This window comes from Bacillus sp. ISL-39, from assembly GCF_018613295.1.
GTDB lineage: Bacteria > Bacillota > Bacilli > Bacillales > Cytobacillaceae > Mesobacillus.
On the sequence record NZ_JAGGQM010000014.1, the window covers coordinates 1 to 57671 of the forward strand.

Consider the following 57671-nt stretch of genomic DNA (forward strand, 5'->3'; position numbering starts at 1 on the left):
CCTGGAACGAAAATCAACAGGCAAGTGTGACAGAGCCTATGAGTAAAATGTATTTTATTTATATTTAAAAATATTATTGCATATTTATTAGTATGTGTTAAAATACATCTTAGCTAATAATTATTAGTTGTTATACAGAAAACTATAAGTTTAATAGCTGGTATATTAATAAACTTGTATAAAATTACAGAATGAACATTATAGGGGGAAAACAAACAAATGAAAAAAGTAATTTCAGTTTTTATGATGAGCGTGTTATTAATGGGAATTCTCGCTGCATGCGGGACAAGCACTGAAAAAACATCTGGGGCCGGCGGAGAAGAAAAGAAAGTCCTTAAAATGGGGACTTCAGCTGACTATCCTCCGTTTGAATACGTGGAAACAGCTACAAGTGATGAAATTATTGGTTTTGACGTAGATCTGGCAAATCTGATTGCAAGTGAGTTAGGGTATGAAGTGGAAATTAAGGATATGGATTTCAACGGTCTTATCGGTGCACTGCAGGCTGACCGCGTGGATTTTGTCATGGCAGGCATGACTCCAACTGCTGAACGTAAAGAAAACGTTGATTTCACTGATGTTTACTATACAGCGAAACATATGATTGTTTCTGCGAAAGACAGCAACATCAAAGCAATCGAGGACCTAAAGGGAAAGACTGTTGGTGTCCAGCTTTCGTCCATCCAGGAAGAAGAAGCGGAAAAAATTGCAGAAACAGTTGAAATTAAGATTGAGAAACGAACAAGAATCCCTGAATTGGTGCAGGAGATCAAAGCTGGCCGTATTGATGCAGCGATTATTGAAGATACAGTGGCAGAAGGATACTTCAAGAATAATCCTGATCTTGCTGGATTTACGATTGAGGATGGAAGCGAAGAAGAAGCCGGTTCAGCCATCGCGTTCCCTAAAGGAAGCAAGCTGACAGAGGAATTCAACAAGGTTCTGAAAGAGAAAATGGAAAACGGTGAAGTAGACAAATTGATTGTTAAATGGTTTGGCGGAGAAAAGTAAGAATCAAAAACAGGCGTTCAGAATGCTAATGTCTTCTGGGCGCCTTTCTCCTTCATGAAATAGACAGAGAGGGCTGTTAAGAATATGGATCTTGATTTTACCGCCATCCTTCCTTCGTTGCCATATATCCTGAAGGGAATTGGCGTCACACTTAAAATAGTATTGGTAGCAGGGCTTCTGGGCTTTGCATTTGGAATCATCCTTGCAATCTTAAAAATTAGCAAATACAAAGCGCTCCATTGGTTCGCAGATGTTTATACATCCATCTTTCGCGGCACACCGCTCATTTTGCAACTGATGATCATTTATTACGGAGCTCCGCAGATTATTGGCTTTGAGATTTCATCCTACACTGCCGCGGTGGCGTCTTTCTCTTTGAATTCGGCTGCATATATATCGGAAATCATTCGTGCTGGAATTTTAGCGGTGGATAAAGGACAGAAAGAAGCAGCGATGGCTCTTGGTGTTCCCGGTAATCGTATGATGCGGGACATCATCCTGCCGCAGGCTTTAAAAAATATATTGCCTGCATTGATGAATGAATTTATCACCCTGACGAAGGAATCGGCGATTGTAACGGTTATTGCGGCAAATGATATTATGCGGAGAGCGTATATTGTTGGCGGAGAGCAGTATAGATTTTTTGAGCCGCTGATTTTTGCCGGCCTGATCTATTATCTCATGGTCATCTCCTTGACATTCATTGGCAAGCTGGTTGAAAGGAGAATGAGGCAAAGTGATTAAAGTACAAAACCTTCATAAATCATTTGGCAAGCTTGAAGTTTTAAAGGGAATATCCACTACAATCGAAAATGGTGAGGTTGTTGCCATTATCGGGCCTTCAGGTTCAGGAAAATCGACTTTCCTCCGCTGCCTTAATTTACTTGAGCAGCCGACAAGCGGCCAGATCTTAATTGGCTCAGATGATATTACCGACAAGAAAACGAACATTATGAAAGTCCGTGAAAATGTAGGAATGGTGTTCCAGCACTTTCATCTATTCCCGCATATGACCGTGCTGCAAAACATTACGTATGCACCGTTAAAGGTTAAAGGGACTGGTAAGGCTGAAGCCGATAAGCAAGGATTGGAGCTTCTGAAAAAAGTAGGCCTCTCCGAAAAGGCAAATGAATATCCGAACAGGCTGTCTGGAGGCCAAAAGCAGCGGGTAGCAATCGCCAGGGCCCTTGCAATGAATCCTGAAGTCATGTTGTTCGACGAACCAACCTCCGCATTGGATCCGGAGATGGTCAAAGAGGTGCTTGAGGTTATGAAGTCACTGGCCCATACCGGAATGACAATGGCTATTGTAACCCATGAAATGGGCTTTGCCCGTGAAGTCGCCGATCGAGTACTTTTCCTCGATGGCGGAGTATTGGTAGAGGATGCCCCTCCAGCAGAATTCTTCAGCAGCCCGAAGAGCAGCAGAGCAAAAGAATTTCTTGAAAAAATGCTGTAAGACACTAGCATTGCTTTTATAATGGATGACGAATCTGATAAACTAATGGATGATCATATCAAAAATGGTATGGTCATCTTTTTATTTGTTTGAGGTTTGTCTGAATAGATAGCCAAAGTCTTTCGTGTAGTATGCAGTGTTTGAACAGTATAAGTTTTTTGATAGGAGAATACATTGTGAAATTCAGAATTGGTTATCGTACTTTAAAAACAGCGCTTGGTACGGCGATTGCCATCGTTATTGCCCAGTTTTTTGGCTTTGAAAATTATGTCTCTGCTGGTATCTTGACGATTCTTTGTATCCAGGTGACAAAAAAGCGGTCGTTGCAGGCATCCTGGCATAGATTCCTGGCCTGCGTAATTGCTATGGCGTTCTCTGCGGTGTTTTTTGAGGGGATCATGTACCACCCTGTTGTCATCGGACTATTGCTGCTCTTTTTCATTCCGACCGTTGTCATGTTCAGGGCGAAGGAAGGAGTCGTTTCCAGCAGTGTCATCATCATGCATATCTATTCTGCAGGGAATGTAACATCTGGCCTTTTATTTAATGAACTGGGAATTATCACGATTGGAATAGGTGTGGCGTTGATCATGAATTTGTATATGCCGAGTGTCGACAACAAGCTGGAAGAATACCAAAGAGAAATTGAAGCCCAATTCAAGAAGATATTCAGCGAAATTACACTTTACCTTAGAAAGAATGATTCTAATTGGGATGGCCGGGAGCTGACCGAGACTGCGACGCTTATTGAAAAGGCAAAGGCACTTGCCATCCAGGACGTAGAAAATCATTTTTTAAGAGATGAAAATTTGTATTATCAATATTTTAGAATCAGGGAAAAGCAATTTGAAATCATTGAAAGAGTACTTCCTTCCATCACTTCAATTCCGCAGCATGTTGAACAGGCTAATATTGTTGCTGATTTTGTCGAGTCGCTATCCAGAGGGATTCACCCTGGTAATACAGTTCTTATTTATCTGGAAAAATTGATGAGGATGAAAACGGAGTTTGAGAATATGGAGCTTCCTAAAACAAGGGAAGAGTTCGAAGCGAGGGCCGCACTTCTCCATTTTGTTAATGAAATGGAACAATTCCTTTTGTTGAAACGGTCATTCAAAGGACTTAAGACGAGTGAGGATAAAAATGAAGCGGCCGTGACAAACTAACGGAAATAGACCACGGGGGGATTAACATGCCAGTGTTTATTTCTATGCTTCTAGCAGCATTCATATTTTCACCTATTTGGCCGCTTGGAACAAATCCGCTTCCTGGAGATCCATTTGTAATTGTGAATAAACAGACGAATGAAGTGGCACTGATCAATGAGAACAGAGTCCAGACGGTGGTCAGCGCAGCAACTGGCAAATCAGATGAGCTGACACCCGAAGGTTTATTTACCGTCACTGTCAAAGCTCCCGACCCTTATTACCGTAAAAAGGATATTCCTGGCGGTCATCCCAACAATCCTCTTGGCAGCAGGTGGATTGGGTTCGATGCAGGGGATACGGATGGCCGAACATACGGAATCCATGGAACAAATGACCCCTCGAGTATCGGGAAAAAAATATCCCAGGGCTGCATCCGCCTTCAAAATGAGGCAGTCGAATCATTGTATGAATACATACCATTAGGTACAAAGATTCTAGTTACTTCTACTTCTAAAGATTTTATAGAATTAGGTAAAGAATATGGAGCAATCAACGAATAAAAAGGGCTGTCAGATGACAGCCCTTTGATTTATTTATAGTTATTATAGGAATGTTGATAATCCCATTAGAAGGGTTGAAGCAAGCATAGTAAAAAGCATGATGTATACTACGACCTTCCTGATATTTGGCTTACGCATAAAAGTAATCCCCCTTCCAAAGCTTTCGCTATCTATCACTACTATTTTACAATCATCTGATGAATTCAACAACCCTTTTAAGAGATGCATTTATACCAACCTTCGAGGGAATTTATGATAGTTTAGAAATATAATGACTTAATTATTATGTCAATGATAATTTCCCCATGAACGGTATTGTTCGTTGAAATTAGAAGGAATTGTGACATTTTTGTCGAATATTAAAACAGTTAAATATATTTAAATAATATTTGGAGGGAATTACATGATTAAAAAGGTCGACCATATCGGCATTGCTGTCAAATCTATTGAGCATGCCCTCCCATTTTATACAGAGGTGCTGAAGCTGCCATTGCTGGGAATCGAGGAAGTAGACAGTGAGAAGGTCAAAGTAGCTTTCCTGAAAGCGGGAGAAACGAAGCTTGAGCTCCTTGAACCTTTATCTGGAGAAAGCGCTATCGCTTCCTTTATCGAAAAACGTGGGGAAGGAATCCACCATGTTGCCCTGGGCGTAGATTCGATCCAGGAAAGAATCAATGATATGAAGGAAAATGGAATCAAAATGATTCAGGATGTTCCTAAGAAAGGTGCAGGGGGAGCGTTAGTCGCATTCATGCATCCAAAATCGACAGGAAGCGTTTTATACGAACTTTGCGAGAAGAACGGGGAGGCTGAATAGAAATGCCAGACATCTATGAAAAAATCAATGAACTATACGATAAACGCAGGGAAATTGAACTGGGCGGCGGTGACGAACGGATCGAAAAGCAGCATGAAAAAGGGAAGCTGACTGCTCGTGAACGAATTGATTTACTAGTTGATCCAGGGAGCTTTGTGGAGTTGAATCCATTCATCCAGCACCGGAGCACAGACTTTGGACTTGAGAACCAGAAAGGCCCAGGAGATGGAGTTGTAACCGGATACGGGAAGGTGAACGGGAGGCCGATTTATTTGTTTTCACAGGATTTCACCGTATTTGGTGGAGCCTTAGGTGAAATGCATGCAAAGAAAATCGCCAATGTAATGGATCTGGCAGCTAAAAATGGTGCTCCATTCGTTGGGTTGAATGACTCTGGCGGAGCAAGGATCCAGGAGGGCGTTGTTTCACTTGATGGATACGGTCATATTTTTTACCGCAACTCCATTTATTCTGGAGTGATCCCGCAAATTTCCGTGATCATGGGTCCATGTGCCGGCGGGGCAGTATACTCTCCAGCTATTACGGATTTTGTTTTCATGGTCGAAAAAACGAGCCAGATGTTCATCACCGGACCTAAAGTAATTGAAACGGTAACCGGCGAAAAAATTTCTGCAGAGGACCTTGGCGGTGCGATTGTACATAACACGATCAGTGGCAATGCTCATTTCCATGGCCAGTCTGAAGAAGAAACACTAGAGCAGGTCAGACTGCTGTTAAGCTATCTGCCGCAAAGCTATGAAGAAAAGCCGCCGAGGTTAGAGGCAGATGCTGAAGATGACTACAGGCCAGATTTAACGGATGCCATTCCATTCGATGCAATAAGGCCGTATGACGTGCGTAAAGTAATTGAGCAGGTAGTCGATGCCGGCTCATTCCTGGAAATACAGAAGGATTTTGCCAAAAACATTGTCATTGGTCTGGCAAGAATTAAAGGGGAGGTCGTTGGCCTCGTCTGCAACCAGCCTAAGGTGATGGCAGGCGGACTTGATATCGACTCTTCCGATAAGGCATCCCGTTTCATCAGATTCTGTGATTCTTTCAATATCCCCATCATCACTTTTGAAGATGTCACCGGATTCTTCCCAGGTATCAAGCAGGAGCATGGCGGCATCATCCGCCATGGAGCAAAAATCCTTTATGCCTATTCGGAAGCAACCGTTCCTAAGCTCACCGTGATTTTGCGAAAAGCTTACGGTGGCGCATATGTGGCCCTGAACAGTAAATCGATCGGGGCGGATCTGGTGTTCGCATGGCCGAATGCTGAAATCGCTGTAATGGGTCCGCAGGGAGCTGCCAATATTATTTTTGCGAAAGAAATCAATAACAGTGACAATCCAGAAGAGACAAGGCAGCAGAAAATCGATGAGTATCGTGAAAAATTTGCGAATCCTTATGTCGCGGCAAGCCAGGGAATGGTGGATGATGTCATCGATCCGCGAGAAACACGAATCAAATTGATTCAGTCACTGGAAATGCTCCGAACGAAAAAGGAAGACAGACCAGGCAAGAAGCACGGCAACATCCCGCTGTAGGATTTTGTGTTTGGTGTTGAGATTCAATTAGCGTTATACTCTAGTAGTATATACATAATTGGAGGTCGGCTAGAATGATTAATAACGAACGTTTATTGAATGAGTTTTTAGAGCTTGTCCAAATTGACTCTGAAACAAAGTATGAAACTGAAATTGCACGTGTCCTTAAGAAAAAATTCGAGGACCTCGGCGTAGAGGTATTCGAGGACGATACAACGGCACAAACTGGTCACGGAGCCGGAAACCTGATCTGTACTTTACAAGGGACAAAAGAAGGAGCAGATACAATCTACTTTACTTCCCACATGGATACTGTCGTTCCTGCAAATGGCGTGAAGCCATCCATTAAAGATGGTTATGTCGTTACTGATGGAACAACGATCCTTGGTGCTGATGATAAGACTGGACTGGCTGTCATGCTTGAAACAGTCCGCGTTTTAAAGGAACAATCGATTCCGCATGGTACAATCCAGTTCATCATTACTGTTGGGGAAGAATCAGGCCTGGTTGGTGCAAAAGCATTGGATTCTTCATTGGTAAAAGCGAAATACGGATATGCGCTGGACAGTGACGGCAAGGTAGGGAACATTATTGTTGCAGCACCTACACAGGCAAAAGTAGCAGCTATCATCCATGGTAAAACGGCTCATGCAGGTGTTGCCCCAGAAAAAGGTGTTTCAGCCATTACGATTGCGGCAAAGGCCGTCGCAAGAATGCCGCTTGGCCGTATTGATGAGGAAACCACAGCGAATATTGGACGTTTCCAGGGCGGAACACAAACAAATATCGTCTGCGACCATGTAGAGATCCTTGCAGAAGCACGTTCTCTTATTCCTGAAAAGATGGAAGCGCAAGTGGCAAAAATGAAAGAAGCATTTGAATCAGCTGCACAGGAAATGGGCGGCAAGGCAGATGTCGATGTCCAGGTCATGTACCCTGGCTTCAAATTTGGCGAAGGTGACCTGGTCGTTGAGCTCGCTAAAAAAGCAGCCGCAAAAATCGGCAGAAGCTCAGAATTGCTGCACAGCGGCGGCGGAAGCGATGCAAACGTCATTGCCGGTTTTGGGGTGCCGACCGTCAACCTCGCAGTAGGATATGAAGAAATCCACACAACGAATGAAAGAATGCCAATCGAAGAGCTCAACAAGCTTGCCGAGATGGTTATCGCATTGATTGAAGAAGTAGCAGCACAATAATACGAGGAAGGGCTTCCCTGCTGGGAAAGCCCTTTTTTTCATTGTATAGGAGCCATCAAAATGTCCAAGAACCAAGCTTTAATAGACATTTCGGGGCGAGCAGGCCATCAAAATGTCCAAGAACCAAGCTTTAATAGACATTTCGGGAGGAGCAGGCCGTCAAAATGTCCAAGAACCACGGTTTAATAGACATTTCGGGAGGAGCAGGCCGTCAAAATGTCCAAGAACCAAGCTTTAATAGACATTTCGGGTGGAGCCGGCCGTCAAAATGTCCAAGAACCACGGTTTAATAGACATTTCGGGAGGAGCCGGCCGTCAAAATGTCCAAGAACTACGGTTTAATAGACATTTCGGGGCGAGCAGGCCATCAAACTGTCCATTAAACTTAAATTCACTAACCCCTCAATTGTCCTAAAGATGACTCTAAAAAATCCGATATAATATTTGGAATGATTCACTAGTATCCACCAGGAATTAAATAGAGTGATAGAAGGAAATTAAATAAAGGAGTGTACTCCAATGGCTGATAGCAATAAGACGGTTGTATTCCAGGCAGGGAATGAAGAATACGCTTTTCCGATTCTTTATGTCATTTCGATTGAAAAAATGGAAGGGATGACAGCAATCCCTCATATGCCTGATTATGTAACAGGCTTAACAAAAGTAAGGGGAGACTTGATTCCGGTCATTGACCTGGAAAAGGTGCTTTATAATCGGGATATTCAAGTTGAAGACAAAACCAGGCTGATCGTGATCGAGACTTCGGAAATTTCAATGGGGGCCCTTGTGAGGGATGCAAAGGAAATTCTTGAAATTCCTGCAGAAAACATTAAGCAGCCAGGCCTTGTTGCTTACCAGAAGACAAGGTTCATTACCGGTGTGGCCAATTTCGATAAGCGCATGATCATGTTAATAGACCCGGAAACATTGATTCAATCACTTGAAGGGATCAAAGAAATAAAGGAATATATGAAAAACCAAAAACAAGAATTACACAACTAAAGTTTTACTTACTTCGTTTGAATAAAAACAAGCTGACCGATTTTAATTGGTCAGCTTGTTTTTTGTAGCTACAGTTTAAAGCTGGAGAATGATTTCCTCAGGTCTTCAGCCATGTTTGACAGCTTGCTGGATGATTCCAACAGCTCCTGCATTGTGGCATTTTGTTCTTCTGTTGTGGCAGCTACCTGTTCGAGGAATTGTGCCGACTTGGAAGACGCGGTGATTACTTCAGTTGCAGCATGTGCCATGAACTCCATCCTATCGTTGGCATTCATGACCGCACTGCTTGCGGTATTTCCTTTTAGGCTGACTTCCTCGATCGATTGGGCGATATCGGTGAAAATTTCGGCTACTTTCTCGACCAGTTCATTGCCTTTTTGTACGGTTGTCTGACTTTCATCCATAACATTCACTGCAAGGTTCGTCTCTTTGCCAGTCTGCTCAAGGATGGTTCGGATACTCTCTGCAGCACCAGCTGATTGCTCAGCGAGCTTGCGGACCTCCTGGGCGACGACACCGAAGCCTTTGCCATGCTCACCGGCTCTTGCTGCTTCAATCGCGGCATTCAATGCCAGTAAATTCGTTTGATTTGAAATATCAGTAATGATTTCAATGATTCGATGGATTTCCTGAGAATTATTTTTAAGGGAATGAATCACATTGGCTAATTCAGTGACCTTTCCATTGATTTCATCCATCTGTTCGGTGACATTGAAAGCATACAGTTTACCTTGCTCGATTTTTTCCTTCGTGCTTGTTGTCGTATGGATCGTCTCTTTAAGCGAACCAGTCACTACAATCAATTGTGAAGAAACATTTTCGACTGCTTCGTTCGTGCGTTCGGAAATTTTCACCTGCTCATCAGAGGCAGTGGCAACTTGCATGATTGATGTCGTGATTTCATTGTTCGCTTCTGTTGTCGCTTCAGCATTTAGCTTCAGGTTCCTTGACATTGCATTCACCTGGTCAGATGACGCAAGAATGTTTGAAATGGAGGCTTTAAGATTTCCGGATAATTGATTCATTGCCAGGATGATCTGGCCGACCTCGTCCTTGCTCTTGGCCTGCAATGCCTTTGCATTCAACTCACCGGCTGCAAGTTTCTTGCAGTAAGCAACCACATCCTTAAGGTTTTTGCTGACATTGCGTGAGACAAAGTACATTGCCACTGAAGAAATGATAAACGCGATAATGATAATGATAAATGTATTCCGAATCATCGTTGCGATTGTAGAATGGGTTTCCTTCATGATTGTTGTCCGGTCATCAAGGATTGCAGTCCTGAGCGCATTAAGCTTATCAATGTTCATATCGCGGATGGTCTCAGCCTTGTTAGCGAGACTAATTTGGGTAAATATATCAACCTGTTCACCGTTTTTCTTGAAATCTTCTACAGTTTTTAAAATCTCATCTTCCCAGATTTTATCCATATGCTTATCTGTTTTGACAATTGAATTGAACAAAGTTTGGGCTTCCTCTGTTTTTACGTTGTTTTTAAGCTTGTCAGCTGAACTGTTAAATTGATCACTTTCTGTTTTGTAGAGTGTCAGAAGCTCTGGTTTCGGTTCTGTTATGTAGTCTGTGATAATGATATACTTCTGGCGGAATGTAGCTCCCATTTCACTAATCATGATTGCATAATCACTTTTTTCCTCGGCAAGGTCGATCGCATTTTGAAGGTTTGATAAAACAGTCGTCAAATAGATGAAGCTGCCCAAAAAAATGACCATAATGAATGCGAAAACGCTTGCATACTTTCTGCCAATAGACCAATGCTGCATAAAAGTTTCCCCCATTTTTCTATATCCTTATATTTTCTTATCGGTTTTCCTATGAAGATATTTAATGTTTTGGCGCTTTTCTTCACATAATGTTCAAAACTCGATAAACCGTAAAATTAATCTCTATATAAGTAATGAAGGAGTTTTTTTGATAAACTAGAAGGGAACGTATATTTGGGAAGTGGGATCATGAAAGAAATGTATCCAAAAAAGGGCAAAGTCATTTTGCATGTTGATATGAATAGCTTCTATGCATCAGTAGAAATGGCTTACGATCCTGAATTGAAGGGCCGGGCACTGGCGATTGCCGGCAATCCGGAAGAAAGACGGGGAATAATTGTAACCTGCAGCTATGAAGCGAGGAAATTCGGCGTCAAGACCACGATGCCGCTATGGGAAGCCAAAAAACTTTGCCCGGACTTAATCATAAGAAAACCGAACTTTGACAGATACCGCACAGCATCTGCTGCTATGTTTGATATTTTGCGCCAATACACAGAGGTTGTCGAACCTGTTTCCATTGATGAGGGATATATGGATATAACGGATTGCTCCGACCTGGGGGCGCCTCTGGAAATCGCAGAAAGCATTCAAAAAAGAATTTTTGAGCAGCTTGACTTGCCGTGCAGCATAGGAGTAGCGCCAAATAAGTTCCTGGCGAAAACAGCTTCCGATATGAAGAAACCAATGGGAATCACAGTTTTAAGAAAGCGAGACATCCCAAGGGTACTCTGGCCGCTTGAGGTCGGGGAAATGCATGGAGTAGGAACAAAAACAGCGGACAAACTAAAAAGTATTGGAATCAATACAATAGGCGAATTAGCGGCAGCAAATGAAATCCAGCTGAAAGGGCTGCTGGGCATCAACGGATTAAGATTGAAAGAAAGAGCTAATGGCCTGGACAACCGCCAGGTAGATCCGGATTCTGTCTACGATTTTAAAAGCATCGGTAATTCGACTACGCTGCCTCGCGATATTTCGAATCAGAATGAGCTTCTGAAGGTTCTTGATCGATTGTCAGAGCAAGTAGCAGCAAGGATGAAGAGGAAGGAGGCGGTCGCCACAAGTATTAGTGTGATGATCCGCTTTAAGGACAGGAAGACGATTACCAGGAGCCAGAAGCTGCAGAACCCTGTATCGAAGCAGGACGAAATAGCCGCGGCCGCCAAAACGCTTTTTCTGAAGCATTGGAATGGAGACCCTATCAGGCTGCTGGGGATCACTGGCACCGAGCTGCTTGAAGCGGACAAAGCAGTCAAACAGCTCGATTTATTTTCTTATGAGCAGGATGCCAAAAAGGAGCCGCTGATCAATACGATGAGCCAGCTGCGAGAGAAATATGGCAAAAGTATCATTGAAAGTGCCGGCTCCCAGGTGAAAAAGGTATCAACCAGGGAGAATGCCGGGGCTGGGACGAGCTTTAATAAGGATTTCCTCCAGGATCGCAGAAAAGAGAAAAAAGATTTTTAATGGTTTAGCTAGACCTTGTTAAGTCAAAATAAAAAGGGACAAACCAGATTGTTTGCACAAGTATAGGTTCATTGTTAAATTAGTTTGTATGATTTTAAATACCTAATTCTAGAAAGAAGGGACGTTAACATATGTCAAAACAGCAAATTGGAGTCATTGGCCTTGCTGTCATGGGGAAAAACCTCGCCATGAATATCGAAAGCAGAGGCTATTCAGTATCAGTATATAATCGGTCAAGGGAAAAGACGGATGAAATGCTTGAGGAAACGAAAGGCAAGAAGATCGTCGGAACTTATTCCATTGAGGAATTTGTTCAATCGCTTGAACAGCCACGGAAAATCCTGCTGATGGTCAAAGCTGGCGCAGCGACTGATGCTACAATTGAACAATTAAAACCTCATCTGGAAAAGGGAGATATCATCATAGATGGAGGCAATACATATTTTGCTGATACTCTGCGCCGAAACCAGGAATTGAGCGAGCTTGGGCTCCACTTCATCGGCACCGGTGTTTCCGGTGGGGAGGAAGGTGCACTTCATGGACCTTCCATTATGCCTGGCGGACAAAAAGAAGCCTATGACCTGGTGGCGCCAATTTTCCAGGATATCGCTGCAAAGGTTAATGGAGAAGCTTGCACTACTTACATTGGCCCCGATGGTGCAGGGCATTATGTAAAGATGGTACACAACGGAATCGAATACGGCGACATGCAGCTTATTTCTGAATCCTATTTTATGTTGAAGCATGTCCTTGGATTAAGTGCCCAAGAACTTCATGAAGTGTTTGCTGAATGGAACAAAGGTGAGCTTGACAGCTATTTGATTGAAATAACGGCTGATATTTTCACAAAGAAAGATGATGAAACAGGCAAACCACTTGTTGATATGATTCTTGATACCGCTGGCCAAAAGGGAACTGGTAAATGGACGAGCCAGAGTGCTCTTGACCTTGGTGTGCCGCTGCCAATCATTACAGAATCTGTTTTCGCCCGCTTTATCTCGGCCATGAAACAAGAGCGCGTGGAAGCGAGCAAGGTCCTCTCTGGCCCTGAAACAAAACCATTCGATGGCAATCGTGAGGCATTCATTGAGTCGATCCGCAAGGCACTTTATTTGAGTAAAATTTGTTCTTACGCCCAGGGATTTGCCCAAATGAGAGCTGCCTCCGAAGAGTATGGCTGGGATTTGAATTATGGCGATATTGCGATGATCTTCCGTGGAGGCTGCATTATCAGAGCTCAGTTCCTCCAAAAAATCAAGGAAGCATACGATCGCGATCCTGCTCTGAAAAACCTGCTGCTCGACCCTTATTTCAAGGAAATCGCAGACAGCTACCAGCAGTCATTACGGGAAATTATCTCAGCTGCTGTCATGAATGGTATCCCGGTGCCAAGCTTCTCGGCCGCACTTTCATACTTTGACAGCTATAGAACAGAAACATTGCCGGCTAACCTGATCCAGGCCCAGCGCGATTATTTCGGTGCCCACACCTATCAGCGCATCGATAAAGAAGGTATTTTCCACACTGAATGGATGGAATAAGAAAGGTAGCACAGTGGACCTCGTGTTCGCTGTGCTTTTACATTTATAGCGGGTGAAGTGGAATTTTTTTAAGGCTTTTTCGTAAAAATTGTTGTTAAAATCCCAAAGCCGATTTTAACGTAAAATAAGGCCATGTCGCAGGTCGGTATCAAGTTTGCATGCTCTTTTCTCACAAAAGAGTCAACATTGCGAAGTAAAATAGGTCCTTCAATCCTATTTTGTAGTCAATAGCAACAAAGTTTGAGAAAAGAGCCTTTTTTAAATGCAGGAAGGGTTTTCAAAAGCCCCAGTCGAAACCTTTAAAGGATGGTATTAAGATTGGAGGGATTGAGTATGGCAGAAGATTATCCAGTTTTGCTGGGGGCAGAACCCTTTTATTTTGAAGGTAATTCTGTAGGTATATTGGTATCGCATGGTTTTACGGGTTCAACACAGAGTATGCGGCCGCTGGGCGAGGTATATGCAGCTGCAGGATATACCGTTTGCGGACCGCGATTGAAAGGCCACGGTACTCATTATGAGGACATGGAACAATCCACCTATCAGGATTGGATCGCATCGGTAGAAGAAGGGTTTCAGTGGTTAAAAGAGCGTTGTGATACGATTTTTGTGACGGGCCTGTCAATGGGAGGAACACTGACTTTATACATGGCTGAAAAATATCCTGAAATCAGAGGAATCGTACTGATCAATGCGGCCATTGATATACCGGCAATGGAGCCAGTTCTCCAGCTGGAAGGAACAAGATTTTTGGATGCCATTGGTTCCGACATCAAGAAGCCGGGAGTAATAGAGCTTGCCTATGAAAAAACTCCGGTTCAATCCATTAAAGAAATATTGCCATTTATGAGTGCAGTGAAAGAAGAGCTTTCAAAGGTTTCTTGCCCAGCATTAATTTTTGTTTCGGCCGAGGACCATGTTGTCCCGCCTGATAATTCGCAAACGATTTATGATGATATCAGTTCAGAAATAAAAGAGATTCTTCATTTGAAAGAAAGCTATCATGTTGCTACACTGGATAACGACCAGCAAGTAATCATTGATAAAACGCTTGATTTCATTAGAAAACAACTTTAGAAGGTAAGTGATTGTCCACTTGGCTTGCGGGTTCTGCCGCAAGCTTTTTTTATAGATCCGATTTTTGTGCATTAACTAAATCCACTCATGACTCTGAATAAGAAGTTTTTTTCTCTCCTTTTAGCCAGCTCCTCATGCAGAGCCAGGTAATTAAACTCAATAATACCAGTAAACTCTCCAATGAAAAAATGTACCACGGATACGGGCCGAGTAAATCCATAAAGCTTGGACTTTTTGGTTTATGGCGTAAAAACCAGTAATTTCCGTCAGCTGCCTTATTAATGAACAGGATCGCTGGCAGCAGCAGATTGATAAAAAGAACAACTTTTATGACAGAACTGAAGGTTGGATAATAACCTTTAGCCCATAGGAAATAAAGGGTCACCCATACAATCATCATATGGGCATAGAAAAAGTGAAAAAAGCGGAAATGGGGAAAATCATAGGTTAATGCAGGTGTGATGATGGCTTGTGTAGCTCCTAATAAAGCAATGAAGAACAAAAGCTCGAAAAATATTTTCTTCCTTGTCAGTAATAAACCAATTGCCAGCAGGAGCCCAATATTGCATAACTCAAGCGGCATTGACCGCCCTAATTTCCAGACAGCATGCTTGTACATCCAAAGATGGTTGCTAATCTCTATCAATATTAATGACAGGGCAGTTCCCAGCTCTGCTTTCCTCCATTTTTCATCACTTAATTTCTGTCGGTTAGTGAAAATAAAGATACTAACCAAAACAAAGATAGTGATAATCGCATAATGACTAGCAGAAAACATATTAAAATCAAAAACTTCATTGCTGTGACCAAACCACTCCATGCTTCCACCTCTAGTTCCGAAAATAGGATAAGCATAAGTTATCCCTTTTAGGCTTCTTTTATGTTGGCTCTTTTCGGAAACTTTGCATCCTGTCCAAAAAAAGTATGGCGAGTTCAGAAGCCCCTAGAAAGGACGGAAAAGTGAAACCAAATTTTACTTGATTCGTAAATGTACTAAAGCTTAAAAAAGGGAGTTGGAATACATGATCGGAAATGGTTGTATTAAATGCGGAAGCACAGATGCAGGTCAGAAGGATGTGGCAATGACAGGAACGGGCTTGTCCAAGATGTTTGATATCCAGAATAACCAGTTCACTGTCGTTTACTGTAGGAATTGCGGATACTCGGAGTTTTACAACAAAGAAGCATCTGCCGGATCTAATCTCCTGGATTTCTTTTTCGGGGGCTGAAGCTAGATTAGGCAGCAGAATTACGTTAACCACCAAAGGATTATTTTGAAATTTCAGAGACATTGCAAAAAATCCCGCCTATTACCAAGGCGGGATTTTTGTTCTTTTATAGGAAATTATAAAAGTATTTTTGGGTGGATAACTGCATGAGGGTGTCTTAATCCAGCTCCAGTGCCTAGCCCCTCGAGACACTTCGGTCCTGCCAATGAAGTCAAAGAACGACTTCACTGTCAGGACCTCCAGCGCTTGTCGGGGCTGAACGAGGCGCTTGCGCTTTTTGTTCTATTAACAGTTTTCTACATCGATTTCAGTGATTGGCCACCAGAAGAATCCATCCTTCTCTAGCAGCTTGTCTGCTGCGTCCGGCCCCATGGAACCTGAGGCATAGTTAGGGAAGCCTGGCTCTTTCGTATTTTCCCATACAGCTGAAATATTATCAACGAAGCTCCAGGATAATGCGACTTCATCCCAATGTGTAAAGTTGGTTGCGTCTCCGCGCAATGAATCATAAAGAAGTTTTTCATATGCTTCTGGAGTATTAAGTCCGTCAATCCCTTTGTTTGAGTAATTCAGCTTGACAGGTGTAGCTTTTGTACCCTGGCCAGATTTCTTGGCATTCAAGTGGAGGGTGATTCCTTCTTCTGGCTGGATATGAATGACAAGCAGATTTGGATTTACCGTTTTTTCTGGCTGATAATATAAATCCATTGGGATATCTTTGAACTGGATCACAATTTTTGTTGACTTTGCCTTCATTCTTTTTCCAGTACGGATATAGAACGGAACTCCAGCCCAGCGGAAGTTATCAATCATCAGCTTTCCAGCTACAAATGTTTCTGTATTGGATTCAGGATCGACCATCTCCTCCTGTCTGTAAGCAGGTACATCTGTTTCGTTCATGACACCTATGTCATATTGTCCCCGAACAAAATATTCATTGACTTCCTCGCCTTTTATTGGGCGGAGAGCGCGGAATACTCTAACTTTTTCCGAGCGGACTTCATCAGTTGTCAATTTGATCGGCGGTTCCATCGCGAGCAATGAAACCATTTGCAGCATATGGTTCTGGACCATATCCCTTAGGGCACCGCTTTTCTCGTAATAACGGCCGCGTTCTTCCACACCAAGCGTTTCGCTTGATGTAACCTGGATATTGGAAATGTACCGGTTATTCCAGAGTGGTTCGAACAGCGCATTTGCGAAACGGATTACTTCGATATTCTGGACCATTTCTTTTCCAAGGTAGTGGTCAATTCGGTAGATTTCATCCTCTGTAAAAGCGGTTCGGATTTGCTTGTTCAACACTTTTGCCGACTCAAGGTCATGTCCGAAAGGCTTTTCAATGACCAGGCGCTTGAACCCGGATACATCGGTGAGCTTATCCTTCTTTAAGTGCTCAGCAATTGTTCCAAAGAATTCAGGTGCCATTGCCAGGTAGAAAATTCGATTGCCATTCAGTCCATAGTGGCTGTCCAAATCTTCCGAAAGCTTTCCAAGGGCAAGATAAGAACTTGAATCAGTTACATCATGGGAATGATAATAAAACTTGGAGACGAACTCGTCGACATCAGCGTCTGTATCCCCAATCTCCTTAACGGATTCTTTTACCCTCAGCTGGAATTCCTCATTTGACAGTGGTCTTCGGGCAACGCCAACGACCGCGAATTTATCCAGTTTTCCTTTTTCAAATAAATTATAGAGGGAAGGAAACAATTTACGGTTTGCCAGGTCTCCCGTAGCCCCGAAGATCATGATTAAAGCTGTTGGTTTTTCGGTGTGTGCCACAATATAGAACCTCTCTTTTATGTGAATTTAAAAGTATGTATAAAAAACACTCTACAAATACAAAATTTTATCCCTTTCAAGAACAATTAGCAACTGTTTGAACTGTATTTAGTTTTCTTCTAATTGAATGGAACTATCCCACTTCCGGTTAAATCCGGCGTTTGGTTTAGATGAATAATGCCTGTTGTGATATATTGAAAGGAATATGACACTGCCTGTAGGATGGGCAGGTGTATTGTATGGGAGGATGTCAGGATTATGGATGTTTTTTTTCTTGGAACAGGTGCGGGTATTCCGGCCAAGCTGAGGAATGTGACCTCAATCGCATTGAAATTGCTGGAGGAGCGCGGAGCCGTTTGGCTGTTCGACTGCGGCGAAGCAACTCAACACCAAATTTTACATACAAGCATTAAGCCGCGCAGGATTGAAAAAATTTTCATTACCCACCTGCACGGAGACCATATATATGGTTTGCCGGGACTGCTGTCCAGCCGTTCCTTCCAGGGCGGGGAGTCATTGGTTACCGTGTATGGTCCTCCCGGGATTAAAGAGTATATTGAGGTATCTTTGAAAATCAGTAAATCTTACTTGAAATATCCTATGGAAATCATTGAGCTTGAGGAAGGTGTCATTTTTGAAGATGAGCAATTTATCGTTGAAGCAAGATTGTTGGAGCATGGAATTCCTTCCTATGGGTACAGAGTAAAGGAGAAGGACCGTCCTGGGACTCTTCTTGCCGATAAGCTTCGAGCTGCAGGTGTAAAGCCCGGTCCAGACTACAGGAAAATCAAGAATGGGGAAGAAGTCATATTGGACGACGGAACGGTCATCAATCCTGCTGAATTTGTCGGTCCGCCGCAAAAAGGAAGGGTTGTCACGATCTTAGGTGATACAAGGGTTTGCGAAAATGCTTCAGTTCTTGCCCAAAATGCAGATCTTCTCGTCCATGAAGCGACTTTTTCAGCAGATGAAGGTACACTTGCTTATGAATATTTTCATTCGACCACTCTGCAAGCTGCTGAAACAGCCTTGAATGCAGATGTAAAAAAGCTGTGCCTGACCCATATTAGCTCCAGGTATGACCAAAATGACTGGAAGGAGCTTGAAGCGGAAGCACAAACAGTGTTTGCCAATACGGTTGTCTCAGAAGATTTTATGGAAATCTCCGTTCCTTATGAACATGACTGAATAAAGGGGTGTTTTGATTGAAAACAATCTATCTTGTACGTCACGCAAGTGCGGCTGGGCAGCCTGTAGACTCACCACTGACCGAACAGGGCAAGAAGCAGGCACTGGCATTAGTGGACTTTTTCAAGCGAAAAGAAATAGATATCATCTATTCGAGCCCTTTTAAAAGAGCGGTCGATACAATGAAACCTCTTTCTGATTCAAGAGGAATAAGAGTGCAGGAGGATGACAGACTCGGAGAAAGAGTGCTTAGTACAGTCAACCTTGAGGACTGGCGAGATAAGCTAAAGCAAAGCTTTGAGGATTTTGAGCTAGTATTTGAAGGCGGAGAATCTCATTCTGCTGCGATGAATCGAGCCAAATCATTGATTGAGGATTTATTATGTTCAGAACATGATCATATTTTACTGGTCAGCCACGGTAACATGACCACATTGCTAATGAGGTATTTCAATGAAAGCTTCGGTTACGACTGCCTGATGGAAATGACAAATCCCGATGTATTCGAACTCGTCGTTTCCAACGAAGAAACGATGCTTAATAGAATATGGGATGACCGAATTTAAGGTCTTTTAGTTTAGACAAGGAACCCAGAGGGAATTGGAAAGTGGTGGAATCATTACCATCAAACCAACAACACGAATACTGGGGGAATTGTTTTGGAGTTTTTACTTTTATTCGGTTTTCATCTATTTATCATGGGTTCACTAGTTATGTTGTTTAGCGGAATCATTACCTTTCTTTTTCCGAGGATGCATTTTCTCATCACAATATCACTATTTGGGGCAGTTGGATTTCTGTATGCATTCATCTTTGAAGTCATGGATCTTGCGATATTTGCAGTGTTCTTCAACATGATTCTTTCCTTGACGGCAGTTGGCCTCGTCAAACTAGGTTTCTACTTCAAGAAGGTTGCTGACCGGCAGGGTGAAAAAACAGCCTAACCTTTAAAACCAGGAGATTTCCTGGTTTTTTATTTTTGTTTGACAATCAAACGGTCATTTGAATAAGATATAATCAAAAGATCATTTGAATGAATGGGGTGAGCAAATTGAAGGAGCAGGATGTCTGCCAGGTCAATTGCGTCCATGACGAAAAAGTGGAACAGATGTCTGCTGAATTGAAAGAACAAAATACTGTTGAAGCCGCAAAAATACTCAAGGCGTTGTCAGATGAAACTAGGGTTAAAATCGCATACTCACTATATGTAGGCAAAGAACTTTGTGTTTGCGATGTAGCTGCGGTCGTCAATTCGTCCACTGCTACTGCTTCCCACCATTTAAGGCTGTTGAAGAATCTTGGTCTCGCTAAATACCGTAAGGAAGGGAAGCTTGTTTATTATTCACTGGTGGATGACCATGTGAAGCAATTGATTCACAAGGCGTTTGAACATCAAAAGGAGTTGGATTTGAATGACTGAAGCAGCGCAATCTGGCGCGAAAACAATTTATCGGGTACAGGGCTTCACCTGAGCAAGCTGTGCCGGAAAGTTCGAAGAGAACGTAAAGCACCTGGATGGTGTTTTTGATGCAAAAGTAAATTTTGGCGCTTCCAAGCTGACTGTTTTCGGTAAAGCCTCCATTGAGGAACTGGAGCAAGCTGGCGCATTTGAGAACCTGCGGCTTTACCCGGATAAAGCTGAGATTATCCCTGAAAAAAAGAAACCGTTCTGGCAGGAAAATTCTACGGTATTGATCAGCTTAGTGATGATCATTGCCGCGTATTTTCTTCAGTTTAATTTTGGTGAAGGTAGTTTGCCGGCCATCCTATTATTTCTGGGCGCGATTATTATAGGTGGTTACTCCCTTTTTAAAAGTGGAATAAAGAATCTTCTAAAGCTCGATTTTGACATGAGGGCACTGATGACTGTTGCGATCATCGGGGCTGCCATCATTGGCGAGTGGAGCGAAGGTGCTGTCGTTGTCATATTGTTTGCGATTAGTGAAGTGCTTGAAAGATATTCAATGGATAAGGCACGAGCCTCGATCCGTTCATTAATGGATATTGCACCAAAAGAAGCTCTCGTCCGCCGGAATGGCAGGGAATACAGCATCCATGTAAATGAAATAGAAGTCGGCGACATTATGATTGTAAAACCAGGCGAAAAAATTGCCATGGATGGGGAAGTCGTTTCCGGATTCTCGGCTGTCAACCAGGCGGCGATTACCGGGGAATCTGTTCCAGCTGATAAAAGCGTGGGTGATGAGGTGTTTGCCGGCACGCTGAATGGGGAAGGTCTCATCGAGGTTAAAATCACTAAACTGGTCGATGATACCACAATCGCGAAAATCATTCACCTTGTAGAAGAGGCACAGGCGGAAAAGGCTCCTTCGCAGGCTTTCGTGGACCGGTTCGCCAAGTATTACACGCCAATTATTATCCTTGTCGCATTTTTGGTTGCTATTGTACCGCCACTTCTCTTCGGTGGAGGATGGAGTGAGTGGATTTATCAAGGGCTGGCCGTCCTGGTTGTCGGCTGTCCGTGTGCCCTGGTCATTTCAACGCCAGTTTCAATTGTGACAGCGATTGGCAACGCCGCTAAACATGGTGTGCTTGTAAAGGGTGGCGTCCACCTTGAGGAAATGGGCATGCTGAAAGCCGTTGCCTTTGATAAAACTGGGACGCTCACAAAAGGAGTGCCGGCTGTTACTGATTTCAAATTGTTATCTGGTGAAAATTCAAGCGGTCTTTTTGCAGTAATCGCTGCCCTTGAAAATAAATCACAGCATCCAATTGCTTCTGCTATTATCCGAAAGGCAGACGCAGACACAGTCCCGTACATGGATAAAGCAATTGAAGATTTTACATCGGTAACCGGTAAAGGATTAAAGGGAACTGTTGACGGGATTGTTTATTATATCGGCAGCCCTAAATACCTTGAAGAAATCGTCGAAGGTGGAATTCCTGGTGGGGCTGCTGGAGAAATTTCACGCCTGCAGTCTGAAGGGAAAACAGTCATGGTTGCAGGCAGTGATTCTGAAGTACTTGCATTAATCGCGGTTGCAGATGAAGTTAGAGAGTCGAGCAGGGAAGTCGTGTCCCGTCTTCATGAGCTTGGCATTGAAAAGACCATCATGCTGACCGGTGACAACAAAGGCACCGCAGCTGCGATTGGCAGCCAGGCAGGCGTGTCCGATATCCAGTCCGATTTGCTTCCTGAAGAGAAGCTGAATTTCATAAAAACACTACAGAAAAACCACGGAAAAGTTGCGATGGTCGGGGATGGCATCAATGATGCACCTGCACTCGCCGCTGCGACGGTCGGAGTTGCAATGGGAGGAGCGGGCACCGATACAGCACTCGAAACCGCCGATATCGCCCTGATGGCAGATGACTTGAAAAAGCTGCCGTTCACGATTAATTTGAGCCGCAAAACACTCGCAATCATCAAGCAGAACATCGCCTTCTCAATCGGCGTGAAATTGCTGGCGCTGCTGCTGGTCATTCCTGGCTGGCTCACCCTGTGGATCGCAATTTTCGCTGATATGGGCGCGACCCTGATTGTCACTCTGAATGGCCTGAGGCTTTTGAGAGTCAAAGATAAATAGATGTATCATATTACTGATTCTGGGTGGAGAGGATACCATGAACAATTCCTGGAATAAGCTCATTTACAAGGGGTGGGCCCCGATTTATGATAGGATCTTCAATTCTGGTCCATTTTCGAAAGTGAGAGATATACTGTTCAGCGAGATTCACTTCCGTCCCGGGGACAGGGTACTGTTCGTAGGTGCAGGCACTGGGGCAGACATTGATAGATTGCCTTATGATCTATTGGAGATTACTGCAATTGATTACTCGGAGGATATGCTGGAAAAAGCGAAGGAGAAATTCAAAGGCTCCAGCATCACTTTTTTTAAAATGGATGCCCAACAGCTTGAGTTCGACGATGGGTCGTTCGATTATGTTATCGGAAGCTTAATTTTATCAGTAGTACCTGACAGCACAAAGGCTTTTGGCGAAATGATCAGAGTTTGCCGCAAGGAAGGTCTGGTGGTCGTTTTCGATAAATTTGCACAGCCAGGCAAAGGGCAATCTTTTGTCACAAAAGCTTTAAGACATGTGATCAAACTGCTTGGAACGGACATCGGTGTATCCTTTGAGGAAATCTGCCAAAAGGAAAAAGCGAGAGTTAGGCTGATATCAGATGAAGGAGTTATGCTCGGCAATACGTACCGCAGGATTCTGCTGCAAAAAGTCTGTTAAAGAGACGCACCCATAAAGAAGAGGCTGTTTGAATGACAGCCTCTTTTTCTGTGGTGTTATTGCATTAGTAAAATGATACACATGACGGACAGAAATACATGGAAAACGCCAGGAAGTGTCCGTCATCAAGGCTATGATATTAAATTAGGTTAAAGGTTAAAGGGTAAAGAGCGAGAAAAGAGGCCTCCCAAAGTAATACTCTGGAATAGCCTCTTTAGAAATAATGATTCTTTTAGCTTAAAAAATCCATCCTCGTTCATATTGCTTAGGAGATTCGATGCTTGTTCCAAGCTCCTTGGCTGCTGTTCTTGGCCAGTATGGATCGCGCAGGAGTTCGCGGGCGATGAAAATCAAATCGGCACGTTCATTCTGCAGGATTTCTTCTGCCTGGATCCCGGTTGTGATCAATCCCACCGCGCCGGTAGCCACATTGGCTTCATGCTTGATTTCTTCAGCGAATTTCACCTGGTAGCCTGGATAGGCATGGATTCTGGCTGGTACAACGGCCCCTGAACTGACATCAATCAAGTCAACGCCCAATTCCTTTAGCGATGCACCAATGGTTACGTAATCATCTACTGTCAAGCCTTCTTCATGATAGTCACTTGCGGAAACCCGGACAAACAGAGGTCCATCCCAAACGGTTTTTACCTCTTCAAGGATTTCCTGAAGGAAGCGGAAGCGGTTCTCGGCAGTGCCGCCGTATTCGTCCACACGTTTATTTGTAAGCGGGGAGAGGAACTGGTTGATCAAATATCCATGTGCAGCGTGGATTTCGATTACATCAAAGCCAGCGCGCTTTGACCTCTCGGCAGCCAGCCTGAATGCCGAGACGGTTTCCTTGATTTCCTCAACCGTCATAGCCTTCGGTTCTTTATACTTCTCGTCAAAAGCTAAAGCAGAAGGAGCGATGATTTCATCACGCAATGCTGCTTTTCTTCCGGCATGTGCCAGCTGGATACCAGCTGCGGCACCGCTCTGCTTGATTTGGTCCGTCAAAGCTGTTAGACCGGGCACATGCTCATCGCTCCAGATTCCCAGATCCTGATGGGAAATCCGTCCTTGCGGCGTCACCGCAGTTGCCTCGAGAATGACCAGGCCCACCTGGCCGACAGCTCGGCTTACATAGTGTGTCATATGAAAGTCTGTGACAATCCCGTCTTCTTTTTCACATGAGTACATACACATCGGAGCCATGACGATTCTGTTTTTCAAAGTTAAATCTTTAATTTTATAAGGGGAAAATAATTTCTTTTCCAATCCTGCAGCCTCCTTTTATTTCGAAATCCAAAATATATTTTAAGTATAACAGGGCTTCTTTAGGAAAGGAAAAATTGTACTCACCGCAATGTGTTTTTTCTTAATTCCGCAAGTGTATATTTCGTTCCGCGCCAGATAATGCCGCCTCTTCTTAATGTCAGGTAGCTCGCTCTCAGAATGGAGAAAATGAATATCAGGGCAGTGAAGGGAAGGACAAAGAACATCCATGGTGAAAAGCGGGTCATCTTCTTTGTTACCATCACATAAAGGAAAGCCAGGAATATGAGATTGACAGCACTTAAAATGGCGACTGCCTGATTCTTTGAAAAAAGAGTGAAGAAAGGCACGACCTGGGATACAAAGACACCGAACACCGAAAATAGCACCATGCTGATCCGATAGTGGAGGCCGGCAAAGGTGTTCTTCTCCAATCCCGCTAAAGCTTCCTTCAGGCTCTGGTACCATTCCACTTCAATGAGCGTCATAGCCGTGACAATCCGCTGCTTGAGACCTATTCGCTTAATCATCATTCCCAGCTGCAAGTCATCATCGGGCCGCATCCTTATATATTCATGCGTGCCGACTTTTTCATAGGCCGACCGGGTGATCATATTGAATGCTCCGATGCCGACGCCGGTTTTTGAGCGGGGATTATTGCCGAGCCAGGGTCTCTTGTAATAGGAAAAGCCGAATAAGAAGAAAGCAACAAAGGCCTTCAGCCAAAACGGCTTTGCACTAAGGTTCGGGGCCGCCGTCAAATGATCGAGATTATGTTTCTCAAAATAGCCAACCGCTTTTGAAAAAGCCTCGGGATGGTACAAAACATCAGCATCTGTAAATAAGATCAAGTTCCCTGTCGCGCGCTGCCAGCCTTTATAGAGTGCGTAGTTCTTGCCGAGCCACCCTTCTGGCAAACTCTCGATATGGATCACTTTGATTCTTGAATCAGAGCTTTTCAGGCGTTCCATCACTTTGCCGGTATCATCCTCGGAACGGTCATTGACCAGGATCCACTCGGTATTTTTGTAGGTTTGGTTCAGCTGGGTGCGAATGCTTAGGGAAATATGTTCTTCTTCATTCCTGGCAGCCACGATGACGCTAAGCTTTTGTCCCTGGTCGGCAACCTCAGCCTTTTCGAGGGAATCCATTTTCCTAAAGCCAATCAAGGCATCGATTGTCGCCAAAATCCAGATGATTAAAGTTAAAGACAGTAAGGTTAGAAGCAACATCTACACGTCCCTGTTGTTTTTCTCCATTGTAGAGAAACAGGGAGCATATTTGCAATTTTTAAAGCGGACGGTTTGCTGCAAGTTCATTTCCCAGCAGGTGGCCCAGCCTTCTTGATTGAGCTGTGGCTTCCTTGATGCAGGATACGAAAGCAGATTGGACGCCATGCTGCTCAAGAATGCTGATGCCTGCTTCGGTCGTACCGCCCGGGCTGGTCACCTCAAAGCGGAGCTGGGCAGGCTCCTTATCCGACTTCGTCAGCATTTCGGCGGCGCCCAGCAGCGTCTGGATAATCAGCTGCTTTGCTGTTTGCTTATCCAGACCGATTTCAGCGGCACTTTGTTCCATCGCCTCGACAAGGTAATAAATATAGGCAGGACCGCTTCCTGATAGGCCTGTGACGGCATCAAGCTGATATTCATCAACGATTGTTGTCAGGCCGATTGTGTTAAAAAGCTCCTGTATCAGCACCTTTTGCGCTTCACTCACATGGGAATTCACGGCCATCGCAGTTGCCGATTTGCCAATCGCGGCCGAGGTATTTGGCATTGCCCTTGCCACGGCCAGGGATTTCTCTGCAGCTGTTTCAATTGCGGCAATCGAGACGCCAGCGAGGACCGAAATAATCAGCATCCCTTCAGGTAAATAGGATTTGATTTCCCCAACCGCTGCGGCTGCGTCCTTCGGTTTCATTGCCAGGACAACTGCATCCGCATTTTTGAAAAGCATTTCCAAATCATATGTCGCCTTTATTCCATATTTCAGCTCCAGTGATTTTAATCTGTCAGCATCCTGTTTATTCGTGGCCCAGATCTGCTCTCCCGGAAGAAGCCCGCTTGCCCCTATTCCGGAAATCATCGCTTCTGCCATCGAACCTGCGCCAACAAAAACAAGCTTCTTCATCAAGATCGCCTCCATAATATTTTTGTTTCGTTTATTAAAGTCTGTTTTCGCATTGATTGTTGCCTTTCTTACATGTTCTAAAACGCTTTAAAAAGGTGTCGGGGCTCTTTTCGAGGAGATTTCAGAATAGATTGCTTTTGGTTGAGAAAGCAACAAAGTTTACGAAAAGAGCCTTATTAAACAACGAAAAACAAAAAGGCCCTTCATCCAAAAAAGGACGAAAGGCCATGCTTCCGTGGTACCACCTTCATTCACTTCTTCAGCCAGTGCTGAAAAAGTGCAGCTCAACATCCGTTAACGCCGGTATACGTCCAGGTTTGCCTGGCAGCTCGCAAGGTAGGGTTCAACACGAAGAGGGCGGCGGAGCCTTTCAGCCGGTGGACTCCACTCTCTGACACCATTCCTGTCTACTCGTCTTACTCGAATGCTTTTAAAAAGTTTACGAAATTTTAATAGTGATTATGCAAGATAGACAACCCATATGTCAAGTAGTATTTTGAATAATTATTAGTTTTTTCTGAAAATATAAAGTGAAAATAATGACAATCGACTGTTTTATATGTAAACTTATCTTTATATTGGAAAAATACCGAGTCTATTGAATTTAAATGATTGCCATAATAATCAATCGGTTTACTTTATAGAAAAATAATGTTTTGGGGTGTATGGATCATATGGCTGAATGGAAAGATGGAATTGCCAAACTGACTTTGCCGACGCCTTTCCCGGTCGGTGATGTGAACGCATATTTAATAAAAGGGGACCGGTTGACACTTGTGGACGCGGGAACGAAAACAGAGGATTCCTGGGAGTCGTTCAAATCCCAGCTGTCCGATTTAAGATTGAAGCCGGAGGATATCGAGCAGGTTATCTTGACTCATGACCATCCAGATCATGTGGGAATGCTGGATTACTTTTCACCAGGTCTTGCCGTACATGGCCATCACCTGAATGAAAGGTGGATCAACAGGACTCCGGAATTTGAAAAGGAGCATAAAGAATTCTATGAGAAATTCTTTTTGCAATCAGCCATACCAGAGCAATATTTTGTGCCTTCGATGAAAGTCATGAAAAAGACATTAGTATTTTCTTGTAATCGTTCATTGACAGGAACTGTTCTGGAAAATGACGTTCCGCCGGCACTGCCTGGATGGAGGGTGATCGAGACACCGGGACATGCCCAGAGCCATATTGTGCTCTTGCGTGAAAAAGATGGGACAATGATCGCAGGGGATACGGTCCTTGCCGGGATCTCACCGAATCCATTGCTTGAGCCGCCGCTGCCAGGTGAAAGTGAAAGGCCAAAGCCGCTGGTCCAATATAATGCTACACTAAAAAAGCTGCAGGAGTACCCGATTGGGCTAGTATATACAGGACATGGAACGGAAATAACAGAATTGCATAGCCTGATCGAAAAAAGACTGGCCCGCCAGCATGACAGGGCATTGCAGGTAAGGGGAATGCTTGAAGGCAGGGAACTCACTGTTTTTGGAATTTGCAAATTGCTCTTCCCGACAGTGTATGAGCGTGAACTGAATCTGACCATTTCGGAAACAGTCGGCCAGCTTGATTATTTACAATTCCTAGACGCCATTTCAGTCAGGGAAGAAGGTACATCCTTCGTTTATACAGCAAAATGAGGTGAAAGACGATGTCATCCTTAAAAGGGAAAAATATTATAATTACCGGTGCCTCCGGGGGGATTGGTGCCGAGATTGCCAGGCTTTGCGCTGCGCGCGGAGCGAATCTCGTCCTTCTGGCCCGGAGTATCGATAAATTGGAGAGTTTAAAAAAGGAATTACAATCAAAGTATGCGATCAATGTCCATGCCCAGCAGCTGGATGTGTCTGACCCTGAAGCCATCAAGCGGGTTTTCTCCGAAGTGCTTACTGATATCCGATATGTTGATATATTGGTCAACAATGCCGGCTTTGGTATTTTTGATTATGCTCATGAAGCGAAAATTGAAGATATCAAAACGATGTTTGATGTCAATGTCGTCGGCTTGATGGCCTGCACCTCGATGGTACTGCCTGCAATGAAACAGAGGAGAAGCGGCCATATTATCAATATTGCTTCCCAGGCTGGCAAAATTGCCACACCTAAATCAAGTGTTTATTCGGCAACAAAGCATGCAGTGCTTGGGTATACGAACAGCCTGCGGATGGAGGTTGCTGATGACCACATCTTTGTCACTTCAGTTAATCCGGGTCCAATTGCTACGAACTTTTTTGACGTCGCGGATAAACAGGGAACCTACGTAAAAAATGTAAAACGTTTTATGCTGCAGCCTGAATACGTGGCGAAACAAGTGGTCAACCGCATGATGACGAGAACACGCGAAATCAACCTGCCACGCTGGATGAGTCCAGGCAGCATTGTTTACTCGCTGTTTCCCCGCACATTCGAACTTTTTGGCAAAAGAGTTTTCAATCAGAAATAGTTGGTCAATCAAAGGCTGTCCTGTTTTGCAGGGCAGCCTTTACTCTTATGTTGCCAAAAATTCATAAACCGCGTCATGGACTAGGTCATGCAAATCAGCATCGGGCTCTGCATTTTTCTGGTCTACAATCTTTATGTATATTTCATTGAATTCCGCCTCGCCGAACGGCAGTGAACCATCATGCCGGTACTGTACGAAGCATTTCTGGACCATTTTGCGAATGAGTTCTTTATCCATGTAAACAGCACCTCTTCACCTGATTATACTCCGAAGCTCGCTCTGAAAACACTCTTCCGTAAAAATCTCCAGTCTTGGCATCACTCACCATTTCCACCTTAATTAAGTCAGTCACCCGGAAAATTACCATTGAAACCGAACGCATATTCGCTTAATATAATGGGTATAATGAAACGGAACAGATGTTCTTGTTGTTGGCAGATATCATGCAGAAGGGAGGAAAGAAAGATGGTCGATTACAGCGAAATGCCGCAAAACAAAATTTTATGTGTGGATATGAAGAGCTTCTATGCGAGCTGTTCCGCCGTGATGCTCGGCCTCGACCCTCTTGACTGCTACCTGGCTGTTGTCGGGAATCTTGACCGCCCGGGAAGCGTCGTCCTCGCAGCCTCGCCGCGTTTGAAAAAGGAGTTTGGCATCAAGACTGGATCACGGAAATTTGAAATTCCCGATGATCCCCGGATTGTTGTCGTTGATCCGCAGATGTCCACCTACCTGCGAATCTCCACAGAAATCTCCCGTGTATTTAATCGCTATGTCCCGAAGGAAGCGATTCACACCTACAGCGTCGACGAAAGCTTTATAAAGGTTGACGGAGCTTCGAAGCTTTGGGGAGACGCTGCTTCAATCGCAAAAAAAATCAAAGACGATATTGAGCGCGAATTCCAGCTTCCCTGCGCAATTGGAATCGGGCCGAACATGCTGATGTCGAAGCTCTGCCTTGACCTCGATGCAAAAAAGAAGGGCATTGCTGAATGGACCTATGATGATGTCCAGACGAAGCTGTGGAATGTTTCACCGCTAAGGGAAATGTGGGGAATCGGCCGCCGCGTCGAGAAAACATTGAACAGCATGGGCATTTTTACAGTCGGCCAGCTAGCCCGCTATGACCTGGAGAAATTGGAGAAAAAATTCGGCATCATGGGCAACCAGCTGTACTGGCATGCATGGGGCATCGACTTTTCGGATATCGGCGCCCCAATCATGGAAGGGCAGGTCAGCTTTGGAAAAAGCCAGATCCTGCTTCGCGACTATAAAGAAGAAGAGGAAATCAAGCATGTGATCCTCGAAATGTGCGAGGAGGTCGCACGCAGGGCAAGAAGCCATGGGAAGGCAGGCCGGACCATCAGCTTCGGAGTTGGCTACAGCCAGGATGAATTCGGCGGAGGCTTCCATCGCTCTAGGACAATTGAAGAGCCGACCAATATCACGATGGATCTGTATCGCGTCTGCCTCGAGCTTTTTGCCGAGAACTACACGGGAAAGACGGTGCGAAGCATCTCGATTTCGCTCGGGAACCTCGTCACCGACAGCGAATTCCAATTGAATTTGTTTGAAAAAAACGGCTGGAAAAAGAAAGAGCTTGGCTATGCAATGGACCGGATTCGCAGCCGCTACGGATCGTCAGCGCTCTTAAGAGCAGTATCGTATACGGCAGCCGGAACAGCAAGGCATCGCGCCGCACTGGTTGGCGGGCATAAGGGTTGATAAAAGGAGGAGGAGAGAAAGATGATCCGTGACCGAGGTAGAATTAAATGGACGTCAATGATGCTTCCGGAGCATGTCAAGATGCTGCGTGACTGGGCACAGGAGGACGAATATGAAAAAGAAAAGCAGCTGGATGAACAGCAGCTTGAACAATTGAATGAAACAATCCTCGAAGCGATGGAGTATAACCGCCCGCTCAGCATCACTTATTACAGGCAAAGAAAATATGAATTGGTGATTGGAAAAATCCATTATTGGAATGAGCTTGGGCAGAAGCTCCATATCGTTGACAGATTCGAGGAAATCCACCGGATCGGGATTTCCAGCATTGCCGATGTCAGGCTTGCGGAAGGATGGTAGTCGTCATTTTGAAGCTCAAAGGGACCATCATCTTTTAAGAGCGGTTCACTAGAAGAAATCCTCGTAAAAAAAGAGCAATGGATTCCCCATTGCCCTCGATAGTTATTCCGTTTCATCAGCTTGCGGAGCACGGACAACCGATTCGAAGTTCCCTTTATGGGAAGCATCACAGAACGGCATGTTCTTGCTCATGCCACAGCGGCAAAGCGAGAAAACAGGCTTTATCTCATACTTATTGCCGGCACCATCCAGCAATTCAACATCACCAGTAATCCTTAATGAACCATTATCATTCACTTTAATCGTTACTTTTGACAAAAAAAGCACCCCTTTCCAAATTGTCAGAATTATCTTTGATAGTAAGAGTTAAACAGAAAAATTGCAAGACATTTCGCCAAAGGGTTCTGAAACGTAAAAAATTTCTCTGTATGGTAAAATGAAGCATCGGAAGGGGAGAGCGATCATGAAGCTGAAAATCACCGAAGCTGCATCAAATAAACTGAACGAAAAAATGTCAGGCAAGCAAGGCTATATAAAATTAAAATACGATATAGATGGCTGCGGCTGTGCAGTAAATGGGGTAGCGGCCCTCTGGTTTGAAAGCGAAAAAAATGTGGAAGAGCATCAAATAGAAACGGGCGGAATTCCGATTTATATTGAAAAAGCCAAAGAGGTGTTTTTTGATGAGGAAATGACGCTGGATTATAAAGGTAGCAATGGATGTTTCCAGTTAAAGAGCCCGAATGAATATCTTAATCCAAGAATGAGCTTCTATGACAAAAGAGGGTTATGAGTTTACAAAAAACTGGAAAAAAGGTTAAATAAGAAAGTAGAATGTGAAAATACATAGAAGTTTGACGCAAAGGCAGGGGGAGAAGGATGGGAAAATTGTGGAGGTCAGCCATAACCATTTTATGCGTGCTTGTGCTATCGGCATGCGCTTATAAGACCGCGGGAGAAGCAATCCAAAACGATATTCCGTTCAACATCAAACAAATCGTCCACAAGGAAAAGGTGGAGGATGGATATCTCATCTTTTACACAACAGAGCAAAAAGAAGGCTCAAGCACATTCGACGCGCTGGCAGTCGCCTATATCAAAGGCAGCGAAAAAGAAGGCTGGGAAAATGCGGGGCATAACCACTGGACTTATTATAAGAATGATTTCATGCTCCTGTATGCCGACACTTTCACAACCTTTAATGAAGACGGAACATTGGATACAAAGATTCCGGTGATTTTTGGGAAAGTCTTGAATCCGGACATCAAAACAATAGAAGCTGCAGGACCGGATGGCAAGTTTACCAAAATAGAAATTTTTAAAAAGGAAAACGAACGCTATTATTACGCAATTGGCGATTACAAGGAAGTCAGGGCACTGGACGCCGCTGGCAAAGAAATCGATCGCCAGGGAGAAAAACAGTAAAGGATTGGCTCAGGGGCGAGCCAATCTTTTTTTATTGGAGCTCAGTCTCTAACGGCCAAACGTTGTTATACGAGGAAAGAGAAAAATGTCCGATAGAAGAGCTCTATCGGACAAACAGAAGCCGGAACAAGAGAAATGTGTATGATAGAAAAGCGGATTAGATAAATCAAGCAGATAACGAACCAAAGCGTAAGATGCAGCCTCGCTCAACCTATATTAATGGTCCGCGCCCGTACTTCCATGATCGGCAAAGACATATTCCTCAAGAAATTCATCAAGCACCTTCTCATATTGCTCCCGGTTCTCGCTGTACGATTGAGCATGGAGCCCGTTTTCGGCCATGAATAGCTTCTTTGGCCCTTGTTTCTGTTCAAACAAGGCCTCGGTCATCGATGGCAGGATGAAGTCGTCCTTGCGGCTATGGATGAACAGGATGGGGTTTTTAATATTTTCGATAACCGCAATCGGAGATACCTGGCTCAATGAATATTTATCACGGATGCGGACGAACATGCTGGCAACCGGCAGCAATAGTTTTGGCGGCAAAAACTTGACCTCTTCCTTGATGCGGTAAGCGAGCTGTTCACTGAAGTCAGAGAAAGGGCAATCTGCCACATAGAAGTCCGCTCCATCCTTAATCATGCCTGCATAAAGGAGCAGGGTAGCGGCTCCCATGGACTCTCCGTGGATGCCAAGAAGCAAATCGGGACCCTTCTCCTCCCTTAACCAGTCTACCACCGATTTAAGGTCAAACTTCTCATAATAACCATAGCTGGTGGTCTTCCCGCCGGACTCCCCATGGCGGCGGTGGTCGTAGATAACGGCATTGAAGCCCCGATTCAAAAATAGGTTCATATATTTTACTGAATTGGTCTTGCTCTGGGTAACTCCATGGGCAATGATGATGTAACGGTTTGTGTCGTGCGGTTCAACGAGGACAGCCTTCAATGAGTAGCCAAAGGACGAAGGAATGATGACTTCCGTTTTTGGCAGTGAATCATATTCATCAGGCACCAGATGGCCGGCTTTCGCTTCTCGGTTGAAAATTTCTTCGTCATCTTTCCTTTTTAGGAACATGACTTTATTAGATATAAAAACCCCGAGCGAGGTCAGGACAAACAAAAAAGAAAATAGCACGCGAAACGCTCTTCTCAAGCTCAACCCTCCGATAATCTGTTTTCTTTATTTTACCATTAGTCTGGATAATACAAACATGAAAAAGACCGCCGAATAGGCGGTCCACCATAAATTATTGCTCTGAGTTTTGACGCTTTGTCGGGTGGATCGCTTTTTCAAGATCCTCGGCGGCAATCTGCTGTTTTACTGTATCTGCGTTTGGCTTGCCTTGCTGGCTGTAGCCTTTGTCACGTTTTTGGCTCATGCAACATGCTCCCTTCTTCAAAATTACCTCATCTAATAAGATGGATTTATATTCAGGAGCTTATGCAAAAAGTTAAACTGTAACAGAATTCAGCTTGAAATAAGTGCTTTCAATTTGCCTTGAGAGATGAGGCTTGACCACCTCAATGGCCTTGAGCATCATATCAAGGTTGACGCCGGTGTCGATTCCCATCCTGTGAAGCATATAGACGACATCCTCAGTAGCTGCGTTGCCTGCAGCACCAGGGGCGAATGGACAGCCGCCAAGCCCGCCGGCTGACGTATCAAAGCGGGTGACACCAGCCTGAAGTGAGGCCAAAATATTCGACAGGGCCAGCTTTCTTGTATCATGGAAATGCGCAGTCAGCATCACATCCGGGTAAGCATCCTTTAATTTCGAAAATAAGGAATAGGACTCATGGGGTGCAGCCATGCCAATGGTATCGGCGACACTCAGTTCATCGACCCCGGCATCAACGAATTCACCGCATAGGGCAAGGACTTCATCTTCGTCAACCTTGCCTTCATATGGGCAATAAAAAGCAGTTGAGATGCACGCACGGACAAAATAATCCTTCGACTTAAGCTCAGCAATCAATGGAAGGACCTCGGCAAGGCTTTCGGCAGTCGTTTTATTGATATTTTTCTGGTTGAAAGTATTGCTGACACCAACGAAGACAGCGACCGCTTTGCACCCCGTCATATAGACGCGTTCAATCCCCTTTTTATTAGGAGCGAGGACGATATTCCTCGTGTCGCTGTCAAGACAGTCGGCAACGATTTCGGCAGCATCTCCCATCTGCGGAACCCATTTAGGGGAGACGAAGGAAGTAAGCTCCATTTCTTTGATTCCGGCACCCTTCAATGAATGGATAAATTCTTTTTTCACTTCTGTAGGGACAAAACTCTTTTCATTTTGAAGCCCGTCTCTCGGGCCAACTTCAATTATTTCAACCTTCTTGGGAAGCTGCAGCATTTGATATACCCCTCCTCTTAAGATATCTTAATTGTAAATAGAATATTTTTAAAAATGCAAGAATAAATAAAATTTTGATAAAATAAAAGGGATTTTATCAAAGGCAATAGAAGTAATAAAAAGGTGAGAACTAGAGAAAGGGTGAGAAGTTTGAGCAAGACTGAAGCAGTAATCGTAGCTGCAGTAAGAACGGCTATTGGCAGCTTTAATGGAAGCTTGAAAAATATTTCCGCACCAGATTTAGGTGCCGCAGTAATTAAAGATGCCCTGAAGCAGGCAGGTGTCCAGCCTGATCAAGTGGATGAAATTATCATGGGGAACGTTCTCCAGGCAGGTGTTGGGCAAAACCCTGCAAGACAGGCAGCGATTAAGGCGGGCATTCCTGAAAGCGCTTCCTCAATGACCATCAATAAAGTATGTGGATCAGGCTTGAAGGCTGTCCATCTGGCAGCACAGGCGATCATTGCCGGAGATGCTGAGGTTGTTGTTGCCGGCGGAATGGAGAATATGAGCCAGGCTCCATATTTATTGAAAAACGCGCGTGATGGCTTCAAGATGGGTGATCAGAAGCTCGTGGACAGCATGATTTCAGACGGTCTGTGGTGTGCGTTCAATGATTATCATATGGGTGTGACGGCAGAAAACCTCTGTTCGAAATATGACATTGGCCGCGGAGAACAGGACGAATTTGCAGCATCCAGCCAGGAAAAGGCTGTAAAAGCAATTGAAGAAGGCAAGTTCAAGGATGAAATCGTGCCGATTGAAATCCCGCAGCGAAAAGGTGAACCGGTCGTTTTTGATACTGATGAATACCCGAAAAAAGGCACAACCGCAGAAAAGTTGGGCGGACTGCGTCCTGCATTCAAAAAGGATGGCAGCGTAACAGCAGGCAACGCTTCAGGAATAAATGACGGAGCAGCTGCTCTCGTTGTCATGAGCCGGTCAAAGGCTGAGGAACTTGGCCTGAAACCGCTTGTCGTCATCAAGGCAAACGCCAGTGCTGGTGTTGACCCGAGTATCATGGGCATCGGACCGGTTGACGCAGTTAAGAAAGCTTTGAATAAAGCGGGCATGAGGATGGAAGATATGGAGCTGATCGAGGCGAATGAAGCGTTTGCCGCACAGTCACTCGCCGTTGATCGTGAGCTGAAATTCAACAAGGAAATCCTGAATGTAAATGGCGGAGCAATAGCGCTAGGCCATCCAATTGGAGCCAGCGGCGCGAGAATCCTTGTTACACTGATCCATGAAATGCAGAGGAGACAAGCGAAGAAAGGCCTTGCCACACTTTGTATCGGAGGCGGGCAGGGTGTCGCCACGGTAGTGGAACTTGCATAAAACTATTAATCTTTAATACTGATAAGCAACTCTGGCAGCCTGTCATTATGGCGGCTGCGCCAGTTCTATCCATAGTTAAAGGGGGAATAACGATGAAAAGAATTTGCACATCCTTTCAAGATGCCGTAGCGGATATCCATGATGGCGCAACCCTGATGGTTGGCGGCTTCGGCCTCTGCGGGATTCCTGAAAACGTAATCCTTGCGCTTGTCGAAAAAGGAGTAAGAGACCTGACCGTCATTTCAAATAACTGCGGTGTTGACGATTGGGGACTTGGCCTGCTGCTGAAAAATAAGCAGATAAAGAAAATGGTAGGTTCCTATGTGGGGGAAAACAAGGAGTTCGAAAGACAGGTATTGTCCGGTGAGATCGAAGTCGAATTGATTCCACAAGGTACGCTGGCGGAAAAAATCAGGGCAGGCGGTGCTGGCATTCCGGCTTTCTATACACCGGCAGGAGTAGGTACGCCGATTGCTGAGGGCAAAGAAACACGCATGTTCAATGGCAAAGAGTATCTCCTTGAAGAGTCGCTGACAGCGGATTTCAGCATTGTCAGAGCGTGGAAGGGCGATAAGATGGGCAATCTCGTCTATCATAAAACGGCGAGGAACTTCAATCCGATGATTGCAGCAGCCGGCAGGGTCACGATTGCCGAAGTTGAAAATCTATATGAAGTGGGAGAATTAGACCCGAACAGCATCCATACACCAAGCATCTATGTCCAGACACTGATTGAGGGAAATCAGGAAAAGCGGATTGAAAGGCTGACGGTGAGAAGTTAACTCTGGCTGAACATGAAAGGAGAAGGCATATGATTAAAAACAAAGGGAATGTCCGGGAGAAAATCGCGCGCCGGGCAGAAAAAGAAATCGAAAATGGTTTTTACGTAAACCTTGGAATCGGAATGCCGACACTCGTGGCAAACTTCATTTCTGACGACAAGCAGGTTGTCCTTCAGTCTGAAAACGGCTTGCTTGGGATTGGACCTTATCCAGCCGAGGACAGCGTCGATCCAGATTTGATCAACGCAGGCAAAGAAACGGTTACGGCGATTCCAGGTGCTGCGTATTTTGATTCTGCTGAGTCTTTTGCCATGATCCGCGGAGGACACATCAATATCGCCATCCTGGGCGGAATGGAAGTCTCGGAAGCTGGCGATCTTGCTAACTGGATGATTCCAGGAAAGATGATCAAAGGCATGGGCGGTGCAATGGACCTTGTCCACGGCGCCCAGAAAATCATCGTCATTATGGAGCATGTGAACAAGAGCGGTGAAGCGAAAATCCTTAAAGAGTGCAGCCTGCCATTGACAGGAAAAGGTGTGGTCAACCGGATCATCACCGATATGGCGGTCATTGACGTGACGCCTTTCGGGCTGAAGCTTGTTGAAGTAGCATCCGGCTACACAGTCGACGATGTCCTCAAATCAACAGAACCTGAATTACAGGTAGACGACTCAGTTGTCTTAGACGCATATTGATAAACCGGGAACGCCTGATAAAAGGGCGTTCCTTTTTCTTTAACAGCATTAATCTCAGAAGAATTTTAATTGTTAGCATCCGATGGTATAATTTCATCAAAACGTTTGTATTAAGTTTATTATTCTTCCTCGCGGAAAGCGAAGCGCCCGGAACGAAAATCAACAGACTCGTTTAGAATCCAAAATAAGGCTCTGAAAATTAAACAAAGTTACCAAAAACCATAGAACCGAGGGATCAACTATGAAAAAGAAACAAAAACGCCAGCAGCAAGTAAAGAAAGAGGAAAAGCCGGCAACACTGGGCGATCTCCTGAATCAGGATATCATGCAAAAGCTAAAAGCCCAGCAACAGCAATTAAAGGAAGAGGAAGAACAGAAAAAGCACGCTGAATCAGAGCGTAAGAAGGAAGAGAAGCGTTTAAGGGAAAAGAATAAATCTTTCGAAGAATTGCTTACTGAAAGCGACATGGATTGGAAGAAGTTCAAATGATCCGAAGAAGAGTGGAAGTAGTTCCATACAATCCTGAGTGGAAAACTCTTTTTGGAAAAGAGAAGCAGGTTCTTGAATCCATCTTTGAACCGGCAAAGATTGAAATACACCATATCGGCAGTACATCAGTTCCCGGACTTAGCGCCAAGCCGATCATAGACATCATGTTAGCAGCTGATAGCCTTGAACAAGTTGAAATGGCAACAGCTGCCATAGAGGCTGCCGGCTACAAGGCGAAGGGGGAAAATGGCATCCCAGGGAGGCGCTATTTTCAAAAACATGATGAAAATGGGATTCGAAAAGTTCATTTGCATTCGTTTGAAAAAGGCAGCCATCAATTATACAGGCATCTTGTTTTCCGTGATTACTTAAGGGCTCACCCTCTGCAGGCCAGCAAATACGCTGCTGTAAAAGAAATAGCTGCCCAAAAATATGAATATGATATCGAATCCTACATAGCTGAAAAATCTCCGATAGTGAAGGAGCTTGAGCAAAAAGCAATGCAATGGAGGCCAGCAAGATAAAGGTTTCCGCATTGATTGTTGCTGTCGATCATGGGCTTCTAACTCTCTAAATAAAAGTATCTGGGCTCTTTTCGAGGAACTCCTGGACATAGAGTACATTTATACTCGTAATACTTTTCGTTGAGAAAATAGCAAGTTTTCGAAAAGAGTCTAAATAACAAACGTTTTGCGTCCTGTGCGAAAGGGCAATAAGGTAAAAAAAGCAAAGGAGCAAAGCCTTGTTACTTATAACATTTTTACTCGCAGCCGGATTCGTATTCATCCATTTATTTTCTAGATTTTTACCTTTCCTCGACAACGTCCCTCGAAGCAGATTGCTTTCAGCTGCAGGAGGCATTTCTGTAGCCTATGTATTCATCCACCTGCTACCGGAGTTGAATAAACATAACGAGGTCCTTGACAGGAGTATTCAATCAGATGGCTTGAAGTTCTTCGAAAACCATACATATATTGTTGCTATGATTGGTTTGGCCATTTTTTATGGGCTGGAACGGATGGTAAAGACCTCAAAGAAAAAACAGCAAAGGGAAAACAATATGGACCGGGCTTCGAAAGGTGTATTTTGGATCCATATCATTGCATTTTTCCTTTATAACAGTTTAATAGGATATTTACTGCTTCATGGAGAACAGGAAAGGGTAATGGGACTGGTCTTTTACTTTATTGCACTTGCCGTCCATTTCATCACCAGTGACCATGCGTTGAGGGAAGCGCATAAGGAAATGTATGATCGTGTAGGGAGATGGTTGCTTGCTGCCGCGATATTGGCAGGCTGGGCAATCGGCATCACATGGAATGTGAATGAAAACATTATAGCCTTGCTTTTCGCCCTTCTTGCAGGCGGAGTCATCTTAAATGTAATGAAGGAAGAACTCCCGGAGGAAAGGGAGAGCAACTTCTGGGCCTTTGCCGCTGGATTGGCCGGCTATACACTCTTGCTGATGCTGGCATAAGGTTTTAAAGTGGAAGAGACTTGCAAAACGAAAAAAGGAACACTTTCGCATAAAAAAACGAAAGTGTTCCTTTTTTGGTTTCCAGATATTATCTGTGCTGGTCGTATTTGTTGGCCTTTGTTATTGACTTAATTAAACTTATCTCTTGAGGAGACAGTGAAGGGGAACCTGCAGCCCTGGCATTTTCCTTGATTTGTTCCGGGGTGCTTGCACCTGCGACAATGGAAGCCACTGCAGGGTTGGCTAAGTTATACTGAATGGCGACTTCAGTAAGGGACTTGGATGAGGCGAGCTTCTCTTTCAGTAAAGGAAGAACTTCTTCCAATTCCTCATAGCTGTAATCAAGATATCCTTTCGAAGCTGCCTTCTCGAGCATTCTGTCACTCAGCATGCCTTTAGCGACCGTGCCTCTCGTTACCACACTGATGTTGTGACCATGAAGGAGCGGGAGTGCTTCTTCTTCAGGGCGGCGGTCAAGTATGCTGTATTGCATCATGACAGAGACAATGTTTGATTTTTGAGCATATTCACGAATGACATTCGGCCTAATGGACGAAATGCCGTAATACTTAATATAGCCTTCATCTTTCAATTCTTCAAAAGCCTCAATAGTTTCGTCAATATTGTCTTCAATTGTCCCTCCGTGCAGCTGATAAAGGTCAATATAATCGGTATTTAGTCTTTTCAAGCTCTTCTTCACGGCTTCTTTAACGTATGCCTTCGATGGATCCCAGGTCCAGCTGTCTTTCGCGTCGGTCCACCGATTGCCGGATTTCGTAGCGATGATGACCTGCTCCCTGGCTTTCTTCAAGGCTTGTCCGACAACCTTTTCATTTTCCCCGAAATCATACAAGTCAGCGGTATCAAAATAGTTGATTCCTTCTTCCAATGCAGCTTCAATCACCGCCTGTGCTTTCGAGTAATCCGTTCCAAGTGACATACAGCCAAGGCCTATTTCACTGACAAACAAATTAGATGTACCCAGTTTCCGTCTCTTCATAAGAAATCACTCCGATCCAATGTTGGTTTTATTTTAACGAAAGGAACGGAGTGCAATCAACTATTCTGGACGGCGATCCGGCTGATTGATAGTCTCAACCCAATCTTTTACAAGTTCATGCTTTTTGCCATACTCTTTTAACGTGGTTTTGATTTCCCATACTTTACCGGCTAAAGTGATTCCCTGGCCATGGACGTAAATTTTCATTGGCATACTCCTTTCGGATAAGTATGGTAAAATGTATGAGCATTTGATATCGGATTAGAACAGGAGTGGACATGTATGAAATCTCTTGAAGAAAAAACATTGAAGACAGAGCAGATTTTTACAGGAAAGGTCATTAGCCTGCAGGTGGACGATGTAGAATTGCCGAATGGAAAAACATCAAAAAGGGAGATCGTCAAGCATCCAGGTGCTGTCGCGGTCATTCCTGTCACTGCTGATCATAAAATCATCATGGTGGAACAATATAGGAAGGCTCTTGAAAGGACGATCGTCGAGATTCCGGCAGGCAAGCTTGAGGCAGGCGAGAAGCCGGAAGTTTGTGCTGCCCGTGAGCTTGAGGAAGAAACGGGATATGAATGCGCGAATATGGAATGGCTTATTTCCTTCTACACATCTCCAGGATTCGCAGATGAAATCATCCATGTATATAAAGCAACAGGGCTGAATAAAAAAGCCAATCCCGCAGCAGCGGATGAAGACGAGTTTGTCAACTTGATGGAGTTAACGCTTGAAGAGGCAATCCAGCTTATAAAGGAACAAAAAATCTTCGATGCAAAAACAGCATATGCAGTACAGCACCTGCAATTGCAGGAGGCATTAGAAAAGTAAATGCAGGAATACTTCGTTGATCTACACATTCATATAGGCAGGACGAAATCAGGCCGAGCTGTAAAAATCACCGGAGCAAAATCACTGACGTTCAGTAATATTATCCGCCACGCAAGGGATTATAAAGGATTGAATATGATAGGAGTCATAGACAGCCATTCACCGGAAGTTCTTGATGAAATGGAAGATTTGCTTGAAGCAGGTGAGCTGCAGGAACATCCAGAAGGCGGACTTCATTATGGCGGAATGAGTATCATCCTTGGTTCCGAGCTTGAGATAAATGATGAAAGCACCCAGGGGCCTATTCATGTATTATGCTATCTGCCCACCCTGCAGACGATGAGAGCTTTTTCAAGATGGCTTGAAAACCACATGAAAAATATTCATCTTAGCTCCCAAAGAGTCTATATTTCCGGGCTTGTTTTGCAGAAGAAGGTTAAGGAACTTGGTGGTATTTTCATTCCTGCTCATGTATTTACACCCTTCAAAAGCCTATACGGCAAAGGAGTCAAGAATTCTTTTACTGAGGTTTTTGATGCGGACCTGATCGATGGCATTGAATTAGGCTTAAGCTCGGATACGAAAATGGCTGACCAGCTGGCTGAGCTTCACGGCTATTCGTTTGTAACGAACTCCGATGCCCATTCACTTGCGAAAATCGCGAGAGAATACCAGAAAATTGAAATGGCTGAGCCATCCTTCCGGGAACTGAAACTTGCGTTAAAGCAAGCGGAAGGCCGGGGTATCAAAGCGAATTATGGTTTGGATCCGCAGCTTGGAAAGTATCATCGGACAGTCTGTGCAGAATGCCTGGCTTACAATCCAGCATATGGTGAAGCGTGCTCAGAATGCGGATCTGTCAAACAAATAAAAGGGGTCGCCGACAGAATTCAGGAACTAAGTTCATCAGAGGGAAATCAATATGTGAGGCCTCCTTATATCCACCAGGTGCCGCTCGAATTTATTCCGGGTCTTGGACCGAAAATGCTAGAAAAGCTGATGGATCATTTTGGAACAGAAATGGCAGTCCTTCACTCAGTGCCTCTCGATTCTTTAAAAAAAGTTATTCCTGAAAAGACAGCCATTACCATAGATAAGGCAAGAAAAGGACATCTCGCCTTCCAAGCAGGCGGGGGAGGGAAATACGGGAAAATAACTGATTAAAAAAGTCCGGTCAATTGGACGTGGCGTTATAGGCGGGCAGCGCTTGTCGGGGCTGACCAAGGCGCTTACGCTTTTTGTTTTCTATTAAACCAAATTGGGAGCTTTGCAGTCATAGACTCTATGTCCTTGCATATGATGGTAGTAACCAATATGCAGGAGGAAAAGAGATGAAGAAACGAAGGTACCAGGACGTCGCAGTAACCCATTTAAGAGAATATTCCTCAATCTATCTTTTTGTCATTGTCCTGTTTTTGATGGGAGTCATCTTTGGGGCAATAATAGTAAACAGCCTAAGCTTCACTCAAAAAGAGGATTTATTTTATTATTTATCACAGTTTTTTGGCCAGGCAGCATCCGGGAAAGTGGCGGACGGAAAGGATCTATTTTTGCAGAGCTTTCTGCACAATGGAAAATTCATTGGGCTCATCTGGATTCTCGGGGTTTCAATCATAGGGCTTCCCGTCATTTTGATCCTGCTTTTCATGAAGGGGATGGTTGTTGGTTTCACAGTAGGCTTTCTCGTTAACCAAATGCAATGGGACGGATTCCTCTTATCCTTTGTTTCCATCCTTCCGCAAAACTTCATCATTATACCGGTTTTCATTATCACAGCAGCAATGGCGGTGACTTTTTCATTGAAAATGATTAGGAACCAGTTCATGAAGAAAATCAACCAGCCGATCATGCCGCAGTTTTTTAGATATATCTTTTCATTTGTCGCCGCGCTTGTATTCCTGGCTGTGGCCGCAGGGGTAGAGGCGTATTTATCTCCGGCACTGTTGAAAGCAGTCATCAACTCAATAAATTAAAATTACTTTTAACTGATAATAACTCTTGTTTCTTATTTGTAATAATTTTATTTTGAATCTCATTCCCCTTCTGATATAATAAAAGAATAGTGGCGGGGGAGTGAGAGTATCGAAATGGAAAACAGAATTGAGAGAATCAAGAAACAGCTGCATTCGTCCAGCTATAAATTAACGCCGCAGCGTGAAGCTACCGTTCGAGTATTGCTTGAACATGAAGAAGACCACTTAAGTGCGGAAGATGTTTATTTGCTTGTCAAAGAAAAATCTCCTGAGATCGGCCTTGCAACAGTATACCGGACACTTGAACTGCTGACTGAACTGAAAATTGTCGATAAAATCAACTTCGGCGACGGTGTATCCCGTTACGATCTCCGCCAGGAAGGCGCTGCCCATTTCCACCACCATTTGGTCTGCATCGAATGCGGAGCAGTGGATGAAATCCAGGACGACCTTCTTGAAGATGTGGAAGAAATCGTTGAAAGAGACTGGAAATTTAAAATCAAGGACCACCGCCTGACTTTCCATGGCATTTGCCATAGATGCCAGGGAAAAGAGACGGCTGAAACTGAATGATCCAAAACCCTTTTTCCCATGGAGAAAGGGTTTTTTATTTTTATTAAAATGGCACCATGTTCAGGTATAATTCTTGTCCAAATTGGCATACAGATTAGTAAATAAGTAAAGTCGAATAGAACATGAGATGAATATTAAAAAGTTGCATCAATTGTTCTATGTGTCGAGTTGGAGGCAAGAAAATGAAATCGTGGTTTAGCTTGGTACTGCACACATTAAAGGTCTTTATATTATTCACTGGATGCACAATCTTATTTTATTATGGTATCATGTGGATTAATGAAGAGTATGAAAGCTATCATCGATATGACGCACCAGAGGGAGCGGCTATAAAGGTATCAGGAACTTTTGATGAAGAAAAGGGAAGTATGTTTGAAAGGCTGATACTGTTTTATCTGAATGGGGAGTAATAAAAATGGAAGACAGGCTCGACGACTTTATCCACTTTTTAGTAGTTGAAAAGGGACTTTCAAAGAACACGATCGTATCTTATAAACGCGACTTGAACAGTTATATCACATATCTTAAAAATGTTGAACAGCTTGGGGACTTAAATGGTGTGCAGCGACCGCAGATTGTCCATTTTTTAGGGCATTTGAAAGACTCAGGTAAATCTTCAAAAACACTGGCAAGACATATCGCCTCGATAAGGGCTTTCCACCACTTCCTGCTGCGGGAAAAGGCGGTTGACCATGACCCGACTGTCCATATCGAGAGCCCTCAGCATGAACGATCCTTGCCTAAAGTTTTGAGTATGGAAGAGGTAGAGACACTTCTCGACAGCCCAAAGCTGACGGACCATTTTGGCTATCGTGATAAGGCAATGCTGGAAATGATGTATGCCACCGGAATCCGTGTGAGCGAGCTGATCGGACTGACATTGTCTGATATCCACCTGACAATGGGATTTGTCCGCTGCATGGGGAAAGGGAGCAAGGAAAGAATCATACCGATTGGCAAAACGGCTTCTGATGCGATTGAACAATACCTTGAAAAGGGCCGCCCAAAGCTTGTATCGAAAAAACATAAGGATGACTCTTTATTCTTGAATCATCATGGGAAAGGCCTGTCACGACAAGGGTTCTGGAAAATCCTCAAACGGCTTGCGACAGAAGCGGGGATTGAGAAAGAGTTGACTCCGCACACGATGCGCCATTCATTTGCCACCCACCTGCTTGAAAATGGAGCCGACCTTCGCGCCGTGCAAGAAATGCTGGGCCATGCGGACATCTCGACCACACAAATCTATACCCATGTGACAAAGACGAGGCTAAAGGATGTTTACACAAAATTCCATCCACGCGCCTAGGAGCGGATGGGTTCATGTATTTCTGCAAGGTTGTTAGCAGCAGGAATGTGTACTCGGCAAGGTAATAGTTTCATAGAATTGTCATAAAAGACCGGCTAAAACCCGGCTTTTTTTCTTGTGTTTTTATTTTTATTTAGTACAATGGAGATGTCAGACTTCTGACAAATGAAAACGCAAGCATTCGATTAACTGAAACAAAAAAGGGTAACATAAAATTGTTAAAAGGTTAGTAACGCATTCACACTTTTAAGGAGGAGAAGGAATGTCGAATACATATAAAAGAGTGTTTTTGATCGTCATGGATTCAGTCGGAATCGGAGAAGCTCCAGATGCCGAAAAGTTTGGTGATAAAGGATCCCATACACTTGGCCATATCGGAGAAAGAATGAATGGCTTGAAAATGCCGAACATGGGCCAACTCGGCCTCAGCAACATCGAGGAAATCCAAGGCATCGCACCTGCTGAAAAGCCACTGGCCTACTACACAAAGATGGAAGAAGCTTCTAACGGCAAGGACACAATGACAGGCCACTGGGAGATTATGGGTCTGAATATCCAGACACCATTCCAGGTATTCCCTGATGGATTCCCGGATGAGTTGATTTCTGAGCTCGAAACGCGTACCGGCAGGAAGGTCATCGGAAACAAGCCGGCAAGCGGAACGGAAATCCTTGTAGAGCTTGGCGAAGAGCATTTGAAGACGGGGGCGCTGATTGTTTATACATCTGCTGATTCAGTACTGCAGATTGCTGCTCACGAAGAAATCATTCCTATAGAAGAGCTTTATGATATTTGTAAAATTGCCAGGGAATTGACGCTAGATGAAAAATACATGGTCGGAAGGGTCATCGCAAGACCATTTATCGGTGAACCAGGGGAATTCAAACGTACATCCAACCGGCATGACTATGCGCTGAAGCCATTTGGCAGAACAGTTATGAATGAACTTAAGGATTCAGGTCTGGACGTATTGGCTATCGGTAAAATCTCAGATATTTATGACGGAGAAGGGGTAACTGAATCTCTTCGCACGGTATCCAATATGGATGGAATGGATAAATTGCTGCAAACCCTCGATCAGGATTTTACAGGCTTGAGCTTCCTGAACCTAGTAGATTTTGATGCTTTGTTCGGACACCGCCGAGATCCTGAGGGTTATGGCAATGCACTGGAGGAATACGATGCCCGTCTTCCTGAGGTATTCGAAAAATTGAAAGAAGAGGACCTTCTTATCATTACTGCGGACCACGGAAATGATCCGGTTCATCCTGGAACAGACCATACACGCGAATATGTGCCGCTCCTCGTCTATTCAAAAGGAATGAACGAAGGAAAAGAACTTCCAGTCCGTAAGACATTTGCAGATATCGGAGCAACTGTTGCAGAAAACTTTAACGTGAAAATGCCAGACCACGGAACAAGCTTCCTAAATGAATTGAAATAAGGAGTGGATTACATGGATTACAATCAAATTCAAAATGCAGCATCTTTTATAAATGATAAGCTTAAGCAGCAGCCTAAAATTGGGTTAATTCTCGGTTCGGGCCTTGGTGTTCTTGCTGATGATATCGAAAACCCGGTTAAGATTCCTTACAACGAAATCCCGGGTTTCCCGGTTTCGACTGTAGAAGGCCACGCTGGTCAGCTTGTTTGCGGACAGCTTAGCGGTGTGGAAGTAATCGCCATGCAGGGGCGTTTCCATTTTTACGAAGGCTATAGCATGGATAAGGTTACCTTTCCGGTACGCGTCATGAAAGAACTCGGAATTGAAAAACTGATCGTTACGAACGCAGCTGGCGGCGTCAACGAGAGCTTTGAGCCAGGCGATTTGGTGATCATAACAGACCATATCAACAATATGGGAACTAATCCGTTGATTGGACCAAACGATTCACGTTTCGGCGTGCGTTTCCCTGATATGAGCGAAGCATATTCAAAGAAATTAAGAGCAGTCGCTAAAGAGGTTGCTGACAAGAACAACCTTCATGTGAAAGAGGGAGTTTATTTTGGCAACCCTGGGCCAGTTTACGAAACACCTGCTGAAGTACGCATGATTCGTACAATGGGCGGAGACGCAGTTGGTATGTCGACCGTTCCTGAAGTCATGGTAGCAAGGCATTCTGGTTTGGAAGTACTGGGAATCTCTTGCATTTCTAATATGGCTGCGGGAATTCTTGACCAGCCACTGAGCCATGATGAGGTAATCGAAACAACTGAAAAGGTGAAGTCAAGCTTCCTGTTGCTAGTAAATGAAATCGTAAAAACGTTAGGAAAGAAGTAATTAATAGCTTACCGGCTAAATAATAATAAGTGGTGATAATGATGAGAATGGTTGACGTTATCGAAAAAAAACGAGACGGACATGAATTATCAACTGGAGAAATACAGTTTTTTGTGGATGGGTATACAGATGGCTCAATCCCGGACTACCAGGTAAGTGCGCTGACGATGGCGATTTTCTTCCAGGGCATGACGGAGAAAGAACGCGCAGACCTTACAATGGCAATGGTGAAGTCTGGGGACCAGATTGACCTATCTGCGATTGAAGGCGTGAAAGTTGATAAGCACTCTACAGGCGGTGTAGGTGATACAACTACTCTTGTCCTAGGGCCTTTAGTGGCAGCTTTGGGTGTCCCGGTTGCAAAAATGTCGGGGCGCGGACTTGGCCACACAGGAGGAACCATCGACAAACTGGAGGCTGTTGAAGGATTCCATGTTGAAATCGACAATGAGGAATTCATCGATCTTGTAAATAAAAATAAAATCGCGGTCATCGGCCAGAGCGGAAACCTGACTCCGGCTGATAAAAAGCTTTATTCTTTGCGTGATGTAACGGCAACGGTGGACAGCATTCCTTTGATTGCGAGTTCCATCATGAGCAAAAAGATTGCCGCGGGCGCTGATGCAATCGTCCTGGATGTAAAAACAGGTGCTGGAGCATTCATGAAGACTCTCGACGATTCCCGTGAACTAGCTAAGGCAATGGTCCGCATCGGTAATAATGTAGGCCGCAGGACAATGGCTGTCATTTCCGATATGAGCCAGCCGCTAGGATATGCGATCGGAAACGCTTTAGAGGTTAAGGAAGCGATTGATACATTGAAGGGTGAAGGTCCAGAAGACCTGACTGAACTTTGCTTGACGCTCGGCAGCCATATGGTATTCCTTGCTGGAAAAGCTGAGTCCCTTGGAGAAGCACGCAGCAAGCTGGAAGAAGTGATCAAGAACGGAACTGCACTTGAAACATTCAAAGTATTCCTGGCATCCCAGGGCGGCGATGCATCCGTTGTCGATGATCCAAGCAGGCTTCCTCAGGCAAAATTCACCTTCGAGCTTGAAGCCAGAGAAGCAGGCTATGTATCTGAAATAGTCGCTGATGAAGTAGGAACAGCAGCCATGCTGCTAGGTGCAGGAAGAGCTACGAAGGAATCCGTAATTGACCTGGCAGTCGGCCTTGTGCTTCGCAAGAAAATTGGCGACAAGGTAGAAAAAGGAGAATCACTTCTAACAATTTACAGCAACTTTGAGGATGTAAACGAAGTGAAAGAAATGCTGTATGAAAATATTAAGGTTACAAGTGAACATGTTGATGCACCAATTTTGGTTCATGAAGAAATTACAGAGTAATGTAGGTTAAAGGAAGCGAAGAGGCAACTCTTCGCTTTTTTGTGTGCAAAAATATCGGTTTTATATACCTTGTTTGTATAAAAATGGATTCATTGGAAAAAATAGACCCTATAAAGATAGGAGGGTTATGGCCATGAATCTGAAAAAGTTGACGAGTTTACTGCTTGTTTTTATGATGGGCGCTGCAATTATCTCCCCAAAAGGATATGCGAATGAAGGAGACTCGGGACTGGCCAATGATGCCAGTTCAGCTATATTGATTGAACGTGATACTGGTCAGGTTCTTTTTGATAAAAATAGTCATGAAAAGCTGCCGCCTGCGAGCATGACCAAAATCATGACGATGCTTCTGATCATGGAAGCGCTCGATGAAGGAAGGCTGAAAATGGACGAAAAGGTCCGGGCCAGTGAATATGCCGCTTCAATGGGTGGTTCTCAGATCTTCCTGGAGCCAGGAGAAGAAATGACAGTTGAGCAATTGTTGAAAGGAATCGCGATCGGCTCAGGGAATGATGCGTCCGTGGCGATGGCTGAGCGAATTGGCGGGTCTGAAGAAGCATTCGTCAAAATGATGAATGCAAAAGTGAATGAGCTTGGCCTCAAGAATACAGTATTCAAGAACACCACTGGTTTGCCTGTCGAAGGGCATTACAGCTCGGCTTATGACATGGCCATGATGGCGAAAGAATTGCTGAAGTACGAAAAAATCACCAAGTTCACTGGAACGTACGAAGATTATCTCCGAGAGGACTCTGATAAGAAATTCTGGCTGGTCAACACGAATAAGCTAGTTCGTTTTTATCCAGGAGTGGATGGGCTGAAAACAGGATTCACAAATGAGGCGAAATATTGCCTGACGGCTACAGCTCAAAAGGATGGTATGCGTGCGATTGCAGTCGTGTTTGGAGCGCAAACTTCCAAGGCCAGGAATGCACAGGTAACGAAAATGCTGGATTATGCCTTCAGCCAGTACCAGACGCATCCTATGTTCAAGAAAGGACATGCACTTGGAAAAGCAGCCATCAGCAAAGGAGACCAGAAGACAATAAACGCTGTTACATCTGAAAGTGTATCTCTATTGACCAAAAAAGGAGCAGACGTAAAGGATGTAAAGCAGAAGATCACTTTGAATAAAAGCCTTAAAGCACCTGTGGAAAAAGGTGACAGAGTAGGTACTTTAAAGCTCGTCAAAGACGGAAAAACCCTTGCAGAAACGCCTCTAGTTGCCGATGCAAACGTGGAAAAAGCCAGCTGGTGGATCCTGTATAAACGCTCATTCGGGATGTTTACAAGAGCAGGAAGCCAACAATAATCCGAATTTCCAGCCAGAATTGTCGAAAACTCTGCCATTCCATCTAGTTTTAGCGAATAGGCACTAGTTTTGTTCCTAAGAAGGATTTGTCTCAATCAATGGAGAATTTGACTCACTATACCAGATAAGGAGGCTTTGGATAGTGAGTCTTAACATTGATATTGAAGTGAAGCATGACGTCTTATTGATTCGAGTTAGTGGTGAATTAGATCATCATACTGCAGACCAGCTTCGCGAGCAGGCAACAAAAGCCCTTGAAAACGAAGAAGTCCGCCACATTGTCTTGAACCTTGAACACCTCACCTTTATGGATAGTTCGGGTCTAGGGGTAGTTTTAGGAAGGTATAAACAAATCAAGCAGCTTCATGGAGAGATGGTAGTTTGCGCAATTTCTCCGCCAATCAAGAGGTTATTTGACATGTCGGGTTTATTCAAGATTATCCGTCTTGAACCGTCAGAAGAATATGCATTAGAGAGATTGGGGGTTGCTTGATACATGAAGAATGAAATGAATCTTCATTTTAGCGCTTTAAGCCAAAATGAATCTTTTGCCCGCGTGACGGTCGCAGCATTCATCGCGCAGCTGGACCCAACGATGGATGAACTGACCGAAATTAAGACAGTAGTATCGGAAGCGGTAACCAACGCCATCATTCATGGTTATGAAAGTAATCCAGATGGGAAAGTGTTTATTTCTGTGATGATTCAGGATGGAACTGTGGAAATGCTGATTAAGGATGAAGGAATTGGGATTCCAGATATCGATGAAGCCATGCAGCCTCTTTATACATCCAAGCCTGAACTTGAAAGGTCCGGTATGGGCTTTACGATTATGGAAAATTTCATGGACGAAGTACAAGTGAGATCAGAGCCCGGCTTTGGGACAGAGATTCGTTTGAAAAAGCACCTGTCAAAGAGCAAAGCGCTGTGCAATTAAGGGAGTTCTGCCTATGGATGTGGAGGTAAAAAAGGATAATAGCCAAACGTATCTTAAGGACCATGAAGTCAAAGAACTGATTTTGAGAAGCCAGCAGGGAGACCAGGGGGCCAGGGACTTAATCGTCCAGAAAAATATGCGGCTCGTATGGTCTGTCGTCCAGCGCTTCCTCAACAGGGGATATGAACCCGACGACCTGTTCCAAATTGGCAGCATCGGCCTCTTGAAATCAGTTGATAAATTTGACCTATCGTATGACGTAAAGTTTTCGACGTATGCCGTTCCAATGATCATTGGTGAGATCCAGCGTTTCATCAGGGATGACGGCACCGTGAAAGTGAGCAGGTCACTTAAAGAAACCGGAAATAAGATAAGGAAAGCGAAGGACGAGCTTTCCAAAACATTAGGCAGGGTACCAACTGTCAATGAAATAGCCGAGTTTCTGGAACTCTCACCTGAAGATGTGATCATGGCACAGGAAGCAAGCCGCAGTCCTGCATCCATCCATGAAACGGTGTACGAAAACGACGGTGACCCGATTACCCTGCTAGACCAGATTGACAACGGGGAAGAAGGCCGCTGGTTTGATAAAATTGCATTAAAAGAGGCAATTAACGAGCTCGACGAACGGGAAAGACTGATTGTGTATTTGAGATACTATAAGGATCAGACTCAATCCGAGGTCGCAGTCCGTCTGGGAATTTCCCAAGTCCAGGTTTCACGCCTCGAAAAGAAAATACTGCAGCAAATGAAAGGCCGTATGGATCTTTGAATCCATATGGCTTTTTTTATATTTCCTGCTTAATTTAAGATATTGGCGCCTGGAAAGCCTAGATTTAGGAAAAACAGGTCACCAATAAACCTAACTAGTCATTCCACAATAACCTATTCATCGTCTTTCTTCCTTTATGCACATCCCATCTTAACCAATTATTGGACTTCATGAAATAACTGCAGGAATCCATACTAAATATACGAGGAAAACACTGTGTTGGAAGTGAATCTGATGGAAAAAACGATTTATATCCGTATGAGGAATCGCGTCCAAGTCAAGCCTGAGCAATCACTCTTGTTGAAGGATATTGCGCAGATCATTGCCAGCGAAGATATATATCACGAACTGGCCTCTCTTCAAGTCAAAAAGATTATGCCGAAAGACCATATTCACATTATCGATGTTATGAAGGTCATTCGTTTCATTGCTGAGATATATCCTGATCATGAAATCCAGACTGTGGGCCCGCCTCAAACGATTATCGAGGTGATTTACAAGAAAAAAGGGATGTCGATTCCCTTCTTTATCCTTGTGTGGTTCCTGCTATTTTTCGGTGCTGCGTTGACCATCATGAACTTCCATGAAGATGTCAGCATGCAGTCGGTGCATCAGCGGCTCTATTTCATCATGACAGGAAAGGAAGTCGCGAAGCCGCTGTTATTCCAAATTCCCTATTCAATCGGCATTGGTCTGGGCATGATTCTATTCTTTAACCATGTATTCAAAAAGAGGCTAAATGAAGAGCCGAGCCCGCTTGAAGTAGAAATGTTCAATTATCAGCAGTCTCTAGATCAATATGTCATCCTGCATGAAAACAAGGAAAGCGTGAAACATCTTAATGACGATTAGTGTCTTGTTCATTGTTCTTATCGGGCTGGCAAGCGGGCTTGCTGTAGGGTCTGGTTTTGTTGCTTTCTTATCGGTTCTCGGAGTGATTCCCAGACTTACACAGCTGACGAAGACAATGAAACTGATTTCCTGGTATGAGTGGGCAGTGGTACTCGGAGCTCTGCTTGGAACTGCAGGAAGCCTGAGAGACCCTGTAATGAATTTTTCTCCTTACGTGACACTCCCGCTTGGGTTGGCGGGGGGCATATTTGTCGGTATGCTGGCAGCTGCGTTGACAGAGGTCCTGAATGTACTCCCAATCCTCGCTAAAAGAGTCAGGGTAGATGACAAGCTCGAGACATTGTTGATGGCGATTGTGCTTGGTAAAATATTTGGCTCATTATTCCATTGGATTTATTTCGTAGGACGTTGATTATTGAAAGCAGCTATAGGTAGTTTGACCCGTGAAAGTGCGCTTCCATACCTACAGCGATAATAAATCCGGAAAAATGAATGGCAGAAAGGACGGCAGAGAATGGCCGAAAAAAGGAAGGTAATCTTAATTACAGATGGTGATGATTATGCCCGGCGTGCAGTTGAACATGTGGCTGCGGAAGTAGGCGGGCGGTGCATCTCTCTTTCACATGGCAATCCTTCTGTCCTTTCGGGGCCGCACCTTGTTAAATTAATCAAAAAAGCTGCAAAGGATCCTGTTTTAGTTATGTTCGATGATAGTGGCTACCTTGGAGAAGGAGCAGGAGAGAAAGCTCTTAAATACGTGGCTGAGCATGAAGACATTGAGGTGCTTGGAGCGATTGCGGTCGCTTCGAAAACGCATATGGCGGAATGGAGCCGCGTGGATTTTTGCATAGACCGGGAAGGTGAACTAACTCCCTATGGAGTGGACAAACATGGAATTCCAGAACTGGAACTGGGGAGAATTAACGGAGATACAGTGTACTGTTTGGATACGCTTGATGTCCCGTTAATAATCGGAATAGGGGATATCGGTAAAATGGCCCGCCGTGACCATTATAAAATCGGTTCGCCAATAACGAAGAAAGCAGTGGAAATCATCCTTGAAAGGAGCGGATTCTATGCCAAAGAACAATGACAAGCTGCCCATCCCGCAATCCTTGGACGAAGCTGAAAAGTATATGAAAGAACACGTTGGCCTGGAAGCCAGTTTTGACCTTGGAGTCAGGAAACTGAAAATCCTTAAAAAGAATGTCCATTTTTATTATGTGAATGGTTTGTGCGATACAAGCTTCATCGTACATATTGTTGAAGAACTGGTGGACATTAATGATAACGAGAAACTTTCTTCACATCTGCAAGAGATTGTCGAGAATCGGATTACCCACCAGTCCGTAGACAAAATCAAAACGATGGATGAGCTTGTCGATCAGGTTCTTTCGGGACTCATTGTTATATTGGTTGAGGGTGAACAAATAGGATTAGTAGTTGATGTCAGAAGCTACCCGGGGAGACAGCCGCAGGAGCCTGATACAGAAAAGGTTGTGCGCGGATCCCGTGACGGCTTTGTTGAAAATATCATCGTCAATACAGCGTTGACAAGAAGGCGGATCAGGGATGAAAATCTGCGCTTTGAAATGATGAAGGTAGGCGAAAGGTCGAAATCAGACGTTGCGATTGGCTATATAAAAGATATTGCTAACCCTGATTTGATCAAGGTCATCAAAAAAGAGCTGCAGTCAATTAAAATCGATGGAATCACGATGGCTGATAAAACAATTGAAGAATTTTTGGTAAAACAAGGCTATAACCCATACCCGCTGGTAAGGTATACGGAGCGTGCCGATGTAGCGGCGACCCATCTGCTTGAAGGACATGTCCTTATTTATGTTGATACCTCTCCAAGCGTCATCATTACACCAACGACTTATTTCCACCATCTTCAGCATGCCGAAGAGTACAGACAATCACCAGGTGTCGGGACAATGGTACGCTGGATACGATTCCTTGGGGTGCTCGCATCACTATTACTTTTGCCGTTATGGTATTTATTTGTTCAGAATCCCGACCTTCTGCCTGATAAAATTGCATTTATCGGGCCTAATGAAGATTCCAATATCCCGATTTTCTTGCAAATCATGCTTGCAGATGGAGGGATTGAGTTCCTGAGGATGGCGGCCATCCATACGCCGACACCGCTGTCCACTGCAATGGGTTTAATCGCTGCAGTCCTGATCGGGCAAATCGCCATCGATGTAGGGTTGTTCGTGCCAGAAGTCATTCTTTATGTGGCTGTGGCGGCAATCGGAACTTATGCGACACCAAGTTATGAACTTAGTATAGCGAACAAAATAGGAAGGGTATTCCTGTTGATTTCGACTGCTATATTCCATGTTCCTGGATTTGTAGCAGGAACCACGGCCTGGCTGCTGCTGCTTGCCAGTATCAAATCCTTGAACACTCCTTATCTGTGGCCATTCATTCCTTTTCACCCTGTCGCCTTTATACAGATACTGATCAGGAGGGCTGTGCCAGGTTCGAAAATCAGGCCAAGCATTGTCCATGCCCGGAACCGCTACAAGCAGCCATCAAAATCATGACAATGTTCCAATTGCACGTTCCCTCGAATTATGGTAAAGTGTTTTTAATTTACTAAAGACTTAAAGCGAAAAATAAATAGACAGTTCATCAGATGAACTGTCTATTTATTTATCATTTTTCGGAACGGGTTAAACCCCCTGGTTTCAGGGTTTCACACAGCCGTAGGACAAATTATGGAAAAATTAACTGAACAATGAAAAATTATGTTTGAACAGTGATTTTAAATGGCAAGGGATGAGGGGACAACATGGAATTTCATGGAACTGCAAAGGTTAATCGACTGGGGCACTTGGAAATTGGCGGTGTTGATACAATCCAATTGGCTGAAAAGTATGGAACCCCGCTGTATGTTTATGACGTGGCCTTGATCAGGGAACGGGCAAGAGCGTTTAAAAAAACATTCGAGAATGCGGGTATAACTGCTCAGGTAGCGTATGCGAGTAAAGCTTTCTCAACAGTGGCAATGGTGCAATTGGCCGCTGAGGAAAACCTTTCGCTAGACGTCGTTTCTGGCGGAGAGCTTTATACGGCACTTGCGGCTGGCTTCCCGACAGAAAAAATTCATTTCCATGGCAACAACAAAAGCCGGGATGAGCTGATCATGGCCATAGAACACAATATTGGCTGTATCGTTATCGATAACTTTTATGAACTGGACATGCTAAAGGATATTTGCAAAGAAAAGAATGCGGTAATCAAGGTATTATTACGAGTGACACCTGGCATTGAAGCACATACACATGACTATATTTTAACAGGCCAGGAAGATTCGAAATTTGGATTTGATTTACAGAATGGACAGGCTGATGCGGCTATGAAACTTTGCCTCGATAACAAAAACCTCGAGGTTCTCGGACTGCATTGCCACATTGGTTCACAGATTTTCGAAACGACAGGATTCATCCTCGCTGCACAGAAAATTTTTGAGAAACTTCATCAGTGGAAAAAGGATCTGTCTTTCGACTCTACAGTCCTCAATCTTGGCGGTGGATTTGGAATTCGCTATACAGACGAAGATGACCCAATACCGGCAGCACAATATGTTGAGGAAATCATTGCGGAAGTGAAAAAGCAAGCTTCTCGCTATTCGATGAATATGCCGGAAATCTGGATTGAGCCAGGTCGTTCTCTTGTCGGGGATGCCGGTACTACCCTTTACCGCGTTGGTTCGAGAAAGGATGTACCGAATATTCGTCAGTACGTAGCTGTCGATGGAGGAATGAGCGATAATATTCGCCCAGCCTTGTACCAGGCTAAATATGAAGCAGTGCTTGCAAACAGAGTCATGGACAAACCTGAAGAGACCGTATCGATTGCCGGGAAATGCTGTGAATCTGGCGATATGCTGATTTGGGACCTCCCACTGCCAAAGGCTGGAGACCAAGACCTTCTGGCTGTTTTTTGCACAGGTGCCTATGGGTATTCAATGGCGAATAATTATAATCGCCTTCCAAGACCGGCGGTGGTTTTCCTTGAAGATTCAAAGGATACCCTCGTCGTTCGCCGTGAAACATTTGAAGATATGGTAAAATTAGATCTCCCTTTCAAAGAAAAGGTGAAAAATTAAAGCTGCTCTCCCGCAGCTTTTTTTACAAGATATGAAGTGAAAATCTCACTTCGTTGGCTAAAAACCCGGTCTTGTTGTAAAATTACAGATTGGGAGGGATTCCGTTTGAAAAAGAACAACTGGCTATTATTCGCATTATTGCTTTTGATGTCTGTTGGCTGGGGAGCTTATTACTGGTTTTTTATCGTACCAGGACAATAGGTTCTGACAAAGATTTGAAGTATCGTTATAGTTTAAGTATGATATGATCAATTCAATAAAAAAAAGAACCATAAGTTGAGGAAAAACATATAGTATCAAAATAGTGTTTTTACATGTAATTTCGTCGATTCCATTTAAAGGTAAACTAAGGTTTAAATTAAATGGGATAGGGGAAAAATAGTCTTGTTGTTTTCATTCCATTATTATTGTCAAACCACAATGAGGGATATTTATGTTAATTCGATATAAAAAGGCATTTGAAAAGATAGCAATGGGATTATTATCTTTCATGCCAAATGAAAAGGATCTGAAAAAACTTCAGCAGACGATGAGGAATTATGAAGCGGATGATTCCTGGCAGCTGTTTTTATGGAAGGAAGGTGAAGATATCATCGGACTGTTGGGTGTTAACTTCACTGAAGATAAATTGATGCAGCTTCTTCACATCTCAGTGAATCCATCACACCGCCATCAGGGAATTGGAAGGCGTATGGTCAATTCTCTGCAGGAGATGTTTCCTGAATGGACAGCAGCTGCGAATGCTGAAACAGCATCCTTTTTTGAAAAATGCATCGAGGAAGACAATAGTGTAGAAGGCAGTGGATGTTAATCCAGCTGCCTTTTATTTTTTGTGTTGAAATTATAAATGGA

63 protein-coding genes and 2 pseudogenes are annotated in these 57671 nt (G+C 44.1%); 50 read left to right on the top strand and 15 right to left on the bottom strand.

Annotation, left to right across the window (positions count from 1 at the left end; translation table 11 throughout):
* Positions 1-219: 219 nt before the first annotated feature.
* From J7E37_RS12365 to J7E37_RS12385, 5 genes are all read left to right on the top strand, one after another.
* The gene (locus tag J7E37_RS12365; RefSeq protein ID WP_215024199.1) at positions 220-1011 is read left to right on the top strand and encodes a transporter substrate-binding domain-containing protein; all 792 of its coding nucleotides are present in this window, start codon (positions 220-222) and stop codon (positions 1009-1011) included.
* 84 nt (positions 1012-1095) lie between these two features.
* Positions 1096-1755 carry an amino acid ABC transporter permease gene (locus J7E37_RS12370; protein ID WP_192470710.1) on the top strand — a complete coding sequence of 220 codons (660 nt, stop codon included), beginning with the start codon at positions 1096-1098 and terminating at the stop codon, positions 1753-1755.
* On the top strand, positions 1748-2470 hold the full coding sequence (locus J7E37_RS12375) for an amino acid ABC transporter ATP-binding protein (RefSeq protein WP_215024201.1): 723 nt from the start codon (positions 1748-1750) through the stop codon (positions 2468-2470). The genes J7E37_RS12370 and J7E37_RS12375 overlap by 8 nt, the downstream gene beginning before the upstream one ends.
* A gap of 131 nt (positions 2471-2601) precedes the next feature.
* Positions 2602-3636, top strand: a complete 1035-nt coding sequence (locus tag J7E37_RS12380) for an aromatic acid exporter family protein (protein ID WP_215024203.1) — start codon at positions 2602-2604, stop codon at positions 3634-3636.
* A 26-nt stretch (positions 3637-3662) separates the two neighbouring features.
* Positions 3663-4178, top strand: a complete 516-nt coding sequence (locus J7E37_RS12385) for a L,D-transpeptidase (RefSeq protein WP_215024205.1) — start codon at positions 3663-3665, stop codon at positions 4176-4178.
* 42 nt (positions 4179-4220) lie between these two features.
* Here J7E37_RS12385 and prli42 read toward each other — a convergent pair whose 3' ends face one another.
* Entirely contained in the window at positions 4221-4316 is a 96-nt protein-coding gene (prli42, locus tag J7E37_RS12390) for a stressosome-associated protein Prli42 (RefSeq protein ID WP_023627413.1), read from the bottom strand.
* 265 nt (positions 4317-4581) lie between these two features.
* Between prli42 and mce the strand changes: the two genes are divergently transcribed.
* From mce to J7E37_RS12410, 4 genes are all read left to right on the top strand, one after another.
* Entirely contained in the window at positions 4582-4995 is a 414-nt protein-coding gene (gene mce / locus J7E37_RS12395) for a methylmalonyl-CoA epimerase (protein ID WP_214778463.1), read from the top strand.
* Positions 4996-4997: 2 nt separating this feature from the next.
* The gene (locus J7E37_RS12400; protein ID WP_215024207.1) at positions 4998-6548 is read left to right on the top strand and encodes an acyl-CoA carboxylase subunit beta; all 1551 of its coding nucleotides are present in this window, start codon (positions 4998-5000) and stop codon (positions 6546-6548) included.
* 74 nt (positions 6549-6622) lie between these two features.
* Positions 6623-7744, top strand: a complete 1122-nt coding sequence (locus J7E37_RS12405) for a tripeptidase T (protein ID WP_215024209.1) — start codon at positions 6623-6625, stop codon at positions 7742-7744.
* A 519-nt stretch (positions 7745-8263) separates the two neighbouring features.
* On the top strand, positions 8264-8746 hold the full coding sequence (locus tag J7E37_RS12410; protein ID WP_214778468.1) for a chemotaxis protein CheW: 483 nt from the start codon (positions 8264-8266) through the stop codon (positions 8744-8746).
* Positions 8747-8814: 68 nt separating this feature from the next.
* On the opposite strand, the pseudogene J7E37_RS22610 reads toward J7E37_RS12410, so the two are convergent.
* Positions 8815-9342: pseudogene (locus J7E37_RS22610) on the bottom strand (methyl-accepting chemotaxis protein); the annotation flags it as partial.
* A 414-nt stretch (positions 9343-9756) separates the two neighbouring features.
* Positions 9757-10542 (bottom strand): annotated as a pseudogene (locus J7E37_RS22615) (HAMP domain-containing protein); the annotation flags it as partial.
* A gap of 174 nt (positions 10543-10716) precedes the next feature.
* Between J7E37_RS22615 and J7E37_RS12420 the strand changes: the two are divergent.
* The 3 genes from J7E37_RS12420 (at position 10717) to J7E37_RS12430 (ending at position 14615) form a co-directional block, all read left to right on the top strand.
* Positions 10717-11997, top strand: a complete 1281-nt coding sequence (locus tag J7E37_RS12420; protein ID WP_215024213.1) for a DNA polymerase IV — start codon at positions 10717-10719, stop codon at positions 11995-11997.
* Between the two features lie 131 nt (positions 11998-12128).
* Positions 12129-13538 carry an NADP-dependent phosphogluconate dehydrogenase gene (gene gndA, locus J7E37_RS12425; protein WP_214778474.1) on the top strand — a complete coding sequence of 470 codons (1410 nt, stop codon included), beginning with the start codon at positions 12129-12131 and terminating at the stop codon, positions 13536-13538.
* A gap of 333 nt (positions 13539-13871) precedes the next feature.
* Positions 13872-14615, top strand: a complete 744-nt coding sequence (locus J7E37_RS12430; protein WP_214778476.1) for an alpha/beta hydrolase — start codon at positions 13872-13874, stop codon at positions 14613-14615.
* 85 nt (positions 14616-14700) lie between these two features.
* Here the strand turns inward: J7E37_RS12430 and J7E37_RS12435 are convergent, their stop codons facing one another.
* Positions 14701-15435 carry a YwaF family protein gene (locus J7E37_RS12435; RefSeq protein ID WP_214778478.1) on the bottom strand — a complete coding sequence of 245 codons (735 nt, stop codon included), beginning with the start codon at positions 15433-15435 and terminating at the stop codon, positions 14701-14703.
* Positions 15436-15637: 202 nt separating this feature from the next.
* Between J7E37_RS12435 and J7E37_RS12440 the strand changes: the two genes are divergently transcribed.
* Complete coding sequence (locus J7E37_RS12440) at positions 15638-15844, top strand: zinc ribbon domain-containing protein (RefSeq protein WP_214778480.1); 207 nt, start codon at positions 15638-15640, stop codon at positions 15842-15844.
* A gap of 285 nt (positions 15845-16129) precedes the next feature.
* Here J7E37_RS12440 and zwf read toward each other — a convergent pair whose 3' ends face one another.
* Positions 16130-17629, bottom strand: coding sequence for a glucose-6-phosphate dehydrogenase (gene zwf / locus J7E37_RS12445; protein WP_215024215.1), 1500 nt, complete (start codon positions 17627-17629; stop codon positions 16130-16132).
* A 258-nt stretch (positions 17630-17887) separates the two neighbouring features.
* On the opposite strand from zwf, the gene rnz reads away from it, so the two are divergent.
* The 6 genes from rnz (at position 17888) to J7E37_RS12475 (ending at position 23023) form a co-directional block, all read left to right on the top strand.
* A complete protein-coding gene (gene rnz, locus J7E37_RS12450; RefSeq protein ID WP_214778484.1) occupies positions 17888-18817 on the top strand; it encodes a ribonuclease Z in 930 nt (309 codons plus the stop codon).
* A gap of 17 nt (positions 18818-18834) precedes the next feature.
* Positions 18835-19383, top strand: a complete 549-nt coding sequence (locus J7E37_RS12455) for a histidine phosphatase family protein (protein ID WP_215024217.1) — start codon at positions 18835-18837, stop codon at positions 19381-19383.
* A gap of 93 nt (positions 19384-19476) precedes the next feature.
* Positions 19477-19761, top strand: a complete 285-nt coding sequence (locus J7E37_RS12460; protein WP_214778488.1) for a hypothetical protein — start codon at positions 19477-19479, stop codon at positions 19759-19761.
* 107 nt (positions 19762-19868) lie between these two features.
* On the top strand, positions 19869-20237 hold the full coding sequence (locus J7E37_RS12465; RefSeq protein WP_215024219.1) for an ArsR/SmtB family transcription factor: 369 nt from the start codon (positions 19869-19871) through the stop codon (positions 20235-20237).
* Positions 20230-22365, top strand: coding sequence for a heavy metal translocating P-type ATPase (locus J7E37_RS12470; protein WP_215024221.1), 2136 nt, complete (start codon positions 20230-20232; stop codon positions 22363-22365). Before J7E37_RS12465 ends, J7E37_RS12470 begins: the two co-directional genes overlap by 8 nt.
* A gap of 37 nt (positions 22366-22402) precedes the next feature.
* Positions 22403-23023 (top strand): class I SAM-dependent methyltransferase, encoded by a 621-nt coding sequence (locus tag J7E37_RS12475; RefSeq protein WP_215024224.1) that lies wholly within the window; start codon positions 22403-22405, stop codon positions 23021-23023.
* 237 nt (positions 23024-23260) lie between these two features.
* Here J7E37_RS12475 and namA read toward each other — a convergent pair whose 3' ends face one another.
* From namA to proC, 3 genes are all read right to left on the bottom strand, one after another.
* Positions 23261-24283: an NADPH dehydrogenase NamA gene (gene namA, locus J7E37_RS12480; RefSeq protein ID WP_215024226.1), complete on the bottom strand. Its 1023-nt coding sequence runs from the start codon at positions 24281-24283 to the stop codon at positions 23261-23263.
* Positions 24284-24363: 80 nt separating this feature from the next.
* On the bottom strand, positions 24364-25509 hold the full coding sequence (locus J7E37_RS12485; RefSeq protein ID WP_214778496.1) for a glycosyltransferase family 2 protein: 1146 nt from the start codon (positions 25507-25509) through the stop codon (positions 24364-24366).
* A gap of 61 nt (positions 25510-25570) precedes the next feature.
* Complete coding sequence (proC, locus tag J7E37_RS12490) at positions 25571-26413, bottom strand: pyrroline-5-carboxylate reductase (RefSeq protein WP_214778498.1); 843 nt, start codon at positions 26411-26413, stop codon at positions 25571-25573.
* Between the two features lie 674 nt (positions 26414-27087).
* On the opposite strand from proC, the gene J7E37_RS12495 reads away from it, so the two are divergent.
* Together J7E37_RS12495 and J7E37_RS12500 are read left to right on the top strand one after the other, a co-directional pair.
* A complete protein-coding gene (locus J7E37_RS12495; protein ID WP_214778503.1) occupies positions 27088-28053 on the top strand; it encodes an MBL fold metallo-hydrolase in 966 nt (321 codons plus the stop codon).
* A gap of 11 nt (positions 28054-28064) precedes the next feature.
* Positions 28065-28856: an SDR family NAD(P)-dependent oxidoreductase gene (locus J7E37_RS12500; RefSeq protein WP_214778505.1), complete on the top strand. Its 792-nt coding sequence runs from the start codon at positions 28065-28067 to the stop codon at positions 28854-28856.
* Between the two features lie 45 nt (positions 28857-28901).
* On the opposite strand, the gene J7E37_RS12505 is transcribed toward J7E37_RS12500, so the two are convergent.
* On the bottom strand, positions 28902-29093 hold the full coding sequence (locus J7E37_RS12505; protein ID WP_214778507.1) for a YqzH family protein: 192 nt from the start codon (positions 29091-29093) through the stop codon (positions 28902-28904).
* A 228-nt stretch (positions 29094-29321) separates the two neighbouring features.
* Between J7E37_RS12505 and J7E37_RS12510 the strand changes: the two genes are divergently transcribed.
* Positions 29322-30581: a Y-family DNA polymerase gene (locus J7E37_RS12510; protein ID WP_214778510.1), complete on the top strand. Its 1260-nt coding sequence runs from the start codon at positions 29322-29324 to the stop codon at positions 30579-30581.
* A gap of 21 nt (positions 30582-30602) precedes the next feature.
* A complete protein-coding gene (locus tag J7E37_RS12515) occupies positions 30603-30941 on the top strand; it encodes a YolD-like family protein (protein ID WP_215024228.1) in 339 nt (112 codons plus the stop codon).
* 102 nt (positions 30942-31043) lie between these two features.
* Here the strand turns inward: J7E37_RS12515 and J7E37_RS12520 are convergent, their stop codons facing one another.
* Positions 31044-31292: a CDGSH iron-sulfur domain-containing protein gene (locus tag J7E37_RS12520; RefSeq protein ID WP_353050018.1), complete on the bottom strand. Its 249-nt coding sequence runs from the start codon at positions 31290-31292 to the stop codon at positions 31044-31046.
* 112 nt (positions 31293-31404) lie between these two features.
* Here J7E37_RS12520 and J7E37_RS12525 point away from each other — a divergent pair, with 112 nt between their 5' ends.
* Both J7E37_RS12525 and J7E37_RS12530 read left to right on the top strand, forming a co-directional pair.
* Positions 31405-31734 carry an iron-sulfur cluster biosynthesis family protein gene (locus J7E37_RS12525; protein ID WP_214778514.1) on the top strand — a complete coding sequence of 110 codons (330 nt, stop codon included), beginning with the start codon at positions 31405-31407 and terminating at the stop codon, positions 31732-31734.
* 86 nt (positions 31735-31820) lie between these two features.
* A complete protein-coding gene (locus J7E37_RS12530; RefSeq protein WP_214778516.1) occupies positions 31821-32366 on the top strand; it encodes a hypothetical protein in 546 nt (181 codons plus the stop codon).
* A gap of 216 nt (positions 32367-32582) precedes the next feature.
* Here J7E37_RS12530 and J7E37_RS12535 read toward each other — a convergent pair whose 3' ends face one another.
* From J7E37_RS12535 to J7E37_RS12540, 3 genes are all read right to left on the bottom strand, one after another.
* Positions 32583-33521, bottom strand: a complete 939-nt coding sequence (locus J7E37_RS12535) for an alpha/beta hydrolase (RefSeq protein ID WP_214778518.1) — start codon at positions 33519-33521, stop codon at positions 32583-32585.
* A 94-nt stretch (positions 33522-33615) separates the two neighbouring features.
* Positions 33616-33747 (bottom strand): hypothetical protein, encoded by a 132-nt coding sequence (locus J7E37_RS22285; protein ID WP_285290328.1) that lies wholly within the window; start codon positions 33745-33747, stop codon positions 33616-33618.
* Between the two features lie 72 nt (positions 33748-33819).
* Complete coding sequence (locus J7E37_RS12540) at positions 33820-34722, bottom strand: hydroxymethylglutaryl-CoA lyase (RefSeq protein WP_214778519.1); 903 nt, start codon at positions 34720-34722, stop codon at positions 33820-33822.
* 150 nt (positions 34723-34872) lie between these two features.
* On the opposite strand from J7E37_RS12540, the gene J7E37_RS12545 reads away from it, so the two are divergent.
* The 6 genes from J7E37_RS12545 (at position 34873) to J7E37_RS12570 (ending at position 39507) form a co-directional block, all read left to right on the top strand.
* Complete coding sequence (locus tag J7E37_RS12545; RefSeq protein WP_215024232.1) at positions 34873-36060, top strand: acetyl-CoA C-acetyltransferase; 1188 nt, start codon at positions 34873-34875, stop codon at positions 36058-36060.
* Between the two features lie 92 nt (positions 36061-36152).
* On the top strand, positions 36153-36842 hold the full coding sequence (locus tag J7E37_RS12550; protein ID WP_214778523.1) for a CoA transferase subunit A: 690 nt from the start codon (positions 36153-36155) through the stop codon (positions 36840-36842).
* Between the two features lie 29 nt (positions 36843-36871).
* Positions 36872-37540 (top strand): CoA transferase subunit B, encoded by a 669-nt coding sequence (locus tag J7E37_RS12555; RefSeq protein ID WP_214778525.1) that lies wholly within the window; start codon positions 36872-36874, stop codon positions 37538-37540.
* A gap of 241 nt (positions 37541-37781) precedes the next feature.
* Positions 37782-38030: a YqkE family protein gene (locus J7E37_RS12560; RefSeq protein WP_214778527.1), complete on the top strand. Its 249-nt coding sequence runs from the start codon at positions 37782-37784 to the stop codon at positions 38028-38030.
* Entirely contained in the window at positions 38027-38554 is a 528-nt protein-coding gene (locus J7E37_RS12565; RefSeq protein WP_251009644.1) for a GrpB family protein, read from the top strand. The genes J7E37_RS12560 and J7E37_RS12565 overlap by 4 nt, the downstream gene beginning before the upstream one ends.
* Positions 38555-38772: 218 nt before the next feature.
* Positions 38773-39507: a hypothetical protein gene (locus J7E37_RS12570; protein ID WP_214778530.1), complete on the top strand. Its 735-nt coding sequence runs from the start codon at positions 38773-38775 to the stop codon at positions 39505-39507.
* Between the two features lie 88 nt (positions 39508-39595).
* On the opposite strand, the gene J7E37_RS12575 is transcribed toward J7E37_RS12570, so the two are convergent.
* Together J7E37_RS12575 and mciZ are read right to left on the bottom strand one after the other, a co-directional pair.
* Positions 39596-40507 carry an aldo/keto reductase gene (locus J7E37_RS12575; protein ID WP_215024234.1) on the bottom strand — a complete coding sequence of 304 codons (912 nt, stop codon included), beginning with the start codon at positions 40505-40507 and terminating at the stop codon, positions 39596-39598.
* A 60-nt stretch (positions 40508-40567) separates the two neighbouring features.
* A complete protein-coding gene (gene mciZ, locus J7E37_RS12580) occupies positions 40568-40714 on the bottom strand; it encodes a Z-ring formation inhibitor MciZ (protein ID WP_215024236.1) in 147 nt (48 codons plus the stop codon).
* Positions 40715-40789: 75 nt separating this feature from the next.
* On the opposite strand from mciZ, the gene J7E37_RS12585 reads away from it, so the two are divergent.
* The 19 genes from J7E37_RS12585 to J7E37_RS12675 all read left to right on the top strand — a co-directional run bounded on the left by J7E37_RS12585 (position 40790) and on the right by J7E37_RS12675 (position 57630).
* Entirely contained in the window at positions 40790-41341 is a 552-nt protein-coding gene (locus J7E37_RS12585; RefSeq protein WP_214778536.1) for an NUDIX hydrolase, read from the top strand.
* Positions 41342-42505, top strand: a complete 1164-nt coding sequence (locus J7E37_RS12590; RefSeq protein WP_214778538.1) for an endonuclease Q family protein — start codon at positions 41342-41344, stop codon at positions 42503-42505. It begins immediately after the preceding gene.
* A 167-nt stretch (positions 42506-42672) separates the two neighbouring features.
* On the top strand, positions 42673-43314 hold the full coding sequence (gene spoIIM / locus J7E37_RS12595; RefSeq protein ID WP_192470666.1) for a stage II sporulation protein M: 642 nt from the start codon (positions 42673-42675) through the stop codon (positions 43312-43314).
* 114 nt (positions 43315-43428) lie between these two features.
* Positions 43429-43887, top strand: coding sequence for a ferric iron uptake transcriptional regulator (fur, locus tag J7E37_RS12600; RefSeq protein WP_214778540.1), 459 nt, complete (start codon positions 43429-43431; stop codon positions 43885-43887).
* Positions 43888-44069: 182 nt separating this feature from the next.
* Positions 44070-44297, top strand: a complete 228-nt coding sequence (locus J7E37_RS12605; protein ID WP_215024238.1) for a YqzK family protein — start codon at positions 44070-44072, stop codon at positions 44295-44297.
* Between the two features lie 5 nt (positions 44298-44302).
* A complete protein-coding gene (gene xerD / locus J7E37_RS12610; RefSeq protein ID WP_214778542.1) occupies positions 44303-45196 on the top strand; it encodes a site-specific tyrosine recombinase XerD in 894 nt (297 codons plus the stop codon).
* 262 nt (positions 45197-45458) lie between these two features.
* Positions 45459-46640: a phosphopentomutase gene (gene deoB / locus J7E37_RS12615; protein ID WP_214778544.1), complete on the top strand. Its 1182-nt coding sequence runs from the start codon at positions 45459-45461 to the stop codon at positions 46638-46640.
* Positions 46641-46652: 12 nt separating this feature from the next.
* Positions 46653-47477, top strand: coding sequence for a purine-nucleoside phosphorylase (locus J7E37_RS12620; RefSeq protein ID WP_215024240.1), 825 nt, complete (start codon positions 46653-46655; stop codon positions 47475-47477).
* Positions 47478-47518: 41 nt separating this feature from the next.
* A complete protein-coding gene (locus J7E37_RS12625; RefSeq protein ID WP_214778546.1) occupies positions 47519-48823 on the top strand; it encodes a pyrimidine-nucleoside phosphorylase in 1305 nt (434 codons plus the stop codon).
* A 139-nt stretch (positions 48824-48962) separates the two neighbouring features.
* The gene (locus J7E37_RS12630) at positions 48963-50135 is read left to right on the top strand and encodes a D-alanyl-D-alanine carboxypeptidase family protein (RefSeq protein ID WP_285290329.1); all 1173 of its coding nucleotides are present in this window, start codon (positions 48963-48965) and stop codon (positions 50133-50135) included.
* Positions 50136-50277: 142 nt separating this feature from the next.
* Positions 50278-50628 carry an anti-sigma F factor antagonist gene (gene spoIIAA, locus J7E37_RS12635; protein WP_041965294.1) on the top strand — a complete coding sequence of 117 codons (351 nt, stop codon included), beginning with the start codon at positions 50278-50280 and terminating at the stop codon, positions 50626-50628.
* Between the two features lie 3 nt (positions 50629-50631).
* Positions 50632-51072, top strand: coding sequence for an anti-sigma F factor (gene spoIIAB / locus J7E37_RS12640; RefSeq protein WP_041965295.1), 441 nt, complete (start codon positions 50632-50634; stop codon positions 51070-51072).
* Positions 51073-51085: 13 nt separating this feature from the next.
* Positions 51086-51844: an RNA polymerase sporulation sigma factor SigF gene (gene sigF, locus J7E37_RS12645; RefSeq protein ID WP_192470659.1), complete on the top strand. Its 759-nt coding sequence runs from the start codon at positions 51086-51088 to the stop codon at positions 51842-51844.
* A gap of 234 nt (positions 51845-52078) precedes the next feature.
* A complete protein-coding gene (locus J7E37_RS12650) occupies positions 52079-52696 on the top strand; it encodes a stage V sporulation protein AA (protein ID WP_214778548.1) in 618 nt (205 codons plus the stop codon).
* Positions 52686-53108 (top strand): stage V sporulation protein AB, encoded by a 423-nt coding sequence (locus J7E37_RS12655; RefSeq protein ID WP_214778550.1) that lies wholly within the window; start codon positions 52686-52688, stop codon positions 53106-53108. Before J7E37_RS12650 ends, J7E37_RS12655 begins: the two co-directional genes overlap by 11 nt.
* A 102-nt stretch (positions 53109-53210) precedes the next feature.
* Positions 53211-53789, top strand: coding sequence for a stage V sporulation protein SpoVABEA (spoVAEA, locus tag J7E37_RS12660; RefSeq protein ID WP_214778552.1), 579 nt, complete (start codon positions 53211-53213; stop codon positions 53787-53789).
* Entirely contained in the window at positions 53773-55251 is a 1479-nt protein-coding gene (locus J7E37_RS12665) for a spore germination protein (protein ID WP_214778554.1), read from the top strand. Before spoVAEA ends, J7E37_RS12665 begins: the two co-directional genes overlap by 17 nt.
* A 248-nt stretch (positions 55252-55499) precedes the next feature.
* Positions 55500-56819 carry a diaminopimelate decarboxylase gene (gene lysA, locus J7E37_RS12670; RefSeq protein WP_215024244.1) on the top strand — a complete coding sequence of 440 codons (1320 nt, stop codon included), beginning with the start codon at positions 55500-55502 and terminating at the stop codon, positions 56817-56819.
* A 433-nt stretch (positions 56820-57252) separates the two neighbouring features.
* Positions 57253-57630: a GNAT family N-acetyltransferase gene (locus tag J7E37_RS12675; RefSeq protein ID WP_214778556.1), complete on the top strand. Its 378-nt coding sequence runs from the start codon at positions 57253-57255 to the stop codon at positions 57628-57630.
* The last annotated feature ends 41 nt before the right edge of the window (positions 57631-57671 follow it).

Coding starts and splice junctions, on each gene's coding strand:
- J7E37_RS12515 (WP_215024228.1), top strand. CDS start 30,603: ATGATCCGTGACCGAGGTAGAATTAAATGGACGTCAATGATGCTTCCG.
- J7E37_RS12550 (WP_214778523.1), top strand. CDS start 36,153: ATGAAAAGAATTTGCACATCCTTTCAAGATGCCGTAGCGGATATCCAT.
- spoIIM (WP_192470666.1), top strand. CDS start 42,673: ATGAAGAAACGAAGGTACCAGGACGTCGCAGTAACCCATTTAAGAGAA.
- J7E37_RS12365 (WP_215024199.1), top strand. CDS start 220: ATGAAAAAAGTAATTTCAGTTTTTATGATGAGCGTGTTATTAATGGGA.
- xerD (WP_214778542.1), top strand. CDS start 44,303: ATGGAAGACAGGCTCGACGACTTTATCCACTTTTTAGTAGTTGAAAAG.
- spoVAEA (WP_214778552.1), top strand. CDS start 53,211: ATGGCCGAAAAAAGGAAGGTAATCTTAATTACAGATGGTGATGATTAT.
- J7E37_RS12540 (WP_214778519.1), bottom strand. CDS start 34,722: ATGCTGCAGCTTCCCAAGAAGGTTGAAATAATTGAAGTTGGCCCGAGA.
- J7E37_RS12655 (WP_214778550.1), top strand. CDS start 52,686: ATGACGATTAGTGTCTTGTTCATTGTTCTTATCGGGCTGGCAAGCGGG.
- sigF (WP_192470659.1), top strand. CDS start 51,086: ATGGATGTGGAGGTAAAAAAGGATAATAGCCAAACGTATCTTAAGGAC.
- J7E37_RS12370 (WP_192470710.1), top strand. CDS start 1,096: ATGGATCTTGATTTTACCGCCATCCTTCCTTCGTTGCCATATATCCTG.
- J7E37_RS12475 (WP_215024224.1), top strand. CDS start 22,403: ATGAACAATTCCTGGAATAAGCTCATTTACAAGGGGTGGGCCCCGATT.
- fur (WP_214778540.1), top strand. CDS start 43,429: ATGGAAAACAGAATTGAGAGAATCAAGAAACAGCTGCATTCGTCCAGC.
- J7E37_RS12625 (WP_214778546.1), top strand. CDS start 47,519: ATGAGAATGGTTGACGTTATCGAAAAAAAACGAGACGGACATGAATTA.
- spoIIAB (WP_041965295.1), top strand. CDS start 50,632: ATGAAGAATGAAATGAATCTTCATTTTAGCGCTTTAAGCCAAAATGAA.
- J7E37_RS12510 (WP_214778510.1), top strand. CDS start 29,322: ATGGTCGATTACAGCGAAATGCCGCAAAACAAAATTTTATGTGTGGAT.
- J7E37_RS12400 (WP_215024207.1), top strand. CDS start 4,998: ATGCCAGACATCTATGAAAAAATCAATGAACTATACGATAAACGCAGG.
- J7E37_RS12605 (WP_215024238.1), top strand. CDS start 44,070: ATGAAATCGTGGTTTAGCTTGGTACTGCACACATTAAAGGTCTTTATA.
- mciZ (WP_215024236.1), bottom strand. CDS start 40,714: ATGAAAATTTACGTCCATGGCCAGGGAATCACTTTAGCCGGTAAAGTA.
- J7E37_RS22285 (WP_285290328.1), bottom strand. CDS start 33,747: ATGAGCCAAAAACGTGACAAAGGCTACAGCCAGCAAGGCAAGCCAAAC.
- J7E37_RS12405 (WP_215024209.1), top strand. CDS start 6,623: ATGATTAATAACGAACGTTTATTGAATGAGTTTTTAGAGCTTGTCCAA.
- J7E37_RS12420 (WP_215024213.1), top strand. CDS start 10,717: ATGAAAGAAATGTATCCAAAAAAGGGCAAAGTCATTTTGCATGTTGAT.
- J7E37_RS12525 (WP_214778514.1), top strand. CDS start 31,405: ATGAAGCTGAAAATCACCGAAGCTGCATCAAATAAACTGAACGAAAAA.
- lysA (WP_215024244.1), top strand. CDS start 55,500: ATGGAATTTCATGGAACTGCAAAGGTTAATCGACTGGGGCACTTGGAA.
- J7E37_RS12590 (WP_214778538.1), top strand. CDS start 41,342: ATGCAGGAATACTTCGTTGATCTACACATTCATATAGGCAGGACGAAA.
- J7E37_RS12585 (WP_214778536.1), top strand. CDS start 40,790: ATGAAATCTCTTGAAGAAAAAACATTGAAGACAGAGCAGATTTTTACA.
- J7E37_RS12575 (WP_215024234.1), bottom strand. CDS start 40,507: ATGAAGAGACGGAAACTGGGTACATCTAATTTGTTTGTCAGTGAAATA.
- gndA (WP_214778474.1), top strand. CDS start 12,129: ATGTCAAAACAGCAAATTGGAGTCATTGGCCTTGCTGTCATGGGGAAA.
- prli42 (WP_023627413.1), bottom strand. CDS start 4,316: ATGCGTAAGCCAAATATCAGGAAGGTCGTAGTATACATCATGCTTTTT.
- J7E37_RS12435 (WP_214778478.1), bottom strand. CDS start 15,435: ATGGAGTGGTTTGGTCACAGCAATGAAGTTTTTGATTTTAATATGTTT.
- J7E37_RS12385 (WP_215024205.1), top strand. CDS start 3,663: ATGCCAGTGTTTATTTCTATGCTTCTAGCAGCATTCATATTTTCACCT.
- J7E37_RS12530 (WP_214778516.1), top strand. CDS start 31,821: ATGGGAAAATTGTGGAGGTCAGCCATAACCATTTTATGCGTGCTTGTG.
- J7E37_RS12380 (WP_215024203.1), top strand. CDS start 2,602: ATGCAGTGTTTGAACAGTATAAGTTTTTTGATAGGAGAATACATTGTG.
- J7E37_RS12650 (WP_214778548.1), top strand. CDS start 52,079: ATGGAAAAAACGATTTATATCCGTATGAGGAATCGCGTCCAAGTCAAG.
- J7E37_RS12430 (WP_214778476.1), top strand. CDS start 13,872: ATGGCAGAAGATTATCCAGTTTTGCTGGGGGCAGAACCCTTTTATTTT.
- J7E37_RS12500 (WP_214778505.1), top strand. CDS start 28,065: ATGTCATCCTTAAAAGGGAAAAATATTATAATTACCGGTGCCTCCGGG.
- deoB (WP_214778544.1), top strand. CDS start 45,459: ATGTCGAATACATATAAAAGAGTGTTTTTGATCGTCATGGATTCAGTC.
- J7E37_RS12555 (WP_214778525.1), top strand. CDS start 36,872: ATGATTAAAAACAAAGGGAATGTCCGGGAGAAAATCGCGCGCCGGGCA.
- J7E37_RS12560 (WP_214778527.1), top strand. CDS start 37,782: ATGAAAAAGAAACAAAAACGCCAGCAGCAAGTAAAGAAAGAGGAAAAG.
- J7E37_RS12665 (WP_214778554.1), top strand. CDS start 53,773: ATGCCAAAGAACAATGACAAGCTGCCCATCCCGCAATCCTTGGACGAA.
- J7E37_RS12505 (WP_214778507.1), bottom strand. CDS start 29,093: ATGGATAAAGAACTCATTCGCAAAATGGTCCAGAAATGCTTCGTACAG.
- J7E37_RS12675 (WP_214778556.1), top strand. CDS start 57,253: ATGTTAATTCGATATAAAAAGGCATTTGAAAAGATAGCAATGGGATTA.
- J7E37_RS12410 (WP_214778468.1), top strand. CDS start 8,264: ATGGCTGATAGCAATAAGACGGTTGTATTCCAGGCAGGGAATGAAGAA.
- J7E37_RS12620 (WP_215024240.1), top strand. CDS start 46,653: ATGGATTACAATCAAATTCAAAATGCAGCATCTTTTATAAATGATAAG.
- proC (WP_214778498.1), bottom strand. CDS start 26,413: ATGAAGAAGCTTGTTTTTGTTGGCGCAGGTTCGATGGCAGAAGCGATG.
- mce (WP_214778463.1), top strand. CDS start 4,582: ATGATTAAAAAGGTCGACCATATCGGCATTGCTGTCAAATCTATTGAG.
- J7E37_RS12440 (WP_214778480.1), top strand. CDS start 15,638: ATGATCGGAAATGGTTGTATTAAATGCGGAAGCACAGATGCAGGTCAG.
- rnz (WP_214778484.1), top strand. CDS start 17,888: ATGGATGTTTTTTTTCTTGGAACAGGTGCGGGTATTCCGGCCAAGCTG.
- J7E37_RS12495 (WP_214778503.1), top strand. CDS start 27,088: ATGGCTGAATGGAAAGATGGAATTGCCAAACTGACTTTGCCGACGCCT.
- J7E37_RS12565 (WP_251009644.1), top strand. CDS start 38,027: ATGATCCGAAGAAGAGTGGAAGTAGTTCCATACAATCCTGAGTGGAAA.